Genomic DNA, 56776 nt, shown 5'->3' on the forward strand with positions numbered 1-56776 from the left:
AATCATCTCATGCCAAACAATCACCGACCAAGCACCGACCAAGCACAGCCGAGACAGAGGGTTAGTCAAACCGCTCAACGCGCTGACCTGCAAAAACCCTAGTGCCCCCGGCAGGATTCGAACCTGCGACACCGGCTTTAGGAGAGCCGTGCTCTATCCCCTGAGCTACGGGGGCCGCGGGGCTTCAAAACTCCATTAAATCTAGCCGCTCAGTCAAAGGCTGTGGCGCCGGTACCGCCGCAGGCGGTGAACGTCAGCGAGAGTCGCCGGCTCAGTCGAAGGACGCAGCGCCGCGTCGAGCCGCGCCCGCACCTCGTCGGTGTCGAGGTGCATCCCGATGGCGACCAGAAAATTGGGTGAGACCCCGGGTGGCGCGTTCGCGATGTGGATCGTCGGGCCGACCAGGTTGACCGCAAAGGTGGGCGTGCCCCGTCCATACCGCATCGCCACCGCACCTTTGAGTCGATATACCCCGGTCGGCGGTGCCTCGAGCAGGTCGATCAGAGCACCCGGGTCCACCTCACCGGCGGTGGTCACGGTGACCGAGTCGGCATGCACATGGTCGTGGTCGTGGTCGTGGTCTGCCACCGCACCGGCCGCTTCGTCGACGAACAGTTCACGCAACGAGAGTTGGCCCGGTTCCTCGTCGGAGCCCCCGACGTCGTAGAGCAGCCGGGGGTCGATCTGCCCGCCGACCGCCCCGACCACGGTCGCCCGTGAATTCTGTTCGCGCACCCGTTGTTCCACCCGTTCGACCATGCCGGCGCGATCATCGTCGGGGAGTTGGTCGAGCTTGTTCACGACGACCAGCGACGTCGCCCGGTAGCGCGCGAGCGGTGCCTGTCCGGTGTCGACGATGTCGAAATGCGTTGCGGCATCCACGACGTCGACCAGGCCGCCATAGCGGAGTCCGGCAACCCGGCTGAAACCGATGATCCGGGCAACGCTCAGCGGATCGGCCAAACCGCTGGCCTCGACGATGACGGCATCGAGGTTGAGCTTCGGGTCGGCGAGCTTGCTCAGCGCCTGGTCGATACCACCGTCGTCAGGCAGGCAGCAGATGCAGCCACCGGCGATCGACACCGGCTCGTCGACCTGCCCGGCCACCAGCATGGCGTCGACGTTCAGCTCACCGAAGTCGTTGATGATCACGCCGATCCGCGCACCCGGGCTGCGCAGCACGTGGTTGAGCAGCGTCGTTTTGCCGGCGCCGAGGTAACCGGTCAGGCAGATGACGGGGATGGCCGCCGGAAGCCGGCTCAGATCCAGACCAGCAGCTTCGGGCTGCCCGCCGTTTCCCGGGAGAACACGATCGGCGCGTCGATGCCGTCGAGCGTGAGACGCACCGCCGCCGCGTCTGCCGAGACGGCGACGATGGTGCCGATGGCGTAGTGCTGCGCGTCATCCCACTTGACCGTCGCGTATTGGCCGAGGTGTTGCACCGCGAGATCTTGCGGCGCGACTTCGGTGGGCTGCGGAGTCGGCAACGCGTCCAGATCCTCGTGAGCGGGTGCCGGACCCGAGTCATCGGCCCAGGCGTTCTCGTCGCCGAAGTACTCGCCGTCGTCACCGGCCTGTTTGAGTTGACCCAGCGCAGCCTGCGAGTCCGAGTCGTCGTCGTCCTCGACCCACAGTTGCCAACCCTCCGGTGGCGGCGGCCACGACGGGTCCGGCGACCAGTCCGGGTACGGCGCCCAGCCCTGGGGCGGCTTCGGCCAGTTGGGAGGCGGGTTGTAACGCATCAACCCACCATACGGAACGCGGTCAACGGAACTCGGCAATGACCTTGGCGATTGTCTCGGCGTGGTTCTCCTGGAACGTGAACGACGTCAGCCCGTACTTCTCGCGGTAGCCGCGCAGGGTGTCGGCCAGCTCACTGGTCGACCCGGTCAGCACCGACGGCATTGCCAGCAGATCTTCGTCGGATACCCCCGGCACGAATCGTCGGGTCAGCGTCAGGTCGGCTTGGTCGGAGTCACCGGATGGCACGGCGGTGATGGCCAGGTTCAGCTCCAGGTCGGCGAATCTGTCGCCGGCGGCTTCGCGAATGAATTCGATTCGCTCGGCCAACGGGTCGGCGGAGTCGGAACTGGCACCGGTCAAGCCGATGATGTCGGCGTGCTGCGCCGCGACTGTCAGCAGTCGGTTGCCGTTGCCCGCGATCAGGATCGGCACCGTGGGCAGGTTCTTCTTCAGGTGAACCGTGACGTGCTCCAGGTACTCGACGCGTTGCCGCGCGGTCGGGTACGGCAGTTCGGCCGCTTCGAACTCCTCGCGCACATACCCGGCGCCGAGTCCGAGTTCGAGCCGCCCGTCACTGAGCTTGTCGAGTTCGGCAGCGTCGCGGGCCAGCAACGCGGGCTTGTAAAACCCGGCGTTGAGCACGTAGGTGCCCAGCCGCACCCGTGACGTCACGGACGCGATTGCGGTCAGCCCCGGAAACGGAGCCGGCGCGCCGAGGTGGTCGGGCAGATACAGCGCGTCAAAACCGCTGTCCTCCAACCGCTTTGCCTTGTCCTGTAGAGCGGTTCGCGACTTGAAGCCGTGAATGCCCACCGAGAAACGAAAGGCGCGTTCGGCCATTGGCCACCTCCGGTTGTGTTGTTATCGAGACTGCGATTTCCACGTACGCGCGGCTGATGTCAGGCCGCGCACCAGTGCGGCCGTCACCGGCGACAAACCGTCGGCGCCTGGCACCGGGCTGCGCGGGCTGATCCCTCTGACCCGGGTTGGCAGTTCCAATTGTGTTCCGCCGTGGCGAGTTTGGTTCACCGGATTCTGTGGATGCTGACCGCGGAGCTCGGTCGGAATTTTGTCGAGATCGGTGACGACGTGATACCCGGGCAGGTCGAGATGCCCGGCGACGTGGGCGGCCAGTGCGCGGTTGCGTCCACCGGCCAACAATTGCGTAGCCCGGCCAATTCGCCCGTAGCCGTGTAGTGACACCGTGACGTCGACGTGGCTGAGGAACTCCGCCAGGCGCTCGGACTCCTCAGCGAGATAGTGGGCCGACGCCAGGTGGTGCGGGTACCGGTCGGGGTGGCGGACCAGATACACCGACGCCCCGGCCGCCGCGGCGGCCCGCTCGGCGATCACGTCGGTCATTTCCTCGAGACCACCGCCGTGGATGGCCAGGAAGCCGAACCGGGACCGCAACCGGCTGACCTCGACCACGGCAGGATCGGCAAGCAACTCCGAAAGGTTTTGCGGCGCAGGCGTCGTGGGCCGCGATCGTGGTTTGGGCCAGCGCGAAGGATCCCACCTGCGCAAGAAGTCGATCCAGCTCTGCGGCAACCCGTGATGGCGTGCGCCGTCGATGATCCGCTCCAGATAACCGGGCCGCGGCGGGCCCGGATTCACCCGGTGGTCGACGTAGACCCACGCATCCGCCGGCCCGTCTTCGGTCTCGATCGTCATCTGGTTGCGGCTGTAATGCGCCGGCACGCTCTCGGCTCTGTCCAGGGCGGCCAGGTCGTGGTCGGACACCTCCCAGACCACGCCGTGTACCCGCGTCCCGTCGAATGGCTCGACCGTCGCCACGCCACGCTGGTTGATCAGCCAGTCATGGTTGGCGAGCACAGCAGGGCGCGGGTCGGCCGCATCGGGACACCGCCGCGCCATCTGCTGCACGCACAGGTTGGACCCGTACGCGAAGTAGGAATGACGGCGTCGCTGCGTCACGGGTCGATGTTAGCCGAGCGAAGTATCGACCTGGACGGGCCGCAGGTTCGAACGACGTCTGAGCAAATCATTAATTCCACGAGTCGCGCCATTGCAGCGCGCTCCGAGGTGAAAAGATTGTTCAATGCGCGGCGGGGACGACGACGGCACACGGGACCGGGAGACCATCGAGCGCGAGTTGCGGCTACTGGCCAGCGTTCGTGATGCCTACCGCGAGCGAGGCAAGGAGATGCCGTCACTCGCGCAGATGGATGCGTTGCTCGACGAACTCAACGCGCTCGAAGGCACCGGAAAACACCGCTGGGAGAACGAGAATTCCGACGCCCGGCCTAGCCTGTGGCGCTGATCGTCAAATAGATCAGCACCACGTTGAGCAGACTGATCAGCGTGCCGATCGCCCAACCCGCAATCGTGGTGAGGCGGTGGTTGGTGTCGGCGCCCATCAGCGCGCGATCACCGGTCAGCCGAACCAGCGGGAGCAGTGCGAACGGAATTCCGAACGACAGCACGACCTGCGACAGCACTAACGTGCGCGTGGGATTAAAACCAAGCGCCAGGATCAACAGCGCCGGCGCCAGCGTCGCAAGCCGCCGCCACACCATCGGTATCGACCGGTGCAGCAGGCCCTGCATGATCATCGCGCCGGCGTAGGCGCCCACCGATGCCGATGCCAGTCCCGACGCCAGCAGGCCGACCGCGAACAGCGCGGCAACGAACGGGCTGACCGTGTCGTGCACAGCGGCGTAGGCCACTTCGATCGAGCTGATGTCGCCGCGGTTGCGCATGTTCAGCGCGGCGACCAGAAGCATCGCGGCGTTCACCCCGCCCGCGACCACCATCGCCAGCCCGACGTCCAGCCGGGTGATCCGCAGCAGGCGGCGGCGTTGCGGACCAGGATCGGGGTGGCCGTGCCGGTCGCGGGCCAGCCCGGAGTGCAGATACACCGCGTGCGGCATCACCGTCGCCCCCAGGATGGCCGCGGCCAGCAGCACGCTCTCCTTGCCCAGGAAGCGGGGGACCAGACCGCTGACGACCTCGCCGGGCGGCGGCGTCGCGACGAAGAAGCTGGCGGTGAAGCCGATCGCAATCACCAGCAGCAGCCCGGTGATCACCCGCTCGAAGATCTGCTGACCGCGCTGGTCCTGTACCCGCAGCAGTAAGAGCGACACGACACCGGTGACGACCCCGCCGAGCAACAGTGGCAGCCCGAACAGGATGTGCAACGCGATCGCCCCGCCGATCACCTCGGCCACATCGGTGGCCATCGCCACGACTTCGGCCTGCAGCCAGAACGCCAGCCGGGCCGGGCGGCTCAGCTTCTCGCCGATCGCTTCGGGCAGCGTCCGGCCGGTGACCAGGCCCAGCTTTGCCGAAAGGTATTGCACGAGACCGGCCATCACGTTCGCCAGGACGATCACCCAGAGCAATGCGAAGCCGAATTGCGCGCCCGCACTGATGTTCGCGGCCACATTGCCCGGGTCGACGTAGGCAATCGCGGCGACGAATGCGGGGCCGAGCAGATACCACCCGGTCTTCAGCCGGGCGCGGGTGTCCTGGGGCACCTAGCTCTCTTTCGATCGTCGAATAAGAAAGTTAGGTTAGTCGAACTGTCAGGACACCGAGTACAGGCCGCGACCGGTGATCAGGGGGAGGTCCAGCGTGGTCCGGATCCCTGCCGGTGCGGCGACGACGGCGGGGATCGCGTTGACCACCCGCATCGCGGTGGCAACCAAGCCGGCGTGGTTGTGGTCGCCGTTGGGGCTGCCCAGGCAGACGTCGACGGCGTAGGACGGTTCGCCGGTGATCTCGATCCGGTAGCAACCGCCGGGCTGGGCCGGTTGCGGCCAATCCGGGCACAGGTCCTCACGCAACCGGGTGACGTGTTCGAGGACGACGACGGGATGGCCGTCGACCACGCCTTGTACCTCGAACCGCAGCGCCGCGGCGGTGCCCTCGGCGATGTGCCCGGAGGCGATGTCGAAGTCCTCGGGTGCTGGAATCCGTTCCTGCCGTTCGGTGACCGCGTCGAGTTCGACACCCAGCCCCGCCGCGAGTTGGCGCACCACTGATCCCCAGGCCAGGCTCAGCACGCCCGGCTGCAGCAGCATCGGGATGTCGTCGAGCGGCTTGCCGAACCCCATCACGTCGAACATCACCGCCGCGCTGTCGTAGGTGGCGTAGTCGACGATCTCCATACAACGGATCTGCTGAACGCTCTGACACGTTCCCGCCAGCGCCAGCGGGATCAGGTCGTTGGCGAAACCCGGATCGATGCCATTGACGAACAGGCTCGAATTACCTTCCTGGGCAGCATCTTCGATCGGCTTGAGCATGTTGTCCGGCAGCACCTGCCACGGGTACTGCAGGAAAACGGCGCTGCTGCCGACCACGTTGACACCGGCGGCAAGAATGCGCCGGTAGTCCTCGAGCGCGTCCGGCAACCGATTGTCCGCCAAGGCGGTGTAGACCGCGCACTGCGGGCCGCTGGCCAGCACCTCGTCGAGGTCGGTGGTGGCCTTGATTCCTGTTGAAACATCAAGGCCGGCAAGCTCTCCGGCGTCTTTGCCGGCTTTGGCGTCCGAGGAGACCCATACCCCGGTGAGCTCGTAGTCCGGGTTGGTGATGAGCGCTTTGAGCGCGTGGATTCCGACATTGCCGGTGCCGATTGCGGCGACTTTGATTGGCATGTCACAGATCCGGGATCGGTAGGTCGAGGTTGGGGAAGGTGATGCCGCCGTCGACTTCGATCACCTTGCCGGTCAGGTAGGCGCCGGCTGGCGACGCCAAATATACTGCGGCGGCTGCGATTTCGTCGGGCTGGCCAAGTCTTCTCAGCGGCGTTGCCTTCTCCATCGGCTCTCTGAGGTCGTCGTTGGAGGCGACCACGTCGAGTGCCGAGGTGGCGATCGAGCCCGGCGCGATCGCGTTGACCCGGACCCGCGGGCACAGGTCGAGCGCGGCCAGCCGGGTGTAGTGCGCAAGTGCGGCCTTGGCAGTTCCATAGGCCGCGAAACCGCGGCCCGCGACGCGGCCCATCGTCGAGGTGATGTTGATGACGCTGCCGCCACCGGAGTGCTCGAGCATCAGCGGCACTGCGGCGACGGTCAACGCATGGGCCGTGGCCACGTTGAAGGTGAAGGCGCTCTTGAGGTCTTTCGTCGAGGTGGTCAACAGCCCATTGGGCATGGTTCCGCCGACGTTGTTGACGACGATGTCCAGCCGCCCGAACGCGTCGACGGCCTGGGCGGCCAGCTCCGCGGTGGCCTCCGGCTGAGCGAGGTCGGCTGTGACGATGTGGGCCCGTCGGCCCGCGGCATGGACCTTTTCAGCGACGGCCTCTAGTTCGGATTGCGTGCGGGATGCGATGAGCACGTCGGCGCCGACGTCGGCGAAGGCCAATGCAATGGCCGCGCCAAGACCACGCCCACCGCCGGTGACGACGGCAACCTGGCCGTCGAGTCTGAATTTGTCGAGGATCACGGGCGCCACCGTAACAAGCCGCCGACAGCCGGGGAACCCTCTTTCTGAAACATGTTCTAGTTTTTTCGCATTAAGGATCCGTCAAGCGCGGGTGGCTTAGTTGGCGCGACAACGCGCTGTACCGTACGACAGCGGGGTGTCCGGAGACGACCCTCCGCCGTTCTAGGTAGCGGCGTTGGGGCGCCCTTTGTACTGCGGGCAGTAGGCCGACACGGCGACCCCGATGAAGAAGCTCGACTGGCTGGCGTTGAGGTCGGTGTCGCCGACCAACTTCATTGTCAAGGCGCTTGCGTTGTAGTGCTTGTCCAGCCCGTCGCACACCATGTGAGCCTCGGCGAGCATCGCGTCACGATTCTGGTCATTGATCACGATGTTGCGCTTGGCGAGGGCCACCACCACCGCGTCGTCGGTGGCATCGGCTGACGCCGGCGTCGCGCAGGCCAGGGCGGTCACGATGGACGACAGCATCAGTGTCGCCCAACCGGTACATCGAACTTTCATGCAGCGACGTTAATCCAGATCACGCGACTTCGCGCGGCGAATCGACCGTCGAAGACGCAACGCCTGACGCGCGTAGCAGGACCGCCAGCACGACAGCGACCAGCAGCAGCGCCGGGACGTCACCCCACAAGTGCCCGGTGTGGTGCTCGCCACCGACCGACTCGACAGCCATCACCAGGGCGTGCACCACACTCGACCACACCGCGAACCAGATCAGGCTCACGTGGGCCTCCGGTCGTCGGGCCGCGTTCCAGAGGAACAATCCGAGCGTCACGTACAGCCCCACGATCATCATGAAGTAGTCGGACTGGTGCGGAGCGCCGTGATGCCATGCCCATCCCGACGGCCACACCACCGCCAGGGGATAGACGAGCATCATCACCGTCCCGAAGAAGACGAGTGCGACCTGGAGCAACCGGTAGCTGGTGGATTGCGTCACGGGATCTCCAAAAGTGCTGTGCTTCAGCTGGTTTCGCTATCCCCAGCTTCCCGGGGTGCCTTGCGGCACCTGCTGGCCCAGCCAGTTGCAGGGCATCATGGTCCGCCAGGCGGTGAAGGCGCACTGCTGTTGGGGAGTCAGTGGACTACCACCGGCGCACTGGGGCGTGTCGGGAGTGCCGCAGATCGGGGGATCGGCGTGGCCGGGCGGTGCCGCTCCGATCAAGCCGTACAAAACAGCGGCTGCGACGATCGCGAGCCCCGCTACTACCCTCTGAAATTGAAATTGACCCATGTCGTGCTGCTTCCTGAACGCGGCCCGGATCTGGCCGCACTGGACCGGACCATACCTCCGGCTCACGCGGGCACGCTGGGGAAACGGCAAATTCCCCCATCTGCTGGTCACCAAGACCGGCGATCGGATGCCCGTAAACCGTTCTAGCCCTTAGTGGCCGACTTCTTGGCGGGGGCTTTTTTGGCCGTCGACTTTTTGGCTGCGGTTTTGGCCGGCGCCTTCTTGGCGGGCGCTTTTTTGGCAGCGGTCTTCTTGGCGGGAGCCTTTTTCGCCGCTGCCTTGTCGCCGCCGGCGCGGGCCTTCACGCTCGCTTCGAGCTTGGCAAGCAGATCTGAGACGTCCTCGGTCTCGTCGAGCTCCTTCGGCTGCTCCTCGGTGGTAAAGGCTTCGCCGCCTTCGAGTTTGGCCTGCACCAACTCGTGCAGGTGCGCCTGATACTCGTCGTGGTAGCGGTCGGGATTGAACTCATCGGCCATCGACTCGACCACCTGGCCGGCCATTTTGAGCTCGGCAGGTTTGACCTCGACCTTCTTGTCCAGCACCGGGAAGTCGGGGTCGCGGATCTCGTCAGGCCACAGCAGCGTGTGGATCACCATGACCTCGCGCTTGCTGAAGTCCTTGACCCGCAACGCTGCAAGTCGTGTCTTGTTACGCAAGGCGAAGTGGACAATCGCCACCCGATCGGTATCGGCCAGCGTTTTCGCCAGCAGCACATACGATTTCGTCGACTTGCCGTCGGGCTCGAGGAAGTAGCTGCGGTCGAACATCATCGGGTCCAGCTCGCTGGCCGGGACGAATTCCAGCACTTCGATCTCGCGGCTGCGCTCCTCGGGCAGCGTCGCGATGTCGTCGTCGGTGATGATCACCATCTGGCCGTCGTCCGACTCGTAAGCCCGCGCGATGTCGCGGTACTCGACGACTTCGCCGTCGACCTCACACACCCGCTTGTACCGGATGCGGCCGTTGTCCTTGGCATGCACCTGGTGGAACTTGACGTCGTGGTCCTGGGTCGCGCTGTAGACCTTGACCGGGACATTGACCAGCCCGAAGGAGATCGAGCCCTTCCAGATCGAACGCATGCTGCCAGTATGCCCACTCCGCTGGGCGGATACGCGCCTATCGCTGCTGCGCCGCAGCGGTCAATGCCTCCCGATCCGGCAGGTCGGCGCCCGCGCGGCCCACGGTCACCGCCGCCACCGCGCTGCCGGCCTCCAGCGCCTCGGTCAGCGACTCGAGGTCGAGACCGGCGAGCTCAGCCCGTCGCTCGGCGCCCAGAAGGCCCTGTGCCCACAGTGCGTCGAGCAGTCCGACCATGAACGAGTCACCAGCGCCGACGGTGTCGACCACCCTGGATGATCGCGCGGGGACCCGTACCGCGCCGGCCGCGCAGACGGCTTCGGCGCCCTGGTCGGCCATCGTCACCGCGACGATCGCCGGACCCAGCGCCTGCCAGGTTCGCGCGACGTCGTCGGGCTTGCGGTCCGGATGCAGCCAGCGCAGGTCTTCATCGCTGACCTTCACGATGTCGCTGCGCTCGACCAGATGCTCGATGCGGGTACGGGCCAGTTCCCGGTCGGCGATCAGCGAAGGTCGCACGTTGGGGTCGAAACTGACGGTGGCCGACACCCGGTAGGCGTCGACCAGCGCCGCGACGGCCAGACAACCCGGATCATGCATCGCGGCAATGGATCCGGTGTGGACAAACAGCGGAGGCGCGACGGGCGGCGTGCCGGACAGCTGCCAGTCCAGGTCGAATTCGTAGCTGGCCGAGCCGTCTTGGGCGACGGTCGCGCGGGCGGTGGTGGTCCGGTCTGCGCTGTCGCTGCCGGGAACGAGCTGTGCCCCAGACGTTTTGACGTACTCGGCGATGCGACGACCGTAGGCGTCGGCGCCGATGTGGGTGAGGAAGTCGACGTCGCGGCCCAGCCTGGCCAGCCCGACCGCGACGTTCAGCGGACTCCCGCCGACATGTTCGCCGATGACCTGATGGCCGTCCTGGACGATGTCGATGAGTGCCTCGCCGATCACCAGCCCGCGGCTCATTGCACCAACGCCTCCAACGTCGCGCGAGCGCCCTTGTTGTGCAACGAGTCCAGGGCCCAGCGGTAAGACTCGACGAAGCGGTGCTGGTGGGCCAGGTCGGCGAACACCGCGGTGACTTCGATGAATGCGTTGGGGTTTTCGTGCTGCGAGCGGGCGATCGGAATCAGCGAGTCGGCCAACTGGTCGAGCACCTCGTACGGCTCGCCCCACTCGTCGACGCCCTCTGCGTAGCGTGCCCAGCTGGCCACGGCCGCCGACGCCATCGCCACCGGCCCGCCGCTGGCCAGGTTGTCGGTGATGACCGGGAACAACCATTTCGGAATGCGGTCCGACGAGTAGGCGCAGATCCGCGCGACGGTGTCGCGCACGGCCGGGTTGGCGAACCGCTCGATCAGCGTGTGGGCGAACTGGTGCAGGTCGATCCCGGGCACCGGCGGCAACGTCGGGATGGCCTCGTCTTCGAGGTAGGACAGCAGGTACTTGGCGAACACCGGGTCCTGCGCAGCGTCGTGGACGTACTCGAAGCCGCACAGATGGGCGAAGTAACACAGGCACTGATGCCCCGCGTTGAGCATCCGCAGCTTCATCAACTCATACGGCCGCACGTCGTCGACGACCAGCACGCCCGCCTTCTCCAGCGGCGGGCGGCCGTCGGCGAAGTCGTCTTCGATCACCCAGGCACTGAACGGCTCGGCCACCACCGGCCACCGGTCGTCGACGCCGAAGTCGCGCCGTACCTCCGCGGCCATCTCCAAAGTCGTTGCGGGAGTGATGCGGTCGACCATCGAGTTCGGGAATCGGGCATGCTCGCCCACCCATTCGGCCAAGTCGGGATCAACCCGCTCGGCACCCGCCAGCACGGTGCGCTCGGCGACCTCGCCATTGTTCTCGATGTTGTCGCAGGAGACGATGGTGGGCGCCGGGATCCCGTTCCTGCGACGCCGCGCGAGAGCCTCGGTGATCAGGGTGAAAGCCGGACCGTCGGGATCGAGGTATCCGCCTTCGGTGATGGTCAGCGAGATGATCTTGGTGGTCGGCGCGGCCAGCACCTCCAACGCTGACTCCGGATCGTCCGGGGCGTAGCGGTAGTCGATGATCGATCCGATCACCTGGGCGTCCCGGGTGCCGTCGGGGTTCTCCAGGATCAGCGTGTACAGCCCGTCCTGACCGTCGAGGACATCGCGCATGGTCCAGTCGGCGGGCATTACGCCCACGCCGCAGATACCCCACTCGTCGGCCAGACCCTGCTGCAACAACAGGTTGATGTAGGCAGCCTGGTGCGCGCGGTGAAAGTGACCGGCACCGATGTGCGCGATACCCACGCTGACCTTGCTGCGGTCGTATTTCGGGGCGTCGACCGGCAGGTGTGCCAGGGCCGAGTTGTTCAGAGCTATTGCGTCAGACACGGTAATGCAACTCCTTCCGGGGTGGCGATGCCTAGCTGAGCGCGGAACCCCCGCTCGTTACCGCCGCCAGAATGAGGGCGTCGGCAAGGGCCCGCCACGAATCGGTGACGGCGACTGCACCGGCATCGAGGAGGTCGGCGATGCGGCTCTGCTTTTCGTCGGCGGGCACAAACATCACGTTACCGACGGCGTAGTACCCGGCGGCAACGGCCGAGGTCACACCGGGTACCGAGTCTTCGACAGCCAGGCCCTGCGGGCCTTCGACACCCAGCACCCGGCCGGCCTCGAGATATACGGCGGGATCGGGCTTGCTGATCGGCACCTCGAGTGAGTCCTCGGCACTGAAGCGCACCGCCTCGGGCACGAGGTCGTCGAGCCCCGCAGCGGTGAACGACGCCTTCAGCCGGCCCAGTGCGCTGGAGCTGACGGCGGCCAACGCGAAGCGCGGTGCCAGATCCTGTAGTGGCACAAGTACATTCGGGTCCGGCTTCAGGGTGACGGCCAAGTGAGCGGTCACCTGCTCGCGCTCCCGGCCCACCCATTGTTCGAGCTCTTCGGCGGTCAGCGCGTGACCGTCGGCCAGGTCGCGCTCGGACGCCACCTGCGCGTCGGGGCGGCTCTCGGCCAGGGTCTTCTCGAACGGAACGCCGCTCAGCACGGCCAGATCAGTTGCGGTGCTGCGAAAGTTCTTGCCGACGGCCTTCCTCCGAAGCTCGTCACCGCTCAGCGGGGAGTCGACGCCGAACCGGGCCAGAAACTGGGTGGTCACCTCGGCTGAGGCATCGAAAGCTGGTGCCTCGGAAGGGAACAGGTTGTCGTCGGCGTCCAGCAACAGCGTGGTGACCGACGCCGGGTTGAACGGGCGGACGAATTCCAGCGGCTGGCTCATTGCAGCACCAGTTCGCGTTCGTTGTTGCCGAGTGCCTCGCGCAGCGTGGCAATCACGCCGCGCTGGTCGATGTCGGTGATCATCGCGCGCAGACGGTCGGCGAACCCGGGAACCGTCCGGAGTTCGGCGAAGATCTCGTGTCGCAACACCGGCTCGGGATTGTTGCCGTCCATCGTCGCCAGCTTGGTCAGCAACTCCTTCTCGGGATCGTCGACGCGAAGCTTGGATCCATTGAGGTCGTAGCCCCGCAGGTACCGGATCCAGCCGGCCAGGGCGAGCATCAGCAACGTGTGCGGGCGGCCCTGGTCGATGGCCTCCTGCAACGACGGCAGCAGGAACGACGCGATCTTCTCCGAGCCGCGCCGCGCCAGTCGGGTCAACTGGTCGCTCATCTGCGGGTTGCTCAGGCGCGACAGCAGCGAATCCCGGTACTCAGGCGTGTTCATCCCGGGCACCGCCGGCAGCAACGGCTGGATCTCGTCGCGCAGGAGTTGTTCGACGAAGTCGCGGATGGCCTCGTTGCCCATGGCCTCGTCGGTACGCCGATACCCGGCCAGCATGGCCAAGGTCGACATCGCGATGTGGGTTCCGTTGAGCAGGCGGGTCTTCACCAGCTTGTGGTCTTTGACGTTGGAGACGAACTGGGCGCCGACCTCGTCCAGCGGCGGACGACCGTCGCAGAAGTTGTCTTCGATGACCCACTGCGAGTACGGCTCGGTGAGCACCGGCCACTTGTCGGCAATCCCGAAGGTCTGTCGGACGAACTCGACCTCATCCTCCGAGGTCTGCGGGGTGATGCGGTCGACCATCGAGGACGGAAACGCCACATGCGCGTCGATCCAGCGGGCCAACCCCGGATCCTTCAGCGCGGCGAACGAGACCAGCGCGGTACGCGCCGCCGCGGTGTTGTCGGGAATGTTGTCGCAGCACATCACCGTGAACGGCGTGGTGCCGGCGCGACGACGCATTTCCAGCGCCTCGGCCAGGTATCCCCACGCGGTGACGTAGCTGCCGGTGTTGAACAGGTCGGCACGGACATCGGGATGGCTGGCATCGAACTCGCGGGTGACCGGGTCCAGGAAGTACCCGTTGCCGGTGATGGTGAGGCTGACGACGCGGGTCCGTGGATCGGCGAGCGCGTCGCGCACCGCCGAGCCGTCGTTGGGCGCGTAGTGGACGGAGCCGATCGAACCGATCACCCGGGCCGTCTCGCCCTCGTGTCCGCGCTCAACGACCGTATAGAGGCCGTCCTGGGCCGACAGCACATCCTTGACATCGCGGGAGCGCAGGCTGATGCCGGTGACCCCCCACTGATTGGAGACACCGGAACTGGCCAGGTCGTCGAAGTAGACGGCCTGGTGGGCACGGTGGAAATTGCCCGCCCCGATGTGCACGACGCCGCGTTGCAGGCTGGACCGGTCGTAGTTGGGCACGTCGACGCGCTGAGCACGCATCGGGATGGTGTCGAGAGTGTCGTTGCTGAGCGGAACTCCGGCGCTTGGCCGCCAAGGAATTACTTTTCGCATGCCCCTCCGTGCCCATAGAAACCTCTTACTTAAACGTTTTAGTGGAATATGTCACGGCGCCTTTACACGGCGACCAGCCGATCACGGGCATAACAGGTGGTGAGGACGGTTATCGGGCGGCGTAGCTTGAGATGATGGCGCAGCGGGTGCGGTTGACCAACGCCGACAAAGTTCTGTACCCGGCGACCGGGACCACGAAGTCCGAAATCTTCGACTACTACACCGGTATCGCGGAAGTGATGATCCCGCATATCGCCGGACGCGCAGCCACCCGCAAGCGCTGGCCCAACGGCGTCGACCAATCTTCGTTCTTCGAAAAACAATTGGCAGATTCAGCCCCCGAGTGGTTGCCCCGCGGCAGCATTGCGCACAAGTCGGGAACCACCACCTACCCGATCATCGACAGCGTCGACGGTCTGGCGTGGATCGCGCAGCAGGCGGCACTGGAAGTGCATGTGCCGCAATGGCGTTTCGAGGCCGAGTGGACGCGCAAGGGTGAGCAGCTCAGTCCTGGCCCGGCCACCCGCCTGGTGTTCGATCTCGACCCGGGTGAGGGTGTGACGATGGCGCAACTGGCCAAAGTGGCGCGCGCCGTACGCGATCTGATCGCCGACATCGGGCTGACCACCTTTCCGCTCACCAGCGGAAGTAAGGGCCTGCACCTCTACAGCCCACTGGACAAACCGGTGAGCAGTCGGGGCGCGTCGACACTGGCGAAACGCGTTGCGCAGCAATTGGAAACGTCGATGCCCAAGCTCGTCACCTCGACGATGACCAAGAGTGTGCGGGCGGGCAAGGTGTTCGTCGACTGGAGCCAGAACAGCGGCGCTAAGACGACCATCGCCCCGTATTCGCTACGCGGCCGTGAGCAGCCGACGGTCGCCGCACCGCGGACGTGGGATGAACTCGACGACACGAAGCTGCGCCAGTTGCGCTTCGACGAAGTGCTCGAGCGAGTCCAACGCGACGGGGATCTGCTCGCAGAGCTCGATGACGACACGGGTTCCGCCGACCGGCTGACGAAGTATCGCAGCATGCGCGACGCCACCAAGACCCCGGAGCCGGTACCCAAGGCCAAACCAGCTGTGGGGCAAGGTAATACCTTCGTCATCCAGGAGCATCACGCCCGCCGGCTGCACTACGACTTCCGCCTCGAGCGCGACGGCGTGCTGGTCTCGTGGGCGGTGCCGAAGAATCTGCCGGAGACCACCGCGGTCAACCACCTGGCCGTGCACACCGAAGACCATCCACTGGAGTACGGGAGTTTCGAAGGCACGATCCCGAAGGGGGAGTACGGCGGCGGCAAGGTGATCATCTGGGATGCCGGCACCTATGACACCGAGAAATTCAATGAAGACGAGGTCATCGTCACTCTGCACGGTCAACGCATTTCGGGTCGCTACGCGCTGATTCAGACCGACGGCAACCAATGGCTGGCGCACCGGATGAAGGATCAGCACGTCTTCGATTTCGACGGGCTGGCACCGATGCTGGCCACCCACGGTTCGGTGGAAAAACTCACGGCATCCCAATGGGCATTCGAGGCCAAATGGGACGGCTACCGGCTGCTGGTCGAAGCCGACCACGGCCAAGTGCGACTGCGCTCGCGCAGCGGGCGCGATCTCACCGCCGAGTTTCCGCAACTCCGTTCGCTGGCAGCCGATCTCGGTGACCACCACGCCGTACTCGACGGTGAGGTCGTCGCGCTCGACGCGGCCGGCGTGCCGAGTTTTTCCGAGATGCAGAACCGGGCGCGTGCCACCCGAGTGGAGTTCCGCGCGTTCGACCTGGTGTATCTCGACGGGCGGTCACTGCTGCGGGCGAAGTACCGGGACCGGCGAAAGCTGTTGGAGACACTGGCTTCTGCCGGTGGCCTGAACGTGCCCGACCTACTGTCCGGTGACGGTGCCGAGGCGCTGGAATACTCGCGCAAGCAGCGCTGGGAGGGCGTGATCGCCAAGAAGCGTGATTCCACCTATCAGCCGGGCCGGCGCTCAGCGTCCTGGATCAAGGACAAGTATTGGAGCACGCAGGAAGTCGTGATCGGCGGCTGGCGCAGGGGTGAGGGTGGGCGTACCAGCGGCATCGGCTCGCTGTTGATCGGCATTCCCGCGGCAGATGGACTGCAATTCGTCGGCCGCGTCGGTACCGGCTTCACCGAGCGCGACCTGGGCAGTCTCAAGAAGACACTCGAGCCGTTGCACACCGACGAGTCACCCTTCAACGCAAGGCTTTCCACCCAGGACGGCAAAGGGGTGACCTTCGTGCGACCCACGTTGGTCGGGGAGGTCCGCTACAGCGAGTGGACGTCGGACAACCGACTGCGCCAACCGAGTTGGCGGGGCCTGCGGCCCGACAAAGAGCCCGGTGAAGTGGTGCGGGAGTAATTGCGACTCACTGCGCGGATCGCAGCGCGACGCCGTCGAGCAGTGACGTCAGAAGAAGTTCGAACGCTCGATCGTCGGGCGGTGCCGGCCGCGCCGGCGCGTTGTGCCTCTGCGCCAACCGTGCGAGCAACACCGAACCCTGGACGAGTTCCGACACTGCCGCATAGGTCTCGCGGGCTGTCTGCTCATCGATGCCGGATTCAATCATGTTCGTGATCGCTTTCTGCGTCTCCTGCTCACCGAGTCGTCGAGCCAACGGGGTCAATGCGCCGCGAATGAGGATCAGATCCGTCAAGACGGGATTGCCGAGGAACGTCTGGCGTACTCCCCGTAGATGCGCCGTCAGCGAAGCTCGCCAATCGCTGGATTCCGCGAACGTCGGAAACCCGGTGCGGCGCAACACGCGATCGGTCATGGCGTCGAGAAGCTCTGACTTGTTGCGAACGTGCCAGTAGATACTCGTCACGCCCACCCCGAGCGATTTGGCGACCAGTGGGATACTCAGCTCGTCGATCGAGGAGTCCGCCGCGATAGCGAAGGCCGTCTCCACAATCGCGTCTTCGGTCAGTGAGCCTCGCGCTCGCCGGACTGGTTGTCGCCTTGGCTCCGAAGCCCGCGCACTCACTTCCGAGTCTGGCGGGTCACGACCGAGGGGCCGGCCAACGGCACGTCCAGGAGTCCGGGCGGGGCGTCGATCACTGCCGGGATGGCGTTGATTGCCGCCATCGCCGTCGCAGCGACACCGGGGTTGGTGGGGTCACCCGGTGTGGGGTCCAGATGTAAGTCGAGGGTCATGTTCGGGTTTCCTTCGATGCGAAACACCATGCCGCCCTTGCCGGGTTGCGCTGGACGCGGCCAAGAGTCGGGCCACGGCGTCGAGGTCACCGTCGCGAAGTATTGCACCGACACGACGGGACGCCCGCCGTGCACTGCGGCGAGTTGCCAGCGGTGGCCGCAGATGGTGTCCTTCGGGATCACGCCCAGGGCGGTGTCGAGATCGCCTGGGGCCAGGATGGTCTCCCAGTCCAGCGTTACGTGTTCGACGTGGACGCCGAGCGTGTCGGCGATGTAACGCACGACGGGCTCCCAGTCGTTGTTCACCTTGCCGACAGCAATGCGGATAGGAACGTGGCCATCGGGCTTTCCAAATCCCATCGACTCGTGGAGCACCTCCCAGATTGGATAGGACAAGTCGAGGTCGAGTGCGTATTCGTCCATGCGGTAGGTGTCGATCACCCCGGCGCCCGTCAGCAGTGCGGTGGGCAGATTGAGGCTGACGAAGCCAGGTTCGCAGCCGGTGGCGTAGAAGGTCGAGTTGCCTTTTCGTGCGGCAGCTTCGATCGGTTCGCGCCAATTCGCCGGTGCCGCTTTGGGATACACCATCGGGATCGCGGAGATGGTGACGACGTTGATGCCGGCTTCCAGGTATCCGACGATGTCGGTGATCACCTGGTCTTCACGGCGGACGGCGGTTGCGCAGTAGGCGATGCAGTCGGGCTTTGTGTCGAGGACCGCCGTCCGGTCATCGGTAGCTGCGACACCGACGTCGGTCCGACCGCACAATGCGCCGGCGTCCACGCCTACCTTCGCCGGCGAGGACACCTCGAGGCCGACCAGTTCCAGAGCGGGGTCGTCGATGATTGCGCGCAGAGCCACGCTGCCCGTCATGCCGGTGCCGATATGGACGACGCGACGCTTCGGGGCGTCGGGAGATGAAGTCACAGGTCTTGCCTCTCAACGAGGTGGGAGCGGTTGCCAATTCAACGGGCCGCAGCTTACTGTAGGCCTAACCAGTATGACTTACCAGTGACATTGCAGTATCGCGCGTCAGGGGAGTTAGGCATCGCGATGTTCACCCTTCGATTCGACATGCGTTCTCGATCACCGGGACTCGCCACATCCGACCTGTATGCGGCAGCAAGCGGGATGTCGGCGTGGGCGGAGACCCGTGGCTGCGTAGCCGCAGTCCTGTGTGAACATCACTGCGCCGACGACGGTTATCTGCCGTCGCCGCTGCTGCTCGGCGCGGCGATCGCCGCCCGCACAAAACAGTTGATGCTGAACCTGGTCATTCTGCTCCCGCTCTACGATGTGGCTCGCTTGGCGGAGGACATCGCCGTGCTCGATCACATCAGTACGGGACGGGCCAGCTACGTCTTCGGAATCGGTTATCGCGCCGAGGAATACGCGCACTTTGGGTTGGCGATGTCTGATCGCGGCCGGTTGGCCGATGAAAAGCTCGGCCTATTGCGCCGTTTATTGGCGGGGGAGGAGGTCGAACACGGTGGCCGGCGGATGAAGGCGACACCGCGCCCGCGGACGCCGGAAGGTCCGATGCTGAGTTGGGGTGGTGCGAGTCTCGCTGCGGCACGGCGTGCGGGACGCAACGGTCTCGGCCTGCTTGCCAACGGTGGGGTGCCCGGTATGCAGGAGGCCTACGAAAAGTCGTGCCGTGAAAACGGTTTCGAGCCCGGCTTTGTGCTCATCCCCGATCGAGATGCGGCCACCAATGTTTTCGTGGCCGAGGATGTCGACGCGGCATGGGAAGAGATCGGAGAATATCTGCTCCACGACGCCATGGCGTACTCGGAGTGGAACCCCGACAATCAGGTGTCGGCGAACATCACCACCGCCAAGACCGTCGACGAGCTCCGCCACACGTCACCGTCGCACGTGATCCTGTCGATCGACGAGGCAAAGCAACGCCTCGCCGACGGCGAGATGTTCAACCTCTCACCGTTGTGCGGTGGAATCCCGCCCGACATCGCGTGGCCGTATCTGCGGAGGTTCGCCGAGCTGACCTAGCGCAATCAACTACCTGCGCGACAGCGGCGCCGGATAACCGGCTTCCAGCAGCCCACGGGTCGCCAGCTGGTCGGCCAACTCGTTGTCGGCGACACCGGAGTGCCCCTTCACCCAGAACCACTCGACCCGGTGACGCTCGCAGGCGATTCGGAGCCGCTTCCACAGATCGACATTCTTGACCGGCTGTTTGGCGGCGGTCATCCACCCGTTGCGTTCCCAACCGAGCACCCACTTGGTGATGCCGTTGCGGACGTAGGTGCTGTCGGTGTGCAGGTGCACCACCACAGGCCGGGTGAGCGCTTCCAGCGCCATGATCGGCGCGGTCAATTCCATTCGGTTGTTGCTGGTTTCGGCCGGCTCGCCGCCGCACATCTCGCGAACATGCCTGCCCTGACGCAGCACCGCCCCCCAGCCGCCGGGGCCCGGATTCGGCCGGCACCCACCGTCGGTGTGGATGACGACGACGTCCTCGCCTGCCGCTGTCATGCGCCGAGGATAGGTGCTGAGATCATCGCCGAGCGCACCGACATACCGAGTTCCCTGTGACGCAATGTGGTGATTCGCCGTCCCGGCTGCACAGCGTCCTTGACCGGAGCCGTCCGGTCGCCGAAGAAAGCGGCGGTCGCGTCGATGTCCGTGACTTCGTAGGTGATGCCCCACAGCGTCGACGGTCCTTCGTCCTTGCCGCCCGGGGAACCGACGACCTCGATGATGACGTCGCCGAACCGTACGAAGATCTGGCGGATCGGTTGTCCGCCGAGCTCGGCGTCACGCTTCCGGCGGGGTGTGATGCCGATCGCGGCCAGCGCGTCGAGCGTCCGGTCCAGGTCGGGGGAGAACAGCACGATGTGGTCGATGCCGGTGACGCCGTTCGGATGCACGGCAGGCATCGAGAGATCCGCCTCGGACCGTGTGGTCGGGATGCCGTCGAGGTCATGACCGAAGCCTTCGGGCAGGCCACGCAATGACCACCCGGCCATGCCGGTGCCGCGCACGTCCCCAGACAGCCTGATGTTGACGCCGCCGACGCGGGAGACGTCGTCGGAATCTACGCTGAAGCCGGCCCGCTTCCAGGCGCCCGCGGGGTCGGCGACCTCGATCTCGGCGACGGTGACGGTCATAGCCGAATACGGTATCGCGCTGCGGTGCCTGGTATTTCGGAACGGTCCTGAGCTCGACGTGTCAGCGTAGTTGCGGCAGCACGTCGCGCTGCCAGGACTCGAAAAAGCCGTCCATGTCGGGGCCGATCTGCTGCACGTACACCTCGTCGGCGCCCGCGTCGAGGTACTGACGCATCTGCGCGGCGTGCTTGTCGGGGTCGGGGCCCGACGCAACAGATTCGGCGACGGTCTCCTTGGGCACCAGGGACATGGCCGCTTCGAAGTCGGCGGGACGCGGGAGGATCTGGGCGAGTTGGCCCGGCAGGCTCTCGTTGGCCCAGAGTTGGTGAGCGAACTCCAAGCCCTTGTCCGGATCGCGATCCCAGCTCACTTTGGTGCCGGCCTGGACGGGCTTGTCGCCGCCACCGGCGTCGCGGAAGGTCTTGATCAGTTCGGCGTCGGGCAGGACGGTGACGAACCCGTCTCCGATGCGGCCGGCGAATTCCGCGGCCTGCGGGCCGAAGCCGGACACGTAGATCGGCACCGGCTGTTCGGGCAGTGTGTAGATTCGCGCTTCCTGTACCTCGTAGTGAGTTCCGTGGTGGCTGATTTCGTTGCCGCGCAGTAGTAGTCGGATCAGGTCGACGGCTTCTTCGAGCATCTCCAGGCGAAGCCCTACCGAGGGAAACGGGTCGCCCAGTACGTGCTCGTTGAGCGCCTCACCGCTACCCACGCCAAATACGAACTTGCCGTTCAGTTGCACCGCGGCGGTCGCGACGGCCTGCGCGATGATCGCCGGGTGGATGCGGATGGTGGGACACGTGACCGCGGTCGACACCGGCAACGACGTGGCTTCTGAGAGCGCGCCTATCACGCCCCACACGAACGGGCTGTTGCCCTGGGCATCGTTCCAAGGATGGAAGTGGTCCGAGATCCACAACGAGTCGAAGCCGGCGGCCTCAGCGCGTTTGGCCTGATCCACCAGTTCCTTCGGGCCGAACTGTTCGCAGGAAAGAAAGTATCCGATCTTCGACATGGTGGGTCTGTACCCAAAGCCAGGGAATGCTACGCGAGATTCTGTTGTGGCACAGCGTGTTCTGCGAGGCACCGCAGTGATTACGGAGCTTGGCATCCAGTCGTTTGTTTGGCTGAACCCCGCATTGGGCATTGCCTGCGTGTCCGGTAAGCGGCTGCCGAAGTCGAGGCTGACGCACTCTAGAAGGGACATCGCAAGCCGTGGCTGAATCGAATCTCACCGCTTTGTCGTTGGTGTGCAGCCTGAAACCGTCGCCGGCGCCCTCGAGTAGCCAGCTCATAGCCGAGCATGTCCAGGCGGAGCTGGGAAAGTACGGCGTCACAAGCGAGACTGTCCGGATCGTGGACCACGACATCAAGCCCGGCGTCGAGAAGGACATGGGCGATGGTGACCAGTGGCCGGCCATCAGGGACAAGGTGCTCGCCGCCGATATCCTGATCTTCGCGACGCCGACCTGGATGGGGCAGACGTCCAGTGTCGGGCAACGGGTGCTCGAACGCCTCGATGCTGAACTCGCCGAAACCGACGACGAGAACCGGCCGATACTGCTTGGCAAAGTCGCTCTTGTCGCGGTGGTGGGCAACGAAGACGGCGCCCACCACATCGTCGCCGATGTGTTCCAGGCGCTCAACGACGTCGGCTTCACCATTCCCGCCCAGGGTTGTACGTACTGGAACGGCCCCGCGATGGGCAAGACCGATTACAACGACCTCGACGAGGTGCCGGAGTCGACGGCGTCGGCGACCGCGAACGCCGCCCGCAATGCGGCGCACCTGGCGCGCAGTTTGGCAAAAACGCAGTATCCGCCGTACCCGTCCTAGCGTCCGGGGTGCGGCGTTACTTTACGGTTGCCTCATGCCCGCCGTGACATTGGAAACGCTCGAAGACAACATCGCCGGCGTGACGTTGAACCGCCCGGACCGGCTGAATGCCATCGACGGCTCGTTGATCAACGAATTCGATCAGGCACTCGATGCGCTCAGCAGCGGTGAATTCCGGGCTGCGGTCCTGACCGGCGCCGGCCGCGGCTTCTGCGCGGGGGCAGACCTGAGCGGCACCGGAGAAGCCTGGACGAAGAACGCTCCGCACACCCCGGCGTACAAGGTGAACTACGACGCCCAAGTCCGGCTGGCCGACCTGTACACCCGGCTCTACGAGTTGCCGATACCGGTGATCGCCGCGGTCAACGGTGTCGCGGTCGGCGGCGGGCTGGCCTTCGCGCTGCACTCCGACATCCGGATCGGTTCGGAGAACGCCCGATTCGGGTCGGTGTTCATCAAGGCCGGCTTCTCGTCGATGGACATGGGCACGAGCTACCTGCTGCCCAAGATCGTCGGGGCAGGCGTCGCACGGGAGTTGATGCTGACCGGTCGGATCATCGATGCGGACGAGGCTTATCGGATCAAGCTCGTGCATGAGGTGGTGCCGGCCGACGAGTTGATGACGGCAGCGTTGACCAAGGCCCGCTCGATCATCGACAACAACGCTTTCGGGGTGTGGCAGACCAAGATCGGGCTGAACGCCGCGCTGGACGCACCGAGCCTGCGGCATGCGATCGAGATCGAGAATCGAACCCAGATCCTGACCGGGTTCACCAACAATCCGACCGAGGCCGCCCGGGCGCACATGGAGAAGCGACCGCCGGTGTGGGATTCGATGTAGCCGTTGGGCTTTGGCGGTCGCCCGCTAGGCTTTGGCGATCACATTCTCGGCGAACATCTCCAAGTTGCGAATCTTGCTGTCCAGCGGTTCGCTGTCGGGCCCCATGATGTAGGGGATCCGGAAGCCGACGATCACGTCGGTGACGCCTTTGTCCTCGAGGCGTTTCACGCCGTCGAGAGTGAAGCCGTCCACCGAGATCACGTGGATCTCGAATGGTCCGGTCTTGCCCTCCTCTTCGCGAAGTTCATTGAGTCGCTTGAGAAGTCGGTCGAGCTCGGCTGGGTCGCCACCGCCGTGCATCCAGCCGTCGGCGCGGGCGGCCCGTCGTAGCGCAGCGTCGGCGTGGCCGCCGATGAGGATAGGGATGGGTTGTGTCGGAGCCGGAGTCATCTTGGTCTTGGGGATGTCGTAGAACTCGCCGTGGAATTCGAAGTAGTCGCCGGTGGTCAGGCCCCGGATGATCTCGATACATTCATCCATTCGCTTGCCGCGCTTGGCAAACGGCACGCCCATCAACTCGTAGTCCTCCGGCCACGGGCTGGTGCCCACGCCGAGCCCGACCCGGTTGCCGATCAGCGCGGCCAGCGAACCGGCCTGCTTGGCCACCAGGGCAGGCGGGCGGATCGGGAGCTTGAGTACGAAGAAGTTGAACCGCAGCGTCGACGTCACCGCACCCAGCGCAGCGGTCAGCACGAACGTCTCGATGAAAGCTTTGCCGTCGAGAAATTCGCGATCACCGTCCGGGGTATAGGGATACTTCGAATCCGACTCGAACGGGTACGCGACGCTGTCCGGGATGGTCATGCTGGCGTAGCCGGCCGCCTCCGCGGCCTTGGCCAGCGGGATGTAGTACGCCGGATCTGTCATGGCCTCCGCGTAGCTGAATCGCACACCGTCTCCTTCGCCGAGTTGGCTTCCACTACTCGGCAAATACTAGATATGCAGTGTTCTGGCGGCTAGAGACGGTTTTCGGGGCCGATGATCGCCCACACCGTCTTGCCGGACGGCGTGGGTGAGCAACCCCACGCGCGGCAGACCGACGCGACAATCGCCAGGCCGGAGATTCGGTCGGCGCCGCGGCGCGGGTCCTCATGGCGCGCAGCCGGCGTCGAGCTGTCATCGCGAACCGAAACCGTGAGCGCGTCGCCGTCGGTCTCCAGCGCCAGCACCAGCCCGCCGGAGGTGTGCTGCAGAACGTTCTCGACGAAAACGTTGGCCGCGACGGTCGCAATCGGTGCGCGGTCCCTGAACGACCACTCGGAGAGTTGCCGTGCGACAAATTCACGGGCCGTTCGAAGGCTGGCTAGCGTCGCCGGCAGCTCCGTGCTCGCCCGTGATACGGCACGGTGAGTGTCGGGGCGGAGTGCTGTCAACGCGGCCCCGGTCGTGGGATGTATCTGGATGTAGCGTGTTATTCCGTTGCGTGCCATAATCTTTCGCCGCTCGGCATCGGCGCAGACCAGGTGAATGGGGGTGGCGGGCCAAGTGCCGACCAGCCAGCGGGCACTGGTGAATACGGCCAACGCCGACAGTGCCGGCACGTCGAGGCCGTTGACGTCGACGAGAACGGCAGAAGGCTCGTCCAGCGCGGCCTTGACGATCGCGTCGCGGAGTCGCAGATAGGTGCTGCTGTCGACGATGCCGCGAACCGTGAGCAGGCAGGCAGTTCCGGCCGCGCGTTCCGAGACCGTCAGGGGGCTGACCTGGTTAGCCATCAGCGGTCCAGCCTCCGACGATGAGCGTGCTGTTGCTGGTTGCCATAGTTTTTCCCCCGACGCGATGGCTACCCATTGCGCCGAGCAGGCAATCTTGGCCGGATGCGGCGGTTAGATGAGCTGCGGGTGCGCCAGCGGGTAAGGGGGCGCACCAACCCCGGCGATGGAGTGTGTGCCCTGCGGCGTGAGTTCGGTGATACGGGCGGCGGCGCTGGTGTCACCCACCGTCACAGTCAGCGCGCGAGCCCGCACCAGCTCGGCCGGAATTGCATCGAAAACCGTTCCCTGCCAATGGTATTGCCCGTCAAACGGTTCGATTCGTCCGGTGAGTGCAACCCGGACGTGTTCGGTGGTGTCGGCGGCGGTCAGGGTCGCCGGCCCGTCGTAGCTGTCCGCGTCCGCGGTGCGGTACGACGACAGCTCGAATGCAGAGCTATCGACGTGCAACGCCGGTGCCCGCAGGTGAACCCGCTCGTTGAACACGCCTTGGGCACTGCGCCGGGCCTCGATGCGGGTGTTGTCACCCAGCAGGGACAGGCAATCGACGATATAGCGCATCGAGGCGGTGAAATCCCGGCCGCCGATGGTGAAGTAGTTGGGGAATCCGTGCACCGCCACCCCGAGGTAGGGTTCGGCGCCCTCGATCCATGTCTGTTGGACGGTCCGGCCGCGGGAACCGACCAGTGCGGTGGCCGGCAGCGCCGCGCGTACGGCGAACCCGGTGCCGTAAATGATCGCGTCGGCGTCGTGATGGACACCGTCGACGGTGCGGACACCGACCGCGGTCACCTCTTCGATCGGCGAGCGGACCACCTCGACACGGCGCCGGAACAGCGACCGTTTGGGCCGCGAGACGTAGCGCCGGGGTGGCAGGGGGAATACCTCGAGCCTTGCGCCCGATGCGGCCATCCGCTCGATCAGCGCGCCGGCGGCAGAGTCGGCGCCGAGCACCGCGACCCGTTTGCCGGCTGGATCGAAGTAGGCGTTGGGCATCGCGGCATGCATCGCGGTGCCGCGAAAATCCCTGCGGCCGAACACGTCGGGGACCAGCGGGACGAACGGCGACTCAGACGCGATCACGACGCGGCCACGGCAGGTTTCGCCGTCCTCGGTGGTCAGCGTCCAGGTATCGGTCTCGTCGTCGAACACCGAGCTGACCACGTCGCGGTCGAAGATCACGAAGTCGTGGATGCCGGCCGCCAGCAGCTCGGTTGCGGCGTCGCCGTCGCCGACCAGGACGACAGCGTGCACACGCTCGGTCACAGGAACCGGGTGCGCGTCCATCCGCGGCGCGCCAGCGGACCCATCAACCCGACTTCGGACAAGAACGTCGCCAGCGGAGCGAACCCCGCCACCTGGACTTCGCGGCGGTGCGCACTGTTGCGCTCAGTCCGGCGAGCCTCACGGGCGTCCAGCCCGGCCCGCGCGTACTGAACCTTGTTGGTGAACAGGTAGCGGAAGAACCAGCCGCCCAAGCCGTTGACGTTGCCGACGAACCAGCGCTCGGCACGGCGCATCTGCGGCGACCGCTTACGCAACCCGTCGCGGGCGAACTGGATGTGGCGGGCCTCCTCCGTCACGTGAATTCGCATGAGCCGCTGAATGATTGGCTGCAAATCGGGATCGTCCATCATCTGCCGCTGCAGCGAGTCGAAGATCTCCTCGCCGATCAGCGCGGCCACCCACAGCACCGAGCCGCGGAAGAAGAACGGCAACGTGTTGATGACCATCCGGTGATAGAGCCGAGGGCGTACCGGCTTGGCGCCGACCCGCTCAATGGCCTTGCCGAACATCACCATGTGCCGGGTCTCGTCACCCAGTTCGGTCAGCGCGTAATGGGTGGCGCTGCTGGTGGGATCGGTGTGCATGATCTTGCGCAGCAGCGCCTGATTGAGGATGTTCTCGAACCAGATGCCGGCCGACAGTGTGTTCACCAGTTCCTGGCGGGACAATTCGATGCGCTGAGCACGAGTCATGTTGTCCCACAGCGCCGTTCCGTATAGCGACACCACCCTGGGTGGCAGGTAGAACTTGTCCGGGTCCAGGGGTGCGTCCCAGTCGATGTCGACAACCGGCTCGTAGGACTTCTTGACCGAACCTTTGAGTAGCCGTTCGGCGAAGTCTTCACGACCGCCTGGCTTCACCGCACTGGTCATCGTTGACACCCTTTCGTCGGCGCTAGACGAGACGGTAAGCAGGCTGGCGAAAGATGTCAATACTTGCGGTACCGGATACTTCGGGTAACGCGTCAGGGGACCGCGCAATGCCAGGGGAATCCCTGTATCGCGGGCGGTTCGACATGGTTACCGTCATCAACCGGGGGTCGGGTACAAGGAGGACCTGCCGTGGCAATCCGGAGAAGTGTTCGGCTGGCCGCGGTGCTCGCTGTAGCTGCGGTGGCATCGGCGGGTCCGGTTTCGGCCGCGCCGCTGGAAGGCACCTACACCATGGTCAGTACCGGCCCGAACGCCCTGCGTCCAGTAGAGGTCACGCTGTCGTCATGCGGCGCAGGATGCACGCATTGGCAGGTCAGCGGCGCCAGCGGATCGCTGGACCTCCATCTGCAAGGCAACCGATGGGTCGGAGACGTCAACGAGTTCGGCGGTTCGGTGTCCTTCGACAAGGATTCGCTGCAGGGAGTCAATGACATGGGTGCGCCGTCGCCCGAACAGCAACATCTGGTCGTTCCCTTCTCGTTGACAAAGAGCGGGTGACTGCGGCCACAGTGTGCTCTTAGCAAACTCAAATCATGTTCGAAAACACATCCCTCCTGTGGATTCACTGTAGGTTGTCTGCCAGATTGCGGACGGCTCTCACAGGGGGTTGCTGGTGCGGCGCGGCGAATCCCACGCAGTGCACGAATTTCTCGCGCGCGCGTCCGCCGGACCTGCGAGAATTGTCGTCGAAGGCGAAGCCGGCATTGGCAAGACGACCTTCCTGATCGACGTTGCCGAAGCGGCCGCAGCTCGAGGTTTCCGGGTGCTGTCAACGGGCGGGGCGCTCACCGAAGCTCGATACGCCTATGCCGCGGTAGCCGACTTGCTGGACACGGTCGACCCGGCAGTCCTGTCTGACCTACCTCTGGTGCAGCGGACCGCGCTGGAACGGGTGCTACCGCTGGCTGGTGACGGGCCCCCCACCAACGAGCGGACCGTCGCCGCGGCGTTCTTGTCCGTGCTGCAGCATCACAGTTTCGACACCCCGGTCCTGGTGAGCATCGACGACGCGCAGTGGCTGGATGTCTCCAGTCAGGTGGTGTTCGGTTATGCGGCGCGCCGACTCACCGGCCGGATCGGGGTTGCGGCCAGTGTGCGACTCGGCCAGCCCCGGCACGGCGAAACGCCCTCCTGGCTGACGTTCGCTCGTCCCGACTCAACCGCGCGAATCAGGCTGCAGCCACTCGCGCTTGGTGGTCTGCACGCATTGGTTTCGCAGCGGCTGGGACACACCCTGCCGCGGCCGGTGATCACCCGCATTCACGAGATCTCCGGTGGCAACCCGTTTTTCGCGCTCGAGCTGGCCCGCTCGGTTGCCGAGGAGCCATCCCGCAGCCTGGTCGACCTTCCGGATTCGCTGGCCGTGTTGGTGCGCCAGCGAATCGGCCGGCCCGATGACGAGCTCAGTGCGGTGCTGTTAGCCGCCTCGTGCGCGACGACTCCGACGATCGAACGCGTCAGCCGCGCCGCCGATCTGACCGCCGACCGCGTGGTCGAAGTCGTCGAGTCGATCGGAGCCTCCGGAGTCGTCGAGTTGAACGGTAACGAGGTTCGGTTCTGCCACCCGTTGTTCGCCAGCGGCGTTTACACCGGGGCGACCCCGCCGCAGCGGCGAGCATGCATCGCCGGCTCGCGGACACCGTCGAAGAACCCGAACTGCGGGCGCGCCATCTGGCGCTGGCTGCCACCACCGGCGACCCGGCCACGCTGGAGGCTCTCGACCGCGCCGCCGAAGTCACTGCGGCGCAGGGCGCCCCGGCGGTGGCGGCGGAACTGATCGAGCTGGCGATCAAACTCGGCGGCGACACGCCCTTGCGGCGCATCCGCGCTGCGGAGCAACACTTCCGCTCTGGTGCGCTCGACCGGGCAGGCGCGCGCCTGCGATCGACGGTCGATCGACTGGAGCCGGGGAGCACGCTGCGCTGTGCAGGCCTGATGCTGCTCGCCGCGGTCACCGGGCTCGACGAGAGCATGGCCGCGGCCGTGGCGGCGCTGAACCAGGCGGTCGATGAAACCGATGATCCCGTTCTGCAGTTGCAGGGCCGACTAATTCTCACGCCCGCGACGGCTTTGATCGGGCAGATGGCAGATGCCGTCGACCACGCGCGCGTCGCGGTAGCCGAGGCGGAGCGGCTGGGCATCGATGGCCTGCTCAGCCAGGCCCTGGCGATGCGGGTGACGGTTTACTTCCTGCACGGTCTCGGGTTCGACCGGCCGGCGATGCAGCGAGCGCTGGAGTTGGAAACTCCGGGTGGCTGGGCGGGCGCCACCTTCCAGGCCACCGCGGTCGCGGCGGTAGCCGCTGCCTGGGACGGGGACCTGATGACCGCCCGCGAGCGGATGCACAAGGTGCAGCGTCAGTATCTGCACGAGGGCAACGAGGTCGACATTCTTTGGGTCGCGCACCACGCGACGATGATCGACCTGTGGCTGGGCCGCTACCGTGAGGCCGCCGCAACGGCCGACGACGCCGTACAGCGCGCCGAGCAATTGGGCGGTAAACACATGCTGACCACCGCGTGGACCTGTCAGGCCGCGGCGGCCGCCTACGCCGGCCGCGAGGATGAAACACGCAAAGCGGCGCGGGCCGCGATCGACGCGGCGCGGACCATCGGAACCGAGTTCCTGGTGGGTGCTGCCATTACGACGCTCGGATTCGTCGAGGTGTCCCTGGGCAATTACGCGGACGCGCTCGCGGAGCTGGGGCCGCTGCTTGCATCGTTCGACTCCGAGCACGGCACCGAGATCATGGTCGGCAGCTACCTACCCGACGCCATCGAGGCGTTGACCGCGCTCGGGCGTCTCGATGAGGCCGACCCGCTCGTCGCCGCCTTGGAGACCAACGGGGCTCAGCATGATCGGGCCTGGATGCTGGCGGCGGGTGCCCGCGGCCGGAGTCATGTGCTGGCGGCCCGGGGCGATCTCGACGCCGCCGAGGATGCCGCGCACGAAGCGGTACGCCACCATCAGCGATTGCCAATGCCTTTCGAGCTGGCGCGCACCCAGTTGCTGCTCGGCCAGCTGCAACGGCGCCGGCGTCGTAAGCAGGCGGCCGAGGCGACCTTGTGTGCTGCGCTCGAGACATTCGACCGGCTGGGCGCGCCGCTGTGGTCTCGGCGCACTCGGATCGAATTGGAACGGCTGAACGTGCCGGTCGCCGACAGCGATGGGCTGACCGCGGCCGAGCGCCGGGTCGCTGAGCTTGCGGCGTCCGGCATGTCGAACAAACAGATCGCCGCGGAGCTGTTCATCGCGCCCAAAACTGTGGAGATGAACCTCAGCAGCGTGTACCGGAAGCTCGGCATCCGGTCTCGCAGTGGCCTCGCCGGAGCGCTGAAACAGGGAATTCCCAGGGAAAGCCCTGATTATTTCCAGCCCTTGCCCGGGTACCGTCATACGCGTGTCCAGTACCGGCGCGACAGAACCCTGCTTCCTGGTGGAGTGGTATCAGCCCGACTTGGCGACGATGCCGTTCGACCGTGCCGTCGACCGGCTCAAGCAGGTGACCAGCGCGCTGCGGGTCCGGCTCCTGGGAGCATTGACCGCGCCCACCGACGAGACCTTCTACGGCGTACTTGCCGCAGACTCTGCCGAGGATGCAATCGAGGCTTGTCGTCAGGCCGGTTGGCACACCGATCGCGTCACCGCTGTGCGGCGCGCCCAGATCACCGCCTGATTCAACGGCGCGGCCGGATGCCAGGGAAATCCCTCTATCGAAGCGGTCACGCCACGCTTAGCGTCGGCACTCATGAAATCGAGAGCCAGCACGCTGTTCTTTGTGCTCACTGCGGCCGCACTGTTCGTTACGCCGGTTGCCGGCGCCGACGATCAGCAGGATTGTGATCAGCTGCCACCCGATCAGGTGCAGCAGTGCCAGCAGAAGAAGGCGGCCGGCATCGCCGACGACGTCCTTAACAACGCCAACCGCGGAAACGGCCAGCAACCTCAACAACCCGCCAACGGGCCGGACCGCAACAAGCCCCTGACCGGTGGGGCGTGGATGTACGTCAACGGCGTGCTGACCTGTGTCCCGAACGGCGCGGTCTTTCGCAACAACGAGCGCCTCGACTCTTACTTCCCACCGAGCGGTGACCCGCGCTGCTGATTGGGCGCCTCCGTCGAGAGCGTCAGCCCTGCCTGGCCATCGAAAAGACGACGTGCAGGTCAAAATCCGGGCAGTCCTCGGTGAGATTGGACGAGGCGTCATCGAGGGTGAGCGTGCAGGTCTGGCTTCCAACCTGAGCGGACCCGGACCAGATGTTGCCCTGTCGGTGCAAATCAGTGGCTTCCGGGGGCTTGACGACGTGGACACAGTCCGGGCCGCACGGCGAGAATTTCGCACCCTGATGTGCCCCGTTTTTGATGTGCTGGTCCCCTTGAATGACGGTCAGTTGGTATACGCCATCGGGTGCTTCTGCGCCGGCCGGCCCAGCGGCGGCAACGGCGCAGGCCATCACCGCGATCCCCCAAATCGTCAGTCGAGCGATCATCCGAACCCCTTTGCTTGTGCTGTGAGCCGACGCTAAGCCGACGAGAGGCCGCAGGGATACAGGGAAAACCCTGGACCGCGAGAGTGCCGGCGCTGGGTTGCCAGTCAACGCAAGGGTTTTCCCTGTATCGGTCGGACGCCCTCACCGCCTAGCCTCTCGTCCAGGCTTAGCTGAGATTCTCCGAAGAATTAGCGAAGGAAAACTCAGCCGACGGGGGACTGAAAGGCGTGTTATGGCTGTTCGGCGAGGTAACACGCGGATCTGGCAGTCGCGGGGGGCCGCGGCGCGGCGCCGTCGGGCGGTCGCTCTGGGTGCAAGCGCCGGTGCCTTTCTCACGTTCGGCCTGAGTCCGTTGACCGCTGTACCCGCCGCCCACGCGGACGTGCTGACCGACTGGATAGACCTGATCGTCGACCCGGTGGTGAACACCGCGGCGCCGGTTGAAGCGTTGGATATGTCGGCCTGGCTGGACCCGTCGACATGGAACCTGGACTGGGCCGGTACCGGCTGGGCGGATCTGTTCGGGGCCTCGGCGGCCGCGTCGCCCGAGACCGCAGCCGTGGATGACTGGTTCGGCCAGTTCATCTACGAGCCACTACACACCGGCGTCGAGGACTGGATCAACAGTCCCGAAGGGCTGCAGTTCGGCGAGTTCGTCAACACCTGGTCGGGTCAATTCCTGATCGGCGACGGCGTCGATGGCACCGCGCTGAGTCCCGATGGCGGGGACGGCGGTTTGTGGTTGGGTGACGGCGGAAACGGCTGGTTCGGCGGCGACGGAGGCGACGCCGGGTGGTTTCTCGGCGACGGCGGTGACGCCGGAGGCATTGCGCCGCAGTCTGAGTTGAGTCTTCTGGCGTTGGACGACGCCGCGCCAATCAATGGCACACCGGGTGCTGCCGGCGACGCGGCGTTCCTGTTCGGGAACGGCGGCAACGGCGCAGACGGCACCGACGGGCTGTACGGCGGCGACGGCGGTGTTGGAGGCGCTGGTGGCGCAGGCGGTTACTTCTACGGCAACGGCGGCAATGGCGGTGACGGCGGCTTGGGCGGTGAGGGCACGGAGCTGAACCCCGATGGTGGGAACGGCGGGGCCGGTGGAGCGGGTGGAGTCGGAAGCCTGTTCTTCGGCCGCGGCGGTGACGGCGGTAACGGCGGGGGTGGAGGCGCGGGCTTCACTTCGTTCGAAACTTCGGATGGCGCCAATGGTCTAGACGGTGGTGTCGGCGGCGATGGCGGCGCCGGCGGCGCCGGCGGAGACGGGGGCTTCCTCTTCGGTGCCGGCGGTAATGGCGGCAACGCCGGCATTGGTGGCGACGGTGGTGACGGGGCCAATGGCGGAGCGGGTGCCTTGGGCAGCTTCACAGACGGTGGCGACGGCAATGGCGGCAACGCCGGCGACGGCGGAACGGGCGGCGCCGGTGGCCACGGTGGCCTCGGCGGAAACGCGGGCAAGGGGTCGTTCGCCAGCGACGGCGCAACCGGCAACGGCGGGTTCGGCGGCCAAGGCGGCGATGCCGGAGCCGGTGGAACGGGCGGTTTGGGCGCGACGGGAACTTTCGATCATCCCGACGGTGGCGACGGCGGTGACGGCGGCGACCCAGGAACGTTTGGCGTCGGCGGTACCGGTGGTGCCGCTGGAACTGGCGGGATCGGTGGGGGATCCGCAGGGGGTGACGGTAGTGACGGCAGTGGGTCGACTGCGCTGGCCAACGGCGGCAACGGCGGCGCCGGCTTCCAGTCGACAGTCGCAGGAACATCAGGTGGCAATGGCGGAGATGGCGGTAACGGCGGCGCCTTCGGTAACGGCGGCGCGGGGGGTAGGGGAGCCAATGGCGTTGCCGGCATCAACGGCGGTTCCGGCGGGAACGGAGGCGACGGCGGGAGCGGCGGCCTCGGTGGCTCGACGTCAGGCAACGGTGGGGCCGGCGGTGCGGCCGGCAATGGAGCCAGCGGTGGCACAGGGGTTGCGAGTCACGTCGACGGCGGCGCCGGCGGACGCGGCGGGGAGGTAGGCGCGGGCGGGACGGCAGTCAACGGCGCGGCGGGTTCAACCCCGACCAGCGGTGGTAACGGCGGCAACGGCGGGAATGGCTTCACCTCGACCGCCGCGGGAGCCAATGGCGGAAACGGTGGATCAGGCGGCAACGGCGGCTCGGTCGGCAACGGCGGTTTTGGGGGACGCGGAGGCAACGGTGTCGCGGGCGCTGCCGGTACGACCGGCAGTGCAGCGACAACGCCAGGCGCGGCCGGCGGCAGCGGAACCGCTGGTCAGGCGGGCGGATCTGGAGGTAACGGCGGAGCCGGAGGGTCGGGCGGGTCCACGTCTGGCTATGCCGGAAGCGGCGGCTCGGGTGGCAACGGTGCAAACGGTGGTGCCGGTGGGTCCGGTGTCAACGGCGCGGCGGGTTCCGCGGGTTCTAATGGTGGCGCCGGCGGCAGCGGAGCAGACGGTGGCGCAGGCGGCGACGGCGGCAACGGCGGGGTTGGTGGCACCGCGGCGAATGGCAGTACGGGTTACACGGGATACGGCGGTAACGCCGGCAATGGTGGCGCCGGTGGGGGTGCAGGCAACGGCGCCGCGGGTGGTGCTGGTTCTGCAGCGAGTCCTAACGGTGGCGCCGGTGGTAACGGCGGCAATGTCGGCAACGGTGGTGCGGCCGGCAACGGCGGTACCGGTCTGTTCAACGGTTCGAATGGGACCGCGGGTTCGACGCCGACCAGCGGCGGCAACGGCGGTAACGGTGGTGCTGGTTACAACGCAACGACCGCGGGTGCCAACGGCGGCAACGGCGGGGCTGGCGGTAACGGCGGCAACATTGGCAACGGTGGCGTCGGCGGTCGGGGCGGTAACGGTTTCGCCGGCGCCGCAGGAACCAACGGAACGGCGGCTACTACGCCTGGGGCCGCCGGTGGTAGCGGCACTGCGGGTCAGGCAGGCGGATCCGGCGGGAACGGAGGTGCGGGCGGACTGGGCGGCTCGACTTCCGGCAACGGAGGCAACGGCGGCGCCGGTGGCACAGGTGCCGGTGGTGGCAATGGGGGTTCGGGTGTCAACGGCGCGGCGGGTTCAGTTGGCTCGACCGGTGGCGCCGGTGGCAGCGGTGCCAATGGTGGTGCTGGCGGTAACGGCGGTAACGGCGGGGCGGGCGGTACCGCAGCGAACGGCACTGCCGGTCAAACCGGCGCCGGTGGTGGTGGTGGCAGCGGCGGGACAGGCGGGAGTGCCGGTAATGGCGGTGCCGGCGGTAACGGCGACCTGAGTCATCCCAATGGAGGCGACGGAGGCCGGGGCGGCGACATCGGTACGGGTGGCACTGCAGGTAGTGGAGGTACCGGCTCCACTTCCGGTGCCGACGGCAGGGCCGGATTTACTTCGACCTCCGGTGGCAACGGCGGCAAGGGCGGTGACGGCTACGGGTATTACAGCAACAACGGGACTGGCGCGGCCGGCGACGGCGGCAAGGGCGGTGACAGCGGATCAGTGGGTAACGGCGGCAACGGCGGTAACGGCGGCCGGGGCAACTACTACGCAACCGACAACGATGGTGGCCGCGGAGGTGACGGTGGCGCGGGTGCAGTTCGTGGCGGCAACGGCGGCTACGGCGGTCAGGGGGCCAACGGCTCCAGTGATCACACCGGCGACGGTGACGGTGGCATGGGCGGTAACGGCGGTGACGGCGGATTGACCGGAGGCGCTGGAGGTACTGGTGGCCGTCCGGTCAGTTCAGCGGCACCGGCGGCGAGGGCGGACAAGGTGGGTCCGGCGGCGGCACACCTGGCGGCGCTGGTGGGGCCGGTGGTAACCCCAACGGCGGGTACGGCGCAGGCGGCGGCGGAGGCGGCGGCGGCAGTCATTTGGGTGGCAACGGGGGTGCCGGTGGAAGCGGCGGTGACGGTGGCAACTGGGGCAATGGTGGAAACGGTTCTTTCTACACCGGCGGATCCGGCGGTTCAGGCGGTACCGGAGGCACTGGATCTGTCGGCGACGGTGGCACTGGTGGAAATGGCGGCGACGGCGGCAACGGTGGTGTCGGTCCATCCGGCGGCGGAACAACCGGCGGTTCCGGTGGCTCCGGCGGCCTAGGAGGCAACGGCGGCACTGCACCCTCTCCAGCTGGCGACGGTGGCCCCGGCGGAAACGGCACGCCAGGCGGGCCGGGCGTCAACGGCAGCCCTGGCACACCAGGCACGCCGGGACAAAACCAGTGACGAAACCGCTGTGAGGGCGGCTACGCGAGTACCTTCACCCCATGCGAGCTTTCGTCATCCGGGCCGCGGTCACGGGATTCGCGCTGTGGGTGGTCACCAAGCTGGTCCACGGGCTGAGCTTCGTCGGCGGTGACAACCGCCTGCAGCGAATCGGCATCATCCTCGTGGTCGCGATGATTTTCGGGCTGGTAAACGCGTTCATCAAGCCCGTCGTGCAGATCCTGTCGATCCCGCTCTACATCCTCACGCTGGGACTGTTCCACATCGTCGTCAATGCGCTCATGCTCTGGATCACCGCGCGGATCACGGAGAACACGACCCACTGGGGCCTGTCTATCGATTACTTCTGGTGGACCGCGATCAAGGCCGCGATCGTCCTGTCGATCGTCAGCTGGGTGCTATCGCTGGTTGTCCGCACGTCGCGGCGCTGACCCGGCACACTGGACTCATGCCCGAACTGCCAGAAGTCGAGGCGCTGGCCGACTACCTGCGCCAGCATGCCGTCGGCAAGACCGTCGGCCGCGTCGACGTCGCCGCGCTGTCGGTGCTCAAGACCTTCGCCCCGCCGATCAACGCGCTGCACGGCCTCACCGTCACCGGCGCCGACCGGTGGGGCAAGTACCTGGGCGTCCGCGTCGGCGAACTGACCCTGATCACCCATTTATCCCGGGCCGGCTGGCTGCGTTGGTCGGAGAAGCTGTCGGCCACCCCGCTCAAACCCGGCAAGAATCCGATCGCGCTGCGCGTGCACCTGGGCCCACCGGGCGAGGCGCCCGGCTTCGACCTCACCGAGGCGGGTACGCAAAAGCGGCTCGCGGTGTGGCTGGTCGACGATCCCAAGACGGTCCCCGGCATTGCGTCGCTCGGCCCCGACGCGCTCACCCTGAATCTCGACGATTTGGCCAAGCTGCTGGCGAAGAACACCGGCCGGATCAAGTCCGTCATCACCGACCAGAAGGTCATCGCCGGCATCGGCAATGCCTACAGCGACGAAATTCTGCACGTCGCCAAGCTCTCACCGTTCGCCACGGCGGCCAAACTCAACGAGGCTCAACTCGCTGCCTTGCACGACGCGATGGTTTCCGTGCTCTCGGACGCTGTCTCGCGCTCGGTCGGTCAGCAAGCCGCAACGCTCAAGGGCGAGAAGCGGTCCGGCATGCGCGTCCACGCCCGCACTGGCCTGCCGTGCCCGGTGTGCGGCGACACCGTCCGCGAAGTTTCGTTTGCGGACAAGTCATTTCAGTACTGCCCGACGTGTCAGACCGGTGGCAAGGTGCTGGCCGACCGGCGGATGTCACGCCTGCTCAAATAGTCCAGAACAAGGGAAACCCCTGTATCCCTCTCGCCTTATCGCGCCTAGCGTCGGCGAAAAGCGTCGTCCGTACGCTTCCTGGAGGGTGATCGACATGAAAAAACACCTGGCTTGCCGCAAAGCAGCCGCGATGGCGGTAAGTGCTGCCGCGCTGCTGCTCTGGACGCCAACCGCCAGTGCGGACGACCCGCCGTCCCAGTGCGCTCCGAACGACCAACAGTGTCAGGATCAGGAGAAGGCCAAGCAGGCCGCAGGTCAGGCGCAGCAGGCTGCCGATCAAGCCAAGCAGGCGGCAGATCAGGCCAAGCAGGCAGCGGATCAGGCCAAGCAGGGTGCCGATCAAAACAAGCAGGGGCAGAAAGCCATCGATATGGCAGACAAGAACTGCTGGCTCATCAACGGTGTTCCGACGATGTGGACGCCCGAGTTGCACACCACGGTCGGAGAGACCGCCGAGCCGTGCTACTCCCACTTTGGCCTCACACCGCACTAGCCCGTCACGGCCGAGCTCCAGCTGCGCGAAAGCAAGGGAAATCCCTGTATCGCTGGCGACCCTGAGCTGCCTAGATTTGGGATCTCATCTGTCGCAGCAAAGGAGAACGCCATGTCTTCACGTGACAAACATCGCCGATACGTAGGGCCGAAGAAGGTCTTGATCGTCGCTGGCACTGCTGGACTCTTTGCCGCCGGACTCGTCGGCGCCGGACCCGCGGCGGCCGATCAAGCCCAGGACGACCAGTACTTCGCCGCGCTGCAGCAGATCTACCCGGGACGAGATCTCAACCCGTCCGCCAACATCGGCAATGCGCACAAGATCTGTAACCACCTAGGTGGTGGAGAAAGCTTCGACAGCGTGGTCAACGCCGTCCGCGAAGCGGATGACAACAAGGAATCCGTGGCGGCGGTGCAGCGGGAAGTGCACCTGGCCCAGTCGACCTACTGCCCGTAACCGGTGAGGTGCCCGCGGACCGGCCATCGTCGCGTCTGCTGAAATGGGCGCATGACTCGGCAGAAAATCCTCATCACCGGAGCCAGTTCGGGCCTGGGTGCCGGAATGGCCCGCGCCTTCGCCGCCAAAGGACGCGACCTTGCGCTCTGCGCCCGTCGCACCGATCGCCTGGACGAACTGAAAACAGAACTGGCGCAACGGTATCCAGACGTCAAGGTTGCTGTTGCGGCGCTTGACGTCAACGACCACGACCAGGTGCCGAAGGTCTTTGCGGAGCTGTCCGAAGCGCTCGGCGGAATCGACCGCGTGATCGTCAACGCCGGCATCGGCAAGGGTGCGAAGCTGGGGTCGGGCAAGCTGTGGGCCAACAAGGCGACCATCGAGACCAATTTGGTTGCCGCCCTAGTGCAGATCGAGACCGCGCTGGAGATTTTCAAGGCACAGGGGTCCGGGCATCTGGTGCTGATCTCCTCAGTGCTCGGGTCGAAGGGCGTGCCGGGCGTAAAGGCGGCCTACGCAGCAAGCAAAGCGGGGCTCAGCTCGCTGGGGCAGTCGCTGCGCGCCGAGTACGCCAAGGGCCCGATCGCCGTGTCGGTGATGGAACCGGGCTACATCGAGTCGGAGATGACGGCGAAATCGCAGAGCACGCTGCTGATGGTCGACAACGAAACCGGCGTCAAGGCACTGGTTGCCGCGATCGAACGGGAACCCGGCCGGGCCGCCATTCCGTGGTGGCCATGGGGTCCGCTGGTTGCTCTGCTCAAAGTGATGCCGCTGTCGTTGGCCAAGCGGTTCGCCTAGTCGGCCCGGCCACGCTCCGCCCGATAACGCCGGACCAGGGCGTCGGTCGAACTGTCGGACTGCGTTGGCGGAGAAGCGTCGTCGGTGAGGACCGGCAGCAGCTCTTTGGCTTGCGTCTTGCCCAGCTCGACGCCCCACTGGTCGAACGAATCGATCCCCCAGATCACGCCCTCGGTGAAGACCTGATGTTCGTAGAGCGCGATCAGCTGGCCCAGCACCGACGGGGTCAGCCGGGTTGCCAGGATGGACGTCGTCGGTCGATTCCCCGGCATCACCTTGTGCGGCACCACATCTGGGGCCGTGCCCTCGGCGGCGATCTCGTCGGCGGTCTTGCCGAATGCCAACACCTGCGTCTGGGCGAAGAAGTTGCTCATCAGCAGGTCGTGCATGCTGCCGGTGCCGTCGGAGGTGGGCAGGTCGTCGGTGGCCTGGCTGAAGCCGATAAAGTCGGCCGGGATCAGCCGGGTGCCCTGATGCAGCAGTTGGTAGAAGGCGTGCTGACCGTTGGTTCCCGGTTCACCCCAATAGATTTCGCCGGTGTCAGTGGTAACCGGAGTCCCGTCGGCCCGAGTCGACTTACCGTTGGACTCCATCGTCAGCTGTTGCAGATATGCGGCGAAGCGGGCCATGTCGTTGGAGTACGGCAACACCGCACGTGACTGCGCGCCGAAGAAATCGGAATACCACAGCCCGATCAGGCCGAGCAGCGCCGGCGCGTTGGCGTCCAGGGGCGCGGTCCGAAAGTGTTCGTCGACAAGATGAAAGCCGGACAGAAAGTCCGCGAACGCCTCGCGGCCGATCGCAGCCATCACCGACAGTCCGATCGCCGAGTCCACCGAGTAGCGTCCGCCGACCCAGTCCCAGAAGCCGAACATGTTGTCGGTGTCGATGCCGAATTCGTCGACCCGTTCCTTGTTTGTCGAGACGGCCACGAAGTGCTTTGCCACCGCGTCGTCACCGAGCGAATCGGTCAGCCAGCGGCGCGCTGCGGTGGCATTGGTCAGCGTCTCCAGCGTGGTGAACGTCTTGGAGGCGATGACGAAAAGCGTTGTGGCCGGGTCCAAGTCGGCCAACTTGGCGATCAGGTCGGCCGGGTCGACATTCGAGACGAACCGCGCCGAGATGCCGGCGTCGGCGTAATGCCGCAGCGCCTGATACGCCATGACCGGGCCGAGGTCTGAGCCGCCGATGCCGATGTTGACGACAGTGCTGATCCGTTTGCCGGTGGCGCCGGTCCACTCGCCGCTGCGCAGCCGGTCGGTGAAATCGCCCATCCGGTCCAGTACTTCGTGCACATCCTCGACGACGTTCTGCCCGTCCACGGTCAAGGTGGCATCGCGCGGCAGCCGCAACGCGGTGTGCAACACGGCGCGGTCTTCGGAAACGTTGATGTGCTCGCCGTTGAACATCGCGTCGCGGTGCCGTTCGAGTTCGGCGGTGCGCGCGAGATCAATCAACAACCGCAGAGTGTCGCGGTTGATCCGGTGCTTGCTGTAGTCGATGTAGAGATCACCGACGGTGACATTCAACTCGCGCCCGCGATCAGGGTCCTCGTCGAAGAACTCCCGCAGCTGTGTCTCGCCGATCTGCCGGTGATGCTGTTGCAGCGCCTTCCATGCCGGGGTCGCTGAGATGTCGGGAATCTGGTCAACCGCAGTCATCCCTCGACCCTAGTCAGGTCAATGGGGGCGTCGCCAAAGACAGAGTGAACGGGCGGCGAATCGGGGCGCCCGGCGGTCAGCCGTTACGAGTGATCGCGTACTGAACGGTTCCGTTCGCGCCGCACGCCTCGGTTGCCGAGGTGACGTCTGCGTTGATCGTCCGTGTACAGCCGACAGGATTCACGCCGCCGACCCACGACCCGGCCTGCAGGTGCAGATCTTCCTGGCCCCTGGCGTTCGGGGGGTTGATCTCCAGGTGGGTACAGTCCGCCCCGCACGGGGTCAGTGCCCACACCATCGTTTCACCGACGCTCGTGGGCACCATTCCGCTGGCACTGGTCACCGTGGCGGTGAAGTTACCGCTCGGCGGCGCTGCGGCGGCCGGGCCGGCCAACGCGAGTGCGGCACTGGACAAAGCCACCGCGGCCACGACGATTCTCGAAACAGGCATTCCCCACGTCCCTCCCGCGGCAAGCATTGTTGCTGTCGCTGTACCGCGCGATGCTAGGTGCCTTGGGCGAAATCGGATACAGGGATTTCCCTGGTATTCGCGGGGTCTTTTGCTGAATTGGCCGGATCAGTGACCGAGCCGGCCGCGACCCAGCCGCAGCAACAGCATGGCCAGGTCCTTGCCCTCGGGTCCGAGTTCGCTGTAGCGCGCGATCACCTGCATCTCGCGGCTGTGCACCAGCCGGGTGCCACCGGATGCCATCCGCGCCTTGCCGATCTCTCGGGACACCTCGGCCCGACGCTTGACCGCGGCCAGGATCTCGGCGTCGAGCCGGTCGATCTCCAGGCGCAGTTCGTCGATGTTGATCGGTTGTTCGGTTTCGATTGTCATTGCAGACTCCGGATTCTCGTGTGGGTTCTGCGGTGTCATCCGGTTTCGGGCCTCACACAAGAGACGAGCCCCGGATCCGGAAGCGGACCGCGGGGCTCTGGGAAGCAGCTAAACCACGGGCACCGCTGGCCGGTACCCGTAGAAAAATCGCCACTGCGCATTGAGCACAAAACGAGTGTGCCACTTGCGGGCGTTCGAGCGCAAAGGTGTCGCCCGCGAGCGGTAGGTTGGGGCAGTCATTACTCCGCCGACGACGATGCAGAGTGAAGCGATGAGGAGGAGCGGCGAAATCACCAGCGCGCGTGTAACCGAATCCGAAACCGAACAGCTGCTCGACGGTCTCAATCCGCAGCAGCGCCAGGCGGTGCTGCACGAGGGTTCGCCGCTGCTGATCGTCGCCGGCGCGGGTTCGGGAAAGACGGCCGTGCTGACCCGGCGCATCGCCTACCTGCTGGCGGCCCGCGATGTCTCGCCCGGTCAGGTGCTGGCGATCACCTTCACCAACAAGGCCGCGGCGGAAATGCGCGAGCGGGTGGCTACGCTCGTCGGTCCGCGGGCCCGCTCGATGTGGGTGTCGACGTTCCACTCGACCTGCGTGCGGATCCTGCGCAACCAGGCCTCGTTGATCCCCGGGCTGAACTCCAACTTCTCGATCTACGACGCCGACGACTCCCGCCGTCTGCTGCAGATGATCGGCAAGGACATGGGCCTCGACATCAAGCGGTACACGCCGCGGTTGATGGCCAACGCCATTTCCAACCTGAAGAACGAGCTGATCGACCCGCAGCAGGCGCTGGACAACCTGTCCGAGGACGACCTCTCCGACGATCTGGCCCGCACGGTTGCCGCTGTCTACGCCGAATACCAGCAGCGTCTGCGGGTGGCGAACGCGCTCGACTTCGACGATCTGATCGGCGAGACGGTCGCGGTGCTGCAGGCCTTCCCGCAGATCGCCGAGCACTATCGGCGGCGCTTCCGGCACATCCTGGTCGACGAGTACCAGGACACCAACCACGCCCAGTACATGTTGGTCCGCGAGCTGGTCGGTCCCGCGCTCGAACCGGGCGAGGACGGCGTGCCGCCCGGCGAGTTGTGCGTGGTCGGCGACGCCGACCAGTCGATCTACGCGTTCCGCGGCGCGACCATCCGCAACATCGAGGACTTCGAACGCGACTACCCGAACGCCACCACGATTCTGCTCGAGCAGAATTACCGCTCCACGCAGAACATCCTGTCGGCGGCGAACTCGGTGATCTCGCGCAACCCCGCTCGCCGGGACAAGCGGTTGTGGACCGACGAAGGTGAAGGCGAGCTGATCGTCGGCTACGTCGCCGACAACGAGCACGACGAGGCGCGGTTCATCGCCGAGGAAATCGATGCGCTGGCGTCGAGCAGCGACATCACCTACAACGACGTCGCCGTCTTCTACCGCACCAACAACTCGTCGCGGTCGTTGGAAGAGGTGTTCATCCGCGCCGGCATCCCGTACAAAGTCGTTGGGGGAGTGCGGTTTTACGAGCGCAGGGAGATTCGCGACATCGTCGCTTACCTGCGGGTGTTGGACAACCCGGGCGACGCGGTCAGCCTGCGGCGCATTCTGAACACGCCGCGGCGTGGCATCGGTGACCGCGCCGAGGCGTGCGTGGCGGTGTACGCCGAGAACACCGGGTCGAGCTTCGCCGACGCATTGGAAGCCGCCGCCGAGGGCAAGGTGCCGCTGCTGAATACGCGCTCCGCCAAGGCAATTGCGGGTTTCGTCGAGATGATGGACGAACTGCGCACCCGGCTGGCCTCGTCGGAGGGCGACCTGGGTGAGCTGGTCGAGGCGGTACTAGAGCGCACCGGATACCGCACCGAATTGGAGTCCTCGTCCGACCCGCAGGATCTGGCCCGACTGGACAACCTCAACGAACTCGTGAGCGTCGCACACGAATTCGCGATCGACCTGGCCAACGCCGCTGCTCTCGACGACAACGTCGACGACGAGGACGTGCCCGACACCGGAGTGCTCGCCCAGTTCCTGGAACGGGTGTCACTCGTGGCCGACACTGACGAAATCCCGGAGCAGACAGCCGGTTTGGTGACGCTGATGACGTTGCACACTGCCAAGGGGCTGGAGTTCCCGGTGGTGTTCGTCACCGGCTGGGAGGACGGGATGTTCCCGCACATGCGGGCGCTGGGCGATCCGGCCGAGCTTTCCGAGGAGCGCCGACTGGCCTATGTCGGCATCACCCGGGCGCGTCAGCGGCTGTTCGTCAGCCGGGCCAAGGTCCGGTCATCCTGGGGCCAGCCGATGCTCAATCCGGAATCGCGCTTCCTGCGCGAGATTCCGCAGGAGCTGATCGACTGGCGGCGCACCGACCCGACCCCGTCGTTCAGTGCGCCGGTCAGCGGAGCGGGCCGGTTCGGCACGCCACGCCCGTCGCCGAGCCGCAGCGGCGGAGGCAGCAAGCGTCCGCTGCTGGTGCTGGCGCCGGGCGACCGCGTCACCCACGACAAGTACGGACTGGGCCGGGTGGAAGAGGTGTCGGGCATCGGCGAGTCGGCGATGTCGCTGATCGACTTCGGCAGCTCGGGCCGGGTCAAGCTGATGCACAACCACGCCCCGGTGTCCAAGCTCTAGTCGGGCAATCAGGCTCTAGTTCTCGAGCAGCCAGTCGCGGGTGCGTGGCAGGAACGCCAGCACGGCGCTGCTGATCGGCAGAATCGGCAGCATGTGCACGATCCAGCCCACCCGGGCGTCCGCGATGAACACACCCAGATACGTCAGGATCGCGACGCCTGCCCCGGCCAAGATCAGATAGCGGCTCAGTGGCTGGCGCAGCAGCAGCAGGATCACCCCGGAGATCGTGGCCGAGGCGAAGACCAGCGCCAAGAAAGCCACCGCCACACAGAACAGCCGGTCCGAGCGCCACCAGCCGGCGATCAGATCCGTCGCCACCACCGAGGTGGCCCAGCCGCTGACAATGCTGACGGCTGCCGCGGCCACCGCCGTTGCCCGGCTCGGCGTTCCGAAAGGGGAGGGTGCGGGAGCGGGGGCGAACTGCTGCTGCGGCGGGAGTGCCGGCGGCCGGGGAATGTGAGTCGTGCGGGCGTCGTCGGCCTGCGGCAACGGACCGGTGGGCGCGCGCCGGATGATGCGTGTTTCCGGGTTACCGGGACGCGGGGACGAGCTGGGGTTGATCGGGCCGGTCACCGGTTCAACCGGCGAAAGTACCGACGGACAGCCCGCGCTTGGCCAGCCACGGCACCGGGTCGACCCGCTGGCTGCCGCCCAGCAGCACCTCGAAGTGCAGGTGCGGGCCGGTCGAGTTGCCGCGGTTGCCGACGGTGGCGATCTGGTCGCCGGCCATCACCCGCTCGCCGACGCTGACCATGGCGGTGTTGATGTGGCCGTAGAGCGTGACGGTGCCGTCGGCGTGACGCAGCTTCACCCACATGCCGTAGCCCGCGGTCGGGCCCGCGGCGATCACCACACCGTCGGAGACCGCGTGGATCGGGGTGCCGATCGAGTTGGCGATGTCGATGCCGGCGTGCAGGACGCCCCACCGGTAGCCGAAGTTAGAGGTGAAGACGCCCTTGACCGGCATGACGAACAGCGGCTGCTGCAGTCGGGCCTCGCGCTGCGCTCGCTCCTGGGCGAACGCGACGCCGTGGGCCAGTTCCGCGTTGTGCACGGCGACGTTGGCGGCCGGTTGCACGGTCACCATCTGCATACCGCCGTCGGACGTGCTGATCGGCCCGGTCGGAGCGGATTGAGCGGCCAGCACGGTCTGAGCTTTGGAATGTTGGGGCGCTTCGGTGGCAGAGTGCGCGGCTGCTGCGGCGGCACCGGCGGCCATGGCACCGATCAGAACCCGGCCTCGGGTCGCTCCGCTGAGCTGTTTGCGGTGCTGCCCACGACCGGTAAGCGACTCGGCATCTTCGCGGGCCCGGTTGATGCCACGCTCGAGGGCACCGAGTCGACGCTCGGTAGCAGTGGGGCCGAGCAGATCGAGGACCGTCAGGTTGTCCGTCTCGTCGAGGTCGTCCAACTCGGGCGCGCGCAGGACCTGCGCTTCTTTGCCGAAAGCGGTGTTGTCACTGAAGTCCGAATCGGCGAGCTTGCCGAATTCGTTGAACGGAATGATGTCGGTGACTTCGTTGCGGTGAAGGGTCGACCGGCGGTCGCGCGACGCCGAAAGTTCTCCTTGCACAGGAGACAAAGCCGGCATTTGCTGGGTCAACGTGATTTGTCCTTCGAGCCGTAACCATAACGTTATCTGGACTCTGAGACGGTAACCGCCGACCGCAAACCGTGGCAAGTTAAGCCCAAAATCGGGCTGGGAATGTGAGTTGAATCACTTCCCGCGGCTGGTGACGTCCGCCACATCCACCGATGCCGACGACAGGACCTGACAGCCGTCTCGATACAGTTCCCGCAAGCGGGCAACCGAAAACCTCGGCTCGCTTCCAGACAGGCCGACACACAGAAGTGAGCCCATGGATCTTTTCGAGTACCAGGCGAAAGAGCTGTTCGCCAAGCACAACGTTCCGACGACTCCCGGCCGCGTGACCGACACCGCCGAGGGAGCCAAAGCCATCGCCGAAGAGATCGGGCACCCGGTCATGGTGAAGGCGCAGGTCAAGGTTGGTGGACGCGGCAAGGCCGGCGGCGTGAAATACGCCGCGACCGCTGACGACGCCTTCAACCACGCGAAGAACATCCTGGGCCTCGACATCAAGGGCCACGTCGTGAAGAAGTTGCTCGTCGCCGAGGCCAGCGACATCGCCGAGGAGTACTACATCTCCTTCCTGCTGGACCGCGCCAACCGCACCTACCTGGCCATGTGCTCGGTCGAGGGCGGCATGGAGATCGAGGAGGTCGCGGCCACCAAGCCCGAGCGCCTGGCGAAGGTGCCCGTCGACGCCGTCAAAGGGGTCGACGAGGCGTTCGCCCGCTCGATCGCCGAGCAGGGCCACCTGCCCGCCGAGGTGCTCGACGCCGCGGCGGTGACCATCGCCAAGCTGTGGGAGGTCTTCGTCGCCGAGGACGCCACCCTGGTCGAGGTCAACCCGTTGGTGCGCACACCCGACGACCAGATCCTGGCGTTGGACGGCAAGGTCACCCTCGACGGCAACGCCGACTTCCGTCAGCCCGCCCACGTCGAGTTCGAGGACCGTGACGCCACCGATCCGCTGGAGCTCAAGGCCAAGGAGCACGACCTCAACTACGTCAAGCTCGACGGGCAGGTCGGCATCATCGGCAACGGCGCGGGCCTGGTGATGTCGACGCTCGACGTCGTCGCCTACGCCGGCGAGAAGCACGGCGGCGTGAAGCCGGCCAATTTCCTCGACATCGGGGGCGGCGCCTCGGCCGAGGTGATGGCTGCGGGTCTGGACGTCGTGCTGGGTGACGAGCAGGTCAAGAGCGTGTTCGTCAACGTCTTCGGCGGCATCACCTCTTGTGACGCCGTCGCCACCGGCATCGTCAAGGCGCTGGAGATTCTCGGCGACGACGCCAACAAGCCGCTCGTCGTGCGTCTCGACGGCAACAACGTCGACGAAGGCCGCCGGATCCTCACCGAGGCCAACCACCCGCTGGTGACGCTGGTGCCCACGATGGACGAGGCCGCCGACAAGGCCGCCCAGCTGGCCAGCGCCTGAAAGGACTGAAGACCAATGGCTATCTTCCTGACCAAAGACAACAAGGTCGTCGTCCAGGGCATCACCGGATCCGAGGCCACCAAGCACACCGCCCGGATGCTCAAGGCCGGCACCCACGTCGTCGGCGGCGTCAACGCACGTAAGGCCGGCACCACCGTCGCCCACAAGAACGTCGACGACCAGCCGGTCGAGCTGCCGGTGTTCGGCAGTGTCGCCGAGGCCATCGAGAAGACCGGCGCCGACGTGTCGATCATCTTCGTGCCGCCGGTCTACGCCAAGGACGCGATCATCGAGGCGATCGACGCCGAGATCCCCCTGCTGGTGGTCATCACCGAGGGAATTCCAGTGCAGGACAGCGCCTATGCGTGGGCCTACAACGAGTCCAAGGGCAACAAGACCCGGATCATCGGCCCGAACTGCCCCGGCATCATCACGCCGGGTCAGGCGTTGGTCGGCATCACCCCGGCCAACATCTCCGGCTCAGGCCCGGTCGGGCTGGTGTCCAAGTCCGGCACGCTGACCTACCAGATGATGTACGAGCTGCGCGATTTCGGGTTCTCCACCTCGATCGGCATCGGCGGCGACCCGGTGATCGGCACCACGCACATCGATGCGATCGAGGCCTTCGAGAAGGACCCCGAGACCAAGGTGATCGTGATGATCGGCGAGATCGGCGGTGACGCCGAGGAGCGCGCAGCCGACTACATCAAGGCCAACGTCTCCAAGCCGGTCGTCGGCTACGTCGCGGGATTCACTGCGCCGGAAGGCAAGACGATGGGCCACGCGGGCGCCATCGTGTCCGGCTCGTCGGGCACCGCCGCGGCCAAGAAGGAAGCGCTCGAGGCCGCCGGGGTGAAGGTCGGCAAAACCCCGTCGGAGACCGCCGCGCTGGCTCGCGAGATCCTGAAAAGCCTGTAGGCGCCAGTTCGGGGTCGCTCTGAGGCGTCCCGAAATTGGAACACGTTACAGATTTCGGTTAGCCTGACGAATTAACACTTCTCAGGAGGCCTGTAATGGTTGACCGCACTCCCGTTGTCGTCGGCGTCGGCCAGTTCACCGAGCGTGTCGACGACCCCGGCTACCGGGGCATGTCCGCCGTCGACCTGGCCACCGAGGCGACCCGGGCCGCGCTCGCCGACACCGGCGCCGACGTGACAGCGGTGGCCGCGGCCATCGAGGTGTTCGCCGGGCTGCGACAGTTCGAGATCTGCACGCCGTTCAACACGCCGCCCTTCGGCGCGTCGGACAACTATGTGCGGTCGGTGGCGCAGCGGGTGGGCGCCGATCCGGCGCGAGCGGTGCTCGAGCCCATCGGGGGCAACGGTCCGCAGAAACTGATGACGGAGTTCGCCGGTGCGATCGCCGCGGGTGAACTCGAGGTCGCGCTGATCCTTGGGTCCGAGCCCGGTTCCACCGCCAAGTACTTCGCCGGACGTGACGACAAGCCCGACTTCACCGAGCACGTCGGCGGCCAGCTCGAGGACCGGGGCTACGGGTTCGAGCAGTACATGAGCGAGTACACCGCCAAGCACGGCCTGACTGGTGCCCCCGTGCAGTACGGACTGCTGGACAACGCGCGCCGCGGCCGGCTCGGGCTCTCCGTCGCCGACTATCGGCACGCGATGGCCGAGCTGTTCGCCCCGTTCTCGAAAGTCGCTGCCAAGAATCCGTTTTCGTCATCGCCGGTGGAACGGTCGGTTGACGAGATTGAAACCGTCACCGACGACAACCGGATGATCTGCGACCCGTATCCGCGGCTGCTGGTGGCCCGCGACACCGTCAACCAAGGGGCGGCCGCGCTGGTGATGTCGGTGGCGGCGGCGCGTCGGCTCGGGGTGCCCGAGGACAAGTGGGTGTATCTGCGCGGACACGCCGACCAGACCGAGCAAGACCTGCTGGACCGTGTCGATGTCAGCGTCAGTTACTCGGCCGAACAGGCTGTGGCAGAAGCACTTCGGGGCGCCGGCATCGGTATCGACGACGTGGCGACGCTGGACCTGTACAGCTGCTTCCCGTTCCCGGTCTTCGCGGTGTGCGACGAGTTCGGCCTGTCCGCCGACGACCCGCGTGGTCTGACGCTCACCGGCGGCCTGCCGTATTTCGGCGGTCCCGGCAACAGCTATTCGCTGCACGGCATCGCCGAGACCGTGGCCGCCGCGCGCGACCAGCCGGGCTCGTTCGGGCTCGTCGGCGCCAACGGCGGCGTGATGAGCAAGTATTCGGTCGGCGTGTATTCCACCGAACCCGGCGAATGGGCGGTCGACCGCAGCAAGGCCCTGCAGCAGGAGATCGCCGCGCTGCCCACGGTGCCGGTCACTCGAAACCCCAACGGGCCGGGCACCATTGAGACCTACTCCGTGCGCTACGACTGGCCGACGACCACCGGTGTCATCATTGGCCGGCTCGACGGCGACGGTTCTCGGTTCATGGCGCTCACCGAAGACGAGGGTCTGGTGTCGCTGATGACCGACGGCGATCCGCTGGGCGCCGCGATCACGGTGAAGTCGACCGACGAGGGCATCAACCAGGCGTCGCTCGCATAACAGCTCAGAACAGCGTCGTCTTGTCCGGTGCCAGGATGAAACCGTGCTCGCCGACATGGCACGCCACGACCGAATCCTGGGTCACCAGACACAGGGTGTCGGCCGAGTCGACGACGTAGTGCTGCTGCGGCAACTCTTTTCTCCCGGCGCGGGCACGTGAGCTCCTGGGGCGTTCGCGCTTCGACGTCAGCTTGATCGTCGTCTGGCCGAACCGTTTCGCCGTGACGGTCCAGGTGCCGGGCCCCTTGTCGGGCCGCGGGCCCGTGCAGTGAACACGCGCGGATTCCCACTTCGGGAATGAGCCCATCCCGCAGGCGAACCCGTTGGGCGTGGCGAAGTTGAAGCCGTACTCCCGGTTACCGCTACGACGGTAGAACGTCTTGGCGGCGATCTCGGTCAATCCGGCCGTCGCGGGGAAGCCGGCAACCGGCAGCGAGGAGCGCGCCGCGCCGGTGCCGCCGACCACGTGGGTGCATCCGGTGAGCACCGCGGCCGCGAGTATCACGCTCAGGCGACCGGCTCTCACGACAGGTTCCGTTCGGTCACATCATTCAGACTAAGGCCGAGGCTCACCGGTGCAGTGCGGCAACCAAACCCTCGCAGTCCTCGACGGTCACGTTGAGCGCCGAGTGATCCCGCAGACCTACGACGCGGCGGATCCGCGGCTCGAAGTGGATGCAGACGCCCTGGGCGGCGTTGGTGCCGAAGGTCAGGCCGTCGTCGGCCAGCGACAGCCGCGCGCCGACGGCCGTCCACCATCGGTATGGGCCGGTGATATGTGCATCCTGAATCTGAGACAGCGGCGCCTCCACCCGGAATGGCCCGAAGCGGACAACCAGCCGTCCGTCGTCGGTCACCGTGACGCCTTGGGTGCTCGGCCACAACCGGAACGCCAGCCACAGCGGAGCCAGCCGCGACTCGTAGCGGAACGGGAAGTGCCGGCCCTGCTCGTCGTGGGCTGTCACCGTGCGCCTCCCGGGGTCGAAGCGGCTAGACCGCTGCGGCCAGTTTGCCCGCCAGCCGCTCGACGTATGCCGCCACCTCATCCTCGGACTTGTCGGGCAGGCCGAACAACACTTCGGTGACGCCGATGTCGGCCCAGTGCGCCAACTTCTCCGGCACCGGCTTGAAGTCCAGCGCGACGATCTGCGGCGCACCGTCACGACCGGCGGCAGCCCAGGTGTCCTGCAGCAGCTTCACCGGCTGGTCGATGTCGAAGTCACGCGGGGTGGTGATCCAGCCGTCGGCGCTTCGGGCGATCCACTTGAAGTTCTTCTCGTTGCCCGCCGCGCCGACCAGCACCGGGACGTGTGACTGCACCGGCTTGGGCCAAGCCCAGCTGGGCCCGAAGTTGACGAACTCGCCCTGGTAGGAGGCCTCTTCCTCGGTCCACAGCGCCCGCATTGCCTCGATGTATTCACGCAACATCGTGCGTCGACGGGCCGGGGGCACCCCGTGGTCGGCGAGTTCGTCGGTGTTCCAGCCGAACCCGACGCCCAGGCTGACCCGCCCGCCGGACAGGTGGTCCAGTGTCGCGATCGACTTGGCCAACGTGATCGGGTCATGCTCGACCGGCAACGCCACCGCGGTGGACAGCCGTACCCGCGAGGTGACCGCGCAGGCCGCGCCGAGGCTCACCCACGGATCCAGCGTGCGCATGTAGCGGTCGTCGGGTAGCGACTCGTCGCCGGTGGTCGGATGCGCCGCCTGCCGCTTGACCGGAATGTGGGTGTGCTCGGGTACGTAAAAGGTCTGAAACCCGTGGTTATCGGCAAGAGTTGCGGCCGCCGCCGGAGAGATACCGCGATCGCTGGTGAACAGCACTAGCCCGTAGTCCATGGATGAATTAGAACGTGTTCCAATCTTGCGGGCAACCACCGGGGGTGTGCTGGGCGGGCAAAGTGTGTGCCGACGCGGCGCCCGCGGTGCGCTAGCGTGGATCACCGGCTCGTCGCAAAGTCCGCGCACCTCCTCGCCACGGCGTTGATCCGGCGATTACCGGTAGCCTCGCGAGGAGCGGCGCGCGGGAGTACGGAGCGCCGCACGACAATGGCGCCGCAAACGCATCGGAAGGCACAGGAGAAGCCATGACCTACCCGCCCGGCAACCCCGGATATCCGCCCGCGCAGTCGCCCGGTTCCTACGGGGCTCCCGCCGCATCGTCGTTCGGGAAGTCCGAGGGCGCCGAGAACAACCTCAAGCACTACCTGACCATCGCGGTCGCGGTTCTCGGCGTGCTGGCATACCTGGCGAGCTACTTCCCGATGGTCTCGCGGGTACTGCCCAACGGCGACGAGCTGGTCGAAAAGGGCAGCACGCTGCCCGTCGGCCTGGTGTTCCTGGCGGGTCTGCTCGCCGGTGTGAGCCTGCTGCCCAAGGCCAAGAACTACCTCGCAACGGTGACGGCGGTGTCCGTGCTGGGCGCGCTGTTGCTGCTGCAGGACACCATCAATGCGTCCGATCGCGGTGCGGGGCTGTGGTTCGCGGTGACGGCCGGTGTCGTGCAGGCGGGGGTCGCCGTGACTGCACTCCTGTTGGACGCCGGCGTGATCACCCCGCCGGCTCCGCGCCCCAAGTACGACCAGTACTACGGGCAGTACGGCGGTTACTACGGCCAGCAGCAGGCGCCCTACCAGCAGTCCGGTTACGGCACGCAGTACGGCGGCTACCCGTCCGGTCCGAACACCGGTGGCTTCCCGGCGCAATCGGGCCCTCAGCCGAGCTCGGCGCAGTCTCAGCAGCACGGATCGCCTACTCCGCCAACGGGATTCCCCAGCTTCAGCCCGCCGCCGTCATCCGGCTCCGGTTCGCCGCAGCAGGGCGGGGCCGGTGACCAGGGCGGTTCCGGGCACGGGCAGCAATCCTTCGGCTCCGGCCAGCAGCCTCAGTCGCCGTCGGGTCCGCCACAGTCCTGACGGCGCGGTCGCCGAACGTCACAGCCTGAGGCGAAGCCGGGCGCGGCGGGTCGCCGAACGTCAGCTTCAGTAGGTAACGTCCTCAGACCGTGACGCCGGACAGTCGAGCCCCGGGCGCCCATCAGGCGCGCGACCTGTTGCGGGTTGCGTTCGGGCCTGCGGCGGTGGCGCTGCTCGTCATCGCAGCGGTGACTCTGCTGCAGCTGGTGATTGCGAACAGCGAGCTGACCGGTGCGCTGGGTGCGATCGCCAGCATGTGGCTCGGCGTCCATCAGGTGCCGATCTCGATCGGCGGCCGCGAGCTGGGCGTGATGCCGCTGCTGCCGGTGCTGCTGATGGTGTGGGGAACCGCGCGCACCACCGCGCACGCCACCACGACGACGGCATCGTGGTTCGTCATCCGGTGGATTGTCGCGTCGGCCCTGGGTGGGCCGCTTCTGGTGGCCGCCCTCGCGCTTGCCGTCATCCACGACGCGGCATCGGTGCTCACCGAACTGCAGACCCCGAGCGCGTCGCGGGCGTTTCTGAGCGTGCTGGTCGTGCACCTGATCGGTGCGCTCATCGGGGTGGGATCGCGGGTCGGCCGTCGTGTGCTGCTGGCTTCGCCGCTGCCTGATTGGCTGGGCGATGCACTGCGCGCCGGGGTGGCCGGCGTGCTGGCACTGCTCGGGCTGTCGGGGATGGTGGCGGCCTGCTCGCTGGTCGTGCACTGGGCGACCATGCAGGAGCTGTACGGCATCACCGCATCGATCTTCGGCCAGTTCAGCCTGACCCTGCTGTCGGTGCTCTACGTGCCCAACGTCATCGTGGCGACGGCCGCGATGGCGGTCGGGTCCAGCGCTCACCTGGGCTTTGCGACGTTCAGCTCGTTCACCGTCTTCGGTGGCGACATCCCGGCGCTGCCGGTGCTGGCCGCGGCCCCGCACCCGCCGCTGGGTCCGATCTGGGTGGCGCTGCTCATCGTCGGGGCATCGTCGGGTGTCGCGCTGGGGCAGCAGTGTGCGCGACGACCGTTGCCGCTGTCCGACGCGATGGCGAAGGTGGGCACCGCGGCGCTGATCGCGTCGCTCATCGTGGCTCTGCTGGGGTACGCCGGCAGCGGTCAGCTGGGAAACTTCGGTGGCGTCGGAATCGACCAGAGCACCTTTGGTTTCGCGATCTTCCTGTGGTTCACCGCAATCGGGACACTCACGGTCGTGATGGCCGGCGGCATCAGGCGCCGCCCGCGTGCCCCCAAGCCGGTGCGCGTGGCGGAGCCGACGGCCGAGCCGCCGGTGTTCGACGTGGGTTTCGAGGACGACGACGCCGGGGAGCCCGGCACCTCGAGCATCGATCTGCCGCCGGACGAGGATGCGCCCGCATCGTCGCCGGATGTGCTTGATGGTCCGGCTTCTCCTCGGGCCGGCGACCGGCCCGCATCGTCGCCGGACGTGCTTGATGGTCCGGCTTCTCCTCGGGCCGGCGACCGGCCCGCATCGTCGCCGGACGGTGACCGCTAGGCTCTGACCTGTGCAGCAATCGTTCCGTGTGCCTCCCAGCGCACCGGCACGATTGGTGGTGCTGGCATCGGGGACCGGATCGCTGTTGGCCTCGTTGCTGGACGCCGCCGTCGATGACTACCCGGCTCGCGTGGTCGCCGTCGGAGTGGACCGCGAATGCGCAGCCGTCGACATCGCCACTGCGGCCGCGCTGCCGTCATTTCAGGTGCGGCTGGCCGACCACCCGGATCGCGACGCATGGGACACCGCGCTCGCCGACGCCACCGCCGAGCATTCGCCAGACCTCGTCGTCTCGGCCGGTTTCATGAAAATTCTTGGTCCGCACTTCCTTTCGAAGTTCGAGGGCCGCACGCTCAACACCCACCCCGCGCTGTTGCCAGCCTTTCCCGGCGCGCACGGGGTGGCCGATGCGCTGGCCCACGGTGTCAAGGTGACCGGTTGCACGGTGCATCTGGTCGACGCCGGTACCGACACCGGACCCATACTTGCCCAGCAGGCAGTGCCGGTGCTCGACGACGACACCGAAGAAACCCTGCACGAACGCATCAAGGTCACCGAACGGCGATTGTTGGTGGACGTGATAGCCGCGGTGGCGACCGGCGGCGTGAACTGGACCGGACGAAAGGCGACCATCGGATGAGCAGCCCTAACGACGAGAAGCGGCCGATCCGCCGCGCGTTGATCAGCGTGTACGACAAGACCGGCCTGGTCGAGCTCGCCAAGGGGCTCGCCGAGGCCGGCGTCGAGATTGTCTCAACTGGCTCTACCGCGAAAACCATTGCTGACAAAGGCATTCCGGTTACCCCGGTGGAGGAGCTGACAGGTTTCCCCGAGGTGCTCGACGGCCGGGTCAAGACCCTGCACCCGCGGGTGCACGCCGGCCTGCTGGCCGATCTGCGCAAGCCGGAACACGTTGCGGCCTTGGAGGAGCTCGGCATCGCGGGATTCGAGTTGGTGGTGGTCAACCTGTATCCCTTCAGTGCGACCGTCGAATCCGGTGCCGGCGTCGACGAATGCGTCGAGCAGATCGACATCGGCGGACCCTCCATGGTGCGTGCGTCGGCCAAGAACCACCCCAGCGTCGCGGTGGTGACCGACCGCCTCGGTTATGACGGCGTGCTTGCCGCGGTGCGCAGCGGCGGCTTCACCCTCGCCGAGCGAAAGAAGCTGGCGTCGTTGGCGTTTCGGCACACCGCCGAGTACGACGTCGCGGTGGCCGGCTGGATGGAGTCGACGCTGGCGCCCGAGGAGCCTGCCGCGGCATTCCCTGCATGGATCGCAAGCACTTGGCGGCGTTCTACGCAGCTGCGCTACGGCGAGAACCCGCACCAGCAGGCTGCCCTCTACGTCGACGACGCCGGCTGGCCCGGGTTGGCTCAGGCCGACCAGTTGCACGGAAAAGAGATGTCCTACAACAACTTCACCGACGCCGATGCTGCCTGGCGGGCGGCCTTCGACCACGAACAGACCTGCGTGGCGATCATCAAGCACGCCAACCCGTGTGGCATCGCCGTCTCGTCGGAGTCGGTCGCCGACGCACACCGCAAGGCCCATGAGTGCGACCCACTCAGCGCATTCGGTGGCGTGATCGCGTCCAACACCGAGGTCAGCGTCGAGATGGCCGAGTACGTCAGCACGATCTTCACCGAGGTGATCGTGGCACCGGCCTACGCACCGGGTGCCGTCGAGGTTTTGGCGCGCAAGAAGAACGTCCGGGTGCTGGTCGCTTCCGAACCCATGGACGATGATATGGAACGTCGCCAGATCAGCGGCGGACTACTCGTGCAGCAACGCGACAAGATCGACGCCGACGGCGACGACCCGAACAACTGGACGCTGGCCACCGGCGATCCCGCAGACCCCGCCACGCTGGCGGACCTGGTATTCGCCTGGCGCACCTGCCGGGCGGTGAAATCCAACGCGATCGTCATCGCCGGAGGCGGCGCCACCATCGGTATCGGGATGGGTCAGGTCAACCGGGTCGACGCGGCGCGGTTGGCGGTCGAGCGGGGCGGGGACCGGGTCAGCGGCGCCGTCGCGGCGTCGGACGCCTTCTTCCCGTTCCCCGACGGTCTCGAGACGCTGACCGCCGCGGGTGTGAAGGCGGTTGTGCACCCGGGCGGCTCGGTGCGCGACGACGAGGTGACGGCGGCGGCCGAAAAGGCCGGTGTGACACTGTATCTGACCGGTGCGCGGCACTTCGCGCACTAGCCGTCGTGAGAAGCTAGGCGCTGATCTCGTCCTGCACGGTGGTCGCGTAGCGGATGAAGGCCGCGACTTCGTCGATCGCGCGGCGAGCGTCGGGGTTGACGTCGAAGCTGAGCTGGAACATGTGCATGGCCTTGTGCCACTGCTGAACCCAGACCTCGACGTTCTGCGCGCGTAACCGATCACCGAACACGATGGTGTCGTTGAGCAGCATCTCGTGCGTGCCCACTTGCAGCAGAAACGGGCCCAGTCCGTGCAGGTCGGCCTCCGGCGGCATCAGCGGCGGTGGCCTGGTGCCGTTCACGGTGGCGAACACGTCGTAGATGAACTTGACCGTCATGAACGGGAACATCACGTCGCGGTGTTCCTTGAGCGCCCGGTACTTCAGGTGCATGTCCGCCGAGGTCAACGGTGACATCAGCGCCTGACCCGCCGGCACCGGCAGCCCGGCATCGCGTGCGGCCAGCGCGACGTCGGCAGCCATCAACCCGCCCGCCGAGTCGCCGGCCAACACGATTC

General features: G+C 66.3%; 58 protein-coding genes, 1 tRNA gene and 1 pseudogene (2 of these 60 running past the window's edge). 25 read left to right on the plus strand and 35 right to left on the minus strand.

Annotated elements, in window-relative coordinates; translation table 11 throughout:
- Positions 1-65 carry the end of a tyrosine-type recombinase/integrase gene (locus CYU59_RS05320; protein ID WP_292976684.1) on the plus strand. It extends 823 nt beyond the left edge of the window, so 65 of the gene's 888 nt are visible here — the last part of the coding sequence; its start codon lies beyond the left edge, outside the window; it ends in the stop codon at positions 63-65.
- A gap of 37 nt (positions 66-102) precedes the next feature.
- Here the strand turns inward: CYU59_RS05320 and CYU59_RS05325 are convergent.
- The 5 genes from CYU59_RS05325 to CYU59_RS05345 all read right to left on the minus strand — a co-directional run bounded on the left by CYU59_RS05325 (position 103) and on the right by CYU59_RS05345 (position 3681).
- Positions 103-175: transfer RNA gene (locus CYU59_RS05325), tRNA-Arg, on the minus strand.
- Between the two features lie 38 nt (positions 176-213).
- Positions 214-1263, minus strand: a complete 1050-nt coding sequence (locus CYU59_RS05330) for a GTP-binding protein (RefSeq protein ID WP_292976814.1) — start codon at positions 1261-1263, stop codon at positions 214-216.
- On the minus strand, positions 1260-1742 hold the full coding sequence (locus CYU59_RS05335; protein WP_292976686.1) for a hypothetical protein: 483 nt from the start codon (positions 1740-1742) through the stop codon (positions 1260-1262). Before CYU59_RS05335 ends, CYU59_RS05330 begins: the two co-directional genes overlap by 4 nt.
- Positions 1743-1764: 22 nt before the next feature.
- Entirely contained in the window at positions 1765-2583 is an 819-nt protein-coding gene (locus CYU59_RS05340) for an LLM class F420-dependent oxidoreductase (protein WP_292976688.1), read from the minus strand.
- A gap of 21 nt (positions 2584-2604) precedes the next feature.
- Entirely contained in the window at positions 2605-3681 is a 1077-nt protein-coding gene (locus tag CYU59_RS05345) for a poly-gamma-glutamate hydrolase family protein (RefSeq protein WP_292976690.1), read from the minus strand.
- A gap of 124 nt (positions 3682-3805) precedes the next feature.
- On the opposite strand from CYU59_RS05345, the gene CYU59_RS05350 reads away from it, so the two are divergent.
- Positions 3806-4027 (plus strand): hypothetical protein, encoded by a 222-nt coding sequence (locus tag CYU59_RS05350; protein WP_292976692.1) that lies wholly within the window; start codon positions 3806-3808, stop codon positions 4025-4027.
- Here CYU59_RS05350 and CYU59_RS05355 read toward each other — a convergent pair.
- From CYU59_RS05355 to CYU59_RS05405, 11 genes are all read right to left on the minus strand, one after another.
- Complete coding sequence (locus CYU59_RS05355; protein WP_292976694.1) at positions 4011-5243, minus strand: Nramp family divalent metal transporter; 1233 nt, start codon at positions 5241-5243, stop codon at positions 4011-4013. The genes CYU59_RS05350 and CYU59_RS05355 overlap by 17 nt on opposite strands.
- A 48-nt stretch (positions 5244-5291) precedes the next feature.
- A complete protein-coding gene (locus CYU59_RS05360) occupies positions 5292-6368 on the minus strand; it encodes a diacylglycerol kinase (RefSeq protein ID WP_292976696.1) in 1077 nt (358 codons plus the stop codon).
- Position 6369: 1 nt separating this feature from the next.
- Positions 6370-7161, minus strand: a complete 792-nt coding sequence (locus tag CYU59_RS05365) for an SDR family oxidoreductase (protein ID WP_292976698.1) — start codon at positions 7159-7161, stop codon at positions 6370-6372.
- A 162-nt stretch (positions 7162-7323) separates the two neighbouring features.
- The gene (locus CYU59_RS05370; protein WP_292976700.1) at positions 7324-7662 is read right to left on the minus strand and encodes a DUF732 domain-containing protein; all 339 of its coding nucleotides are present in this window, start codon (positions 7660-7662) and stop codon (positions 7324-7326) included.
- Between the two features lie 19 nt (positions 7663-7681).
- Positions 7682-8101: a DUF6632 domain-containing protein gene (locus tag CYU59_RS05375; protein ID WP_292976702.1), complete on the minus strand. Its 420-nt coding sequence runs from the start codon at positions 8099-8101 to the stop codon at positions 7682-7684.
- 36 nt (positions 8102-8137) lie between these two features.
- Positions 8138-8395 (minus strand): hypothetical protein, encoded by a 258-nt coding sequence (locus CYU59_RS05380; RefSeq protein ID WP_292976704.1) that lies wholly within the window; start codon positions 8393-8395, stop codon positions 8138-8140.
- A 143-nt stretch (positions 8396-8538) separates the two neighbouring features.
- Positions 8539-9474 carry a Ku protein gene (locus CYU59_RS05385; protein WP_292976706.1) on the minus strand — a complete coding sequence of 312 codons (936 nt, stop codon included), beginning with the start codon at positions 9472-9474 and terminating at the stop codon, positions 8539-8541.
- A 37-nt stretch (positions 9475-9511) separates the two neighbouring features.
- On the minus strand, positions 9512-10438 hold the full coding sequence (locus CYU59_RS05390) for a carbohydrate kinase (RefSeq protein ID WP_292976708.1): 927 nt from the start codon (positions 10436-10438) through the stop codon (positions 9512-9514).
- Positions 10435-11844 (minus strand): mannitol dehydrogenase family protein, encoded by a 1410-nt coding sequence (locus CYU59_RS05395; protein WP_292976710.1) that lies wholly within the window; start codon positions 11842-11844, stop codon positions 10435-10437. Before CYU59_RS05395 ends, CYU59_RS05390 begins: the two co-directional genes overlap by 4 nt.
- 31 nt (positions 11845-11875) lie before the next feature.
- Entirely contained in the window at positions 11876-12733 is an 858-nt protein-coding gene (locus CYU59_RS05400) for an HAD family phosphatase (protein ID WP_292976712.1), read from the minus strand.
- Positions 12730-14259, minus strand: coding sequence for a mannitol dehydrogenase family protein (locus CYU59_RS05405; RefSeq protein ID WP_292976714.1), 1530 nt, complete (start codon positions 14257-14259; stop codon positions 12730-12732). The genes CYU59_RS05400 and CYU59_RS05405 overlap by 4 nt, the downstream gene beginning before the upstream one ends.
- A 131-nt stretch (positions 14260-14390) precedes the next feature.
- Between CYU59_RS05405 and CYU59_RS05410 the strand changes: the two genes are divergently transcribed.
- The gene (locus CYU59_RS05410; RefSeq protein ID WP_292976716.1) at positions 14391-16646 is read left to right on the plus strand and encodes an ATP-dependent DNA ligase; all 2256 of its coding nucleotides are present in this window, start codon (positions 14391-14393) and stop codon (positions 16644-16646) included.
- Between the two features lie 7 nt (positions 16647-16653).
- Here CYU59_RS05410 and CYU59_RS05415 read toward each other — a convergent pair whose 3' ends face one another.
- Entirely contained in the window at positions 16654-17196 is a 543-nt protein-coding gene (locus CYU59_RS05415) for a TetR family transcriptional regulator (protein WP_292976718.1), read from the minus strand.
- Between the two features lie 71 nt (positions 17197-17267).
- Positions 17268-18314 carry a dihydrodipicolinate reductase gene (locus CYU59_RS05420; RefSeq protein WP_292976815.1) on the minus strand — a complete coding sequence of 349 codons (1047 nt, stop codon included), beginning with the start codon at positions 18312-18314 and terminating at the stop codon, positions 17268-17270.
- 180 nt (positions 18315-18494) lie between these two features.
- On the opposite strand from CYU59_RS05420, the gene CYU59_RS05425 reads away from it, so the two are divergent.
- Entirely contained in the window at positions 18495-19451 is a 957-nt protein-coding gene (locus tag CYU59_RS05425; RefSeq protein ID WP_292976816.1) for an LLM class flavin-dependent oxidoreductase, read from the plus strand.
- Positions 19452-19460: 9 nt separating this feature from the next.
- Here CYU59_RS05425 and rnhA read toward each other — a convergent pair whose 3' ends face one another.
- The 3 genes from rnhA to CYU59_RS05440 form a co-directional block, all read right to left on the minus strand.
- Entirely contained in the window at positions 19461-19937 is a 477-nt protein-coding gene (gene rnhA / locus CYU59_RS05430) for a ribonuclease HI (protein WP_292976720.1), read from the minus strand.
- Complete coding sequence (locus CYU59_RS05435; protein ID WP_292976722.1) at positions 19934-20572, minus strand: VOC family protein; 639 nt, start codon at positions 20570-20572, stop codon at positions 19934-19936. The genes rnhA and CYU59_RS05435 overlap by 4 nt, the downstream gene beginning before the upstream one ends.
- A gap of 61 nt (positions 20573-20633) precedes the next feature.
- Positions 20634-21587 carry a TIGR03557 family F420-dependent LLM class oxidoreductase gene (locus CYU59_RS05440; protein ID WP_292976724.1) on the minus strand — a complete coding sequence of 318 codons (954 nt, stop codon included), beginning with the start codon at positions 21585-21587 and terminating at the stop codon, positions 20634-20636.
- 200 nt (positions 21588-21787) lie between these two features.
- On the opposite strand from CYU59_RS05440, the gene CYU59_RS05445 reads away from it, so the two are divergent.
- Together CYU59_RS05445 and CYU59_RS05450 are read left to right on the plus strand one after the other, a co-directional pair.
- Positions 21788-22408, plus strand: coding sequence for an NAD(P)H-dependent oxidoreductase (locus CYU59_RS05445; protein WP_292976726.1), 621 nt, complete (start codon positions 21788-21790; stop codon positions 22406-22408).
- A 43-nt stretch (positions 22409-22451) separates the two neighbouring features.
- Positions 22452-23249 carry an enoyl-CoA hydratase/isomerase family protein gene (locus CYU59_RS05450; RefSeq protein WP_292976817.1) on the plus strand — a complete coding sequence of 266 codons (798 nt, stop codon included), beginning with the start codon at positions 22452-22454 and terminating at the stop codon, positions 23247-23249.
- 24 nt (positions 23250-23273) lie between these two features.
- Here the strand turns inward: CYU59_RS05450 and CYU59_RS05455 are convergent, their stop codons facing one another.
- From CYU59_RS05455 to CYU59_RS05470, 4 genes are all read right to left on the minus strand, one after another.
- Entirely contained in the window at positions 23274-24140 is an 867-nt protein-coding gene (locus CYU59_RS05455) for a TIGR03619 family F420-dependent LLM class oxidoreductase (protein ID WP_292976728.1), read from the minus strand.
- 65 nt (positions 24141-24205) lie between these two features.
- A complete protein-coding gene (locus tag CYU59_RS05460; protein ID WP_292976730.1) occupies positions 24206-24964 on the minus strand; it encodes a sulfate transporter in 759 nt (252 codons plus the stop codon).
- A gap of 111 nt (positions 24965-25075) precedes the next feature.
- On the minus strand, positions 25076-26227 hold the full coding sequence (locus CYU59_RS05465; protein WP_292976732.1) for a DUF4873 domain-containing protein: 1152 nt from the start codon (positions 26225-26227) through the stop codon (positions 25076-25078).
- Complete coding sequence (locus CYU59_RS05470; protein WP_292976734.1) at positions 26224-27120, minus strand: diiron oxygenase; 897 nt, start codon at positions 27118-27120, stop codon at positions 26224-26226. Before CYU59_RS05470 ends, CYU59_RS05465 begins: the two co-directional genes overlap by 4 nt.
- Positions 27121-27309: 189 nt before the next feature.
- On the opposite strand from CYU59_RS05470, the gene CYU59_RS05475 reads away from it, so the two are divergent.
- The 4 genes from CYU59_RS05475 (at position 27310) to CYU59_RS05490 (ending at position 31285) form a co-directional block, all read left to right on the plus strand.
- Positions 27310-27678 (plus strand): hypothetical protein, encoded by a 369-nt coding sequence (locus tag CYU59_RS05475; protein ID WP_292976736.1) that lies wholly within the window; start codon positions 27310-27312, stop codon positions 27676-27678.
- Between the two features lie 115 nt (positions 27679-27793).
- Positions 27794-28957 carry an AAA family ATPase gene (locus CYU59_RS05480; protein WP_292976738.1) on the plus strand — a complete coding sequence of 388 codons (1164 nt, stop codon included), beginning with the start codon at positions 27794-27796 and terminating at the stop codon, positions 28955-28957.
- Positions 28958-30396: 1439 nt separating this feature from the next.
- A complete protein-coding gene (locus CYU59_RS05485; protein ID WP_292976818.1) occupies positions 30397-31023 on the plus strand; it encodes a LuxR C-terminal-related transcriptional regulator in 627 nt (208 codons plus the stop codon).
- Positions 30959-31285, plus strand: a complete 327-nt coding sequence (locus CYU59_RS05490) for a hypothetical protein (RefSeq protein WP_292976740.1) — start codon at positions 30959-30961, stop codon at positions 31283-31285. The genes CYU59_RS05485 and CYU59_RS05490 overlap by 65 nt, the downstream gene beginning before the upstream one ends.
- Positions 31286-31307: 22 nt before the next feature.
- On the opposite strand, the gene CYU59_RS05495 is transcribed toward CYU59_RS05490, so the two are convergent.
- Positions 31308-31670 carry a hypothetical protein gene (locus CYU59_RS05495; RefSeq protein ID WP_292976742.1) on the minus strand — a complete coding sequence of 121 codons (363 nt, stop codon included), beginning with the start codon at positions 31668-31670 and terminating at the stop codon, positions 31308-31310.
- A 232-nt stretch (positions 31671-31902) separates the two neighbouring features.
- On the opposite strand from CYU59_RS05495, the gene CYU59_RS05500 reads away from it, so the two are divergent.
- The 7 genes and pseudogenes from CYU59_RS05500 (at position 31903) to CYU59_RS05530 (ending at position 38944) form a co-directional block, all read left to right on the plus strand.
- Positions 31903-35757 carry a PE family protein gene (locus tag CYU59_RS05500; RefSeq protein WP_292976744.1) on the plus strand — a complete coding sequence of 1285 codons (3855 nt, stop codon included), beginning with the start codon at positions 31903-31905 and terminating at the stop codon, positions 35755-35757.
- A gap of 166 nt (positions 35758-35923) precedes the next feature.
- Positions 35924-36313 (plus strand): phage holin family protein, encoded by a 390-nt coding sequence (locus tag CYU59_RS05505; protein WP_292976746.1) that lies wholly within the window; start codon positions 35924-35926, stop codon positions 36311-36313.
- Between the two features lie 17 nt (positions 36314-36330).
- A pseudogene (locus tag CYU59_RS05510) lies at positions 36331-36573 on the plus strand (DNA-formamidopyrimidine glycosylase family protein); the annotation flags it as partial.
- A gap of 162 nt (positions 36574-36735) precedes the next feature.
- On the plus strand, positions 36736-37194 hold the full coding sequence (locus CYU59_RS05515) for a zinc finger domain-containing protein (RefSeq protein ID WP_292976819.1): 459 nt from the start codon (positions 36736-36738) through the stop codon (positions 37192-37194).
- Positions 37195-37279: 85 nt separating this feature from the next.
- Positions 37280-37687 (plus strand): hypothetical protein, encoded by a 408-nt coding sequence (locus tag CYU59_RS05520; RefSeq protein WP_292976748.1) that lies wholly within the window; start codon positions 37280-37282, stop codon positions 37685-37687.
- 111 nt (positions 37688-37798) lie between these two features.
- On the plus strand, positions 37799-38143 hold the full coding sequence (locus tag CYU59_RS05525) for a DUF732 domain-containing protein (RefSeq protein WP_292976750.1): 345 nt from the start codon (positions 37799-37801) through the stop codon (positions 38141-38143).
- A 51-nt stretch (positions 38144-38194) separates the two neighbouring features.
- A complete protein-coding gene (locus CYU59_RS05530; protein WP_292976752.1) occupies positions 38195-38944 on the plus strand; it encodes an SDR family oxidoreductase in 750 nt (249 codons plus the stop codon).
- Here CYU59_RS05530 and pgi read toward each other — a convergent pair.
- From pgi to CYU59_RS05545, 3 genes are all read right to left on the minus strand, one after another.
- Positions 38941-40605 carry a glucose-6-phosphate isomerase gene (gene pgi, locus CYU59_RS05535; RefSeq protein WP_292976754.1) on the minus strand — a complete coding sequence of 555 codons (1665 nt, stop codon included), beginning with the start codon at positions 40603-40605 and terminating at the stop codon, positions 38941-38943. The genes CYU59_RS05530 and pgi overlap by 4 nt on opposite strands.
- Before the next feature lie 76 nt (positions 40606-40681).
- Positions 40682-41056, minus strand: coding sequence for a hypothetical protein (locus CYU59_RS05540; protein ID WP_292976756.1), 375 nt, complete (start codon positions 41054-41056; stop codon positions 40682-40684).
- A gap of 126 nt (positions 41057-41182) precedes the next feature.
- Positions 41183-41485, minus strand: a complete 303-nt coding sequence (locus CYU59_RS05545; RefSeq protein WP_292976758.1) for a chorismate mutase — start codon at positions 41483-41485, stop codon at positions 41183-41185.
- 232 nt (positions 41486-41717) lie between these two features.
- Here CYU59_RS05545 and pcrA point away from each other — a divergent pair, with 232 nt between their 5' ends.
- The gene (gene pcrA / locus CYU59_RS05550) at positions 41718-44069 is read left to right on the plus strand and encodes a DNA helicase PcrA (RefSeq protein ID WP_292976760.1); all 2352 of its coding nucleotides are present in this window, start codon (positions 41718-41720) and stop codon (positions 44067-44069) included.
- A 15-nt stretch (positions 44070-44084) separates the two neighbouring features.
- Here the strand turns inward: pcrA and CYU59_RS05555 are convergent, their stop codons facing one another.
- Positions 44085-44642 carry a hypothetical protein gene (locus CYU59_RS05555; protein WP_292976762.1) on the minus strand — a complete coding sequence of 186 codons (558 nt, stop codon included), beginning with the start codon at positions 44640-44642 and terminating at the stop codon, positions 44085-44087.
- Positions 44643-44646: 4 nt separating this feature from the next.
- Entirely contained in the window at positions 44647-45672 is a 1026-nt protein-coding gene (locus CYU59_RS05560; protein WP_292976764.1) for a M23 family metallopeptidase, read from the minus strand.
- A 256-nt stretch (positions 45673-45928) separates the two neighbouring features.
- Between CYU59_RS05560 and sucC the strand changes: the two genes are divergently transcribed.
- From sucC to CYU59_RS05575, 3 genes are all read left to right on the plus strand, one after another.
- Positions 45929-47092, plus strand: a complete 1164-nt coding sequence (sucC, locus tag CYU59_RS05565; protein WP_292976766.1) for an ADP-forming succinate--CoA ligase subunit beta — start codon at positions 45929-45931, stop codon at positions 47090-47092.
- 15 nt (positions 47093-47107) lie between these two features.
- Entirely contained in the window at positions 47108-48010 is a 903-nt protein-coding gene (gene sucD, locus CYU59_RS05570; RefSeq protein ID WP_292976768.1) for a succinate--CoA ligase subunit alpha, read from the plus strand.
- Positions 48011-48105: 95 nt separating this feature from the next.
- Positions 48106-49635 carry an acetyl-CoA acetyltransferase gene (locus tag CYU59_RS05575; RefSeq protein ID WP_292976770.1) on the plus strand — a complete coding sequence of 510 codons (1530 nt, stop codon included), beginning with the start codon at positions 48106-48108 and terminating at the stop codon, positions 49633-49635.
- Between the two features lie 4 nt (positions 49636-49639).
- Here the strand turns inward: CYU59_RS05575 and CYU59_RS05580 are convergent, their stop codons facing one another.
- Genes CYU59_RS05580 through CYU59_RS05590 form a run of 3 tightly spaced genes read right to left on the minus strand, consistent with a single transcriptional unit; the run spans position 49640 to position 51474 of the window.
- On the minus strand, positions 49640-50161 hold the full coding sequence (locus CYU59_RS05580; RefSeq protein WP_292976772.1) for a hypothetical protein: 522 nt from the start codon (positions 50159-50161) through the stop codon (positions 49640-49642).
- 43 nt (positions 50162-50204) lie between these two features.
- Positions 50205-50600 carry a hypothetical protein gene (locus CYU59_RS05585; RefSeq protein WP_292976774.1) on the minus strand — a complete coding sequence of 132 codons (396 nt, stop codon included), beginning with the start codon at positions 50598-50600 and terminating at the stop codon, positions 50205-50207.
- A gap of 25 nt (positions 50601-50625) precedes the next feature.
- Positions 50626-51474, minus strand: a complete 849-nt coding sequence (locus CYU59_RS05590) for an LLM class F420-dependent oxidoreductase (RefSeq protein ID WP_292976776.1) — start codon at positions 51472-51474, stop codon at positions 50626-50628.
- A gap of 248 nt (positions 51475-51722) precedes the next feature.
- On the opposite strand from CYU59_RS05590, the gene CYU59_RS05595 reads away from it, so the two are divergent.
- From CYU59_RS05595 to purH, 4 genes are all read left to right on the plus strand, one after another.
- Entirely contained in the window at positions 51723-52550 is an 828-nt protein-coding gene (locus tag CYU59_RS05595) for a DUF5336 domain-containing protein (RefSeq protein WP_292976778.1), read from the plus strand.
- 89 nt (positions 52551-52639) lie between these two features.
- The gene (locus CYU59_RS05600) at positions 52640-54049 is read left to right on the plus strand and encodes a DUF6350 family protein (protein ID WP_292976780.1); all 1410 of its coding nucleotides are present in this window, start codon (positions 52640-52642) and stop codon (positions 54047-54049) included.
- Between the two features lie 10 nt (positions 54050-54059).
- The gene (purN, locus tag CYU59_RS05605) at positions 54060-54689 is read left to right on the plus strand and encodes a phosphoribosylglycinamide formyltransferase (RefSeq protein ID WP_292976782.1); all 630 of its coding nucleotides are present in this window, start codon (positions 54060-54062) and stop codon (positions 54687-54689) included.
- Positions 54686-56260, plus strand: coding sequence for a bifunctional phosphoribosylaminoimidazolecarboxamide formyltransferase/IMP cyclohydrolase (purH, locus tag CYU59_RS05610; protein ID WP_292976784.1), 1575 nt, complete (start codon positions 54686-54688; stop codon positions 56258-56260). Before purN ends, purH begins: the two co-directional genes overlap by 4 nt.
- A 13-nt stretch (positions 56261-56273) precedes the next feature.
- Here purH and CYU59_RS05615 read toward each other — a convergent pair whose 3' ends face one another.
- Positions 56274-56776, minus strand: the final stretch of a protein-coding gene (locus CYU59_RS05615) for an alpha/beta hydrolase (RefSeq protein WP_292976786.1). The gene runs 508 nt beyond the window's last position; 503 of the gene's 1011 nt are visible here — the last part of the coding sequence; its start codon lies beyond the right edge, outside the window; it ends in the stop codon at positions 56274-56276.

The sequence above is a fragment of the Mycobacterium sp. genome (assembly GCF_002863225.1).
Classification (GTDB): Bacteria; Actinomycetota; Actinomycetes; order Mycobacteriales; family Mycobacteriaceae; genus Mycobacterium.

Coding starts and splice junctions, on each gene's coding strand:
- CYU59_RS05575 (WP_292976770.1), top strand. CDS start 48,106: ATGGTTGACCGCACTCCCGTTGTCGTCGGCGTCGGCCAGTTCACCGAG.
- CYU59_RS05405 (WP_292976714.1), bottom strand. CDS start 14,259: ATGCGAAAAGTAATTCCTTGGCGGCCAAGCGCCGGAGTTCCGCTCAGC.
- CYU59_RS05425 (WP_292976816.1), top strand. CDS start 18,495: ATGTTCACCCTTCGATTCGACATGCGTTCTCGATCACCGGGACTCGCC.
- CYU59_RS05380 (WP_292976704.1), bottom strand. CDS start 8,395: ATGGGTCAATTTCAATTTCAGAGGGTAGTAGCGGGGCTCGCGATCGTC.
- CYU59_RS05460 (WP_292976730.1), bottom strand. CDS start 24,964: ATGGCTAACCAGGTCAGCCCCCTGACGGTCTCGGAACGCGCGGCCGGA.
- CYU59_RS05545 (WP_292976758.1), bottom strand. CDS start 41,485: ATGACACCGCAGAACCCACACGAGAATCCGGAGTCTGCAATGACAATC.
- CYU59_RS05495 (WP_292976742.1), bottom strand. CDS start 31,670: ATGATCGCTCGACTGACGATTTGGGGGATCGCGGTGATGGCCTGCGCC.
- CYU59_RS05525 (WP_292976750.1), top strand. CDS start 37,799: ATGTCTTCACGTGACAAACATCGCCGATACGTAGGGCCGAAGAAGGTC.
- CYU59_RS05360 (WP_292976696.1), bottom strand. CDS start 6,368: ATGCCAATCAAAGTCGCCGCAATCGGCACCGGCAATGTCGGAATCCAC.
- CYU59_RS05530 (WP_292976752.1), top strand. CDS start 38,195: ATGACTCGGCAGAAAATCCTCATCACCGGAGCCAGTTCGGGCCTGGGT.
- CYU59_RS05385 (WP_292976706.1), bottom strand. CDS start 9,474: ATGCGTTCGATCTGGAAGGGCTCGATCTCCTTCGGGCTGGTCAATGTC.
- CYU59_RS05350 (WP_292976692.1), top strand. CDS start 3,806: ATGCGCGGCGGGGACGACGACGGCACACGGGACCGGGAGACCATCGAG.
- CYU59_RS05410 (WP_292976716.1), top strand. CDS start 14,391: ATGATGGCGCAGCGGGTGCGGTTGACCAACGCCGACAAAGTTCTGTAC.
- rnhA (WP_292976720.1), bottom strand. CDS start 19,937: ATGACAGCGGCAGGCGAGGACGTCGTCGTCATCCACACCGACGGTGGG.
- CYU59_RS05390 (WP_292976708.1), bottom strand. CDS start 10,438: ATGAGCCGCGGGCTGGTGATCGGCGAGGCACTCATCGACATCGTCCAG.
- CYU59_RS05470 (WP_292976734.1), bottom strand. CDS start 27,120: ATGACCAGTGCGGTGAAGCCAGGCGGTCGTGAAGACTTCGCCGAACGG.
- CYU59_RS05540 (WP_292976756.1), bottom strand. CDS start 41,056: ATGCCTGTTTCGAGAATCGTCGTGGCCGCGGTGGCTTTGTCCAGTGCC.
- pcrA (WP_292976760.1), top strand. CDS start 41,718: ATGAGGAGGAGCGGCGAAATCACCAGCGCGCGTGTAACCGAATCCGAA.
- purH (WP_292976784.1), top strand. CDS start 54,686: ATGAGCAGCCCTAACGACGAGAAGCGGCCGATCCGCCGCGCGTTGATC.
- CYU59_RS05505 (WP_292976746.1), top strand. CDS start 35,924: ATGCGAGCTTTCGTCATCCGGGCCGCGGTCACGGGATTCGCGCTGTGG.
- CYU59_RS05435 (WP_292976722.1), bottom strand. CDS start 20,572: ATGACCGTCACCGTCGCCGAGATCGAGGTCGCCGACCCCGCGGGCGCC.
- CYU59_RS05335 (WP_292976686.1), bottom strand. CDS start 1,742: ATGCGTTACAACCCGCCTCCCAACTGGCCGAAGCCGCCCCAGGGCTGG.
- pgi (WP_292976754.1), bottom strand. CDS start 40,605: ATGACTGCGGTTGACCAGATTCCCGACATCTCAGCGACCCCGGCATGG.
- CYU59_RS05440 (WP_292976724.1), bottom strand. CDS start 21,587: ATGTCGAAGATCGGATACTTTCTTTCCTGCGAACAGTTCGGCCCGAAG.
- CYU59_RS05340 (WP_292976688.1), bottom strand. CDS start 2,583: ATGGCCGAACGCGCCTTTCGTTTCTCGGTGGGCATTCACGGCTTCAAG.
- sucD (WP_292976768.1), top strand. CDS start 47,108: ATGGCTATCTTCCTGACCAAAGACAACAAGGTCGTCGTCCAGGGCATC.
- CYU59_RS05595 (WP_292976778.1), top strand. CDS start 51,723: ATGACCTACCCGCCCGGCAACCCCGGATATCCGCCCGCGCAGTCGCCC.
- CYU59_RS05485 (WP_292976818.1), top strand. CDS start 30,397: ATGTCGAACAAACAGATCGCCGCGGAGCTGTTCATCGCGCCCAAAACT.
- CYU59_RS05420 (WP_292976815.1), bottom strand. CDS start 18,314: ATGACGGGCAGCGTGGCTCTGCGCGCAATCATCGACGACCCCGCTCTG.
- CYU59_RS05370 (WP_292976700.1), bottom strand. CDS start 7,662: ATGAAAGTTCGATGTACCGGTTGGGCGACACTGATGCTGTCGTCCATC.
- CYU59_RS05500 (WP_292976744.1), top strand. CDS start 31,903: ATGGCTGTTCGGCGAGGTAACACGCGGATCTGGCAGTCGCGGGGGGCC.
- CYU59_RS05590 (WP_292976776.1), bottom strand. CDS start 51,474: ATGGACTACGGGCTAGTGCTGTTCACCAGCGATCGCGGTATCTCTCCG.
- CYU59_RS05400 (WP_292976712.1), bottom strand. CDS start 12,733: ATGAGCCAGCCGCTGGAATTCGTCCGCCCGTTCAACCCGGCGTCGGTC.
- sucC (WP_292976766.1), top strand. CDS start 45,929: ATGGATCTTTTCGAGTACCAGGCGAAAGAGCTGTTCGCCAAGCACAAC.